Source organism: Gordonia sp. N1V, from assembly GCF_029269935.1.
Taxonomy (GTDB): Bacteria; Actinomycetota; Actinomycetes; order Mycobacteriales; family Mycobacteriaceae; genus Gordonia; species Gordonia polyisoprenivorans.
Window position 1 is genome coordinate 1 of sequence record NZ_JARJDD010000029.1, and the last position, 57671, is coordinate 57671.

General features: G+C 67.5%; 60 protein-coding genes and 1 pseudogene. 28 read left to right on the forward strand and 33 right to left on the reverse strand.

All coding sequences use genetic code 11. The features are described from left to right. A pseudogene (locus P3L18_RS25155) lies at positions 1-373 on the reverse strand (hypothetical protein); the annotation flags it as partial. Between the two features lie 198 nt (positions 374-571). Here P3L18_RS25155 and P3L18_RS25160 point away from each other — a divergent pair. The 7 genes from P3L18_RS25160 to P3L18_RS25190 all read left to right on the forward strand — a co-directional run bounded on the left by P3L18_RS25160 (position 572) and on the right by P3L18_RS25190 (position 5953). After that, positions 572-721, forward strand: a complete 150-nt coding sequence (locus P3L18_RS25160) for a hypothetical protein (RefSeq protein ID WP_276115610.1) — start codon at positions 572-574, stop codon at positions 719-721. Positions 722-839: 118 nt separating this feature from the next. Further along, positions 840-2105, forward strand: a complete 1266-nt coding sequence (locus tag P3L18_RS25165) for a hypothetical protein (protein ID WP_276115611.1) — start codon at positions 840-842, stop codon at positions 2103-2105. 75 nt (positions 2106-2180) lie between these two features. Then, positions 2181-2993: a hypothetical protein gene (locus P3L18_RS25170; protein WP_276115613.1), complete on the forward strand. Its 813-nt coding sequence runs from the start codon at positions 2181-2183 to the stop codon at positions 2991-2993. A 43-nt stretch (positions 2994-3036) separates the two neighbouring features. Next, the gene (locus P3L18_RS25175) at positions 3037-3753 is read left to right on the forward strand and encodes a MucR family transcriptional regulator (RefSeq protein ID WP_276115614.1); all 717 of its coding nucleotides are present in this window, start codon (positions 3037-3039) and stop codon (positions 3751-3753) included. Positions 3754-3804: 51 nt separating this feature from the next. Then, a complete protein-coding gene (locus P3L18_RS25180; protein WP_276115615.1) occupies positions 3805-5103 on the forward strand; it encodes a hypothetical protein in 1299 nt (432 codons plus the stop codon). Then, complete coding sequence (locus P3L18_RS25185; RefSeq protein ID WP_276115616.1) at positions 5100-5423, forward strand: hypothetical protein; 324 nt, start codon at positions 5100-5102, stop codon at positions 5421-5423. Before P3L18_RS25180 ends, P3L18_RS25185 begins: the two co-directional genes overlap by 4 nt. Positions 5424-5461: 38 nt before the next feature. Then, entirely contained in the window at positions 5462-5953 is a 492-nt protein-coding gene (locus P3L18_RS25190) for a helix-turn-helix domain-containing protein (protein WP_276115617.1), read from the forward strand. 83 nt (positions 5954-6036) lie between these two features. Here the strand turns inward: P3L18_RS25190 and P3L18_RS25195 are convergent, their stop codons facing one another. The 4 genes from P3L18_RS25195 to P3L18_RS25210 form a co-directional block, all read right to left on the reverse strand. Further along, positions 6037-6360, reverse strand: coding sequence for a hypothetical protein (locus P3L18_RS25195; protein ID WP_276115618.1), 324 nt, complete (start codon positions 6358-6360; stop codon positions 6037-6039). Between the two features lie 209 nt (positions 6361-6569). Further along, positions 6570-7538 carry an SGNH/GDSL hydrolase family protein gene (locus tag P3L18_RS25200; protein WP_276115619.1) on the reverse strand — a complete coding sequence of 323 codons (969 nt, stop codon included), beginning with the start codon at positions 7536-7538 and terminating at the stop codon, positions 6570-6572. 141 nt (positions 7539-7679) lie between these two features. Beyond that, complete coding sequence (locus tag P3L18_RS25205) at positions 7680-8255, reverse strand: thermonuclease family protein (RefSeq protein WP_276115620.1); 576 nt, start codon at positions 8253-8255, stop codon at positions 7680-7682. Further along, a complete protein-coding gene (locus P3L18_RS25210; protein WP_276115621.1) occupies positions 8243-8584 on the reverse strand; it encodes a hypothetical protein in 342 nt (113 codons plus the stop codon). Before P3L18_RS25210 ends, P3L18_RS25205 begins: the two co-directional genes overlap by 13 nt. A 624-nt stretch (positions 8585-9208) precedes the next feature. Here P3L18_RS25210 and P3L18_RS25215 point away from each other — a divergent pair. From P3L18_RS25215 to P3L18_RS25245, 7 genes are all read left to right on the forward strand, one after another. Further along, positions 9209-10918 (forward strand): ParB N-terminal domain-containing protein, encoded by a 1710-nt coding sequence (locus tag P3L18_RS25215; protein ID WP_276115622.1) that lies wholly within the window; start codon positions 9209-9211, stop codon positions 10916-10918. Positions 10919-11111: 193 nt separating this feature from the next. Further along, the gene (locus tag P3L18_RS25220) at positions 11112-11387 is read left to right on the forward strand and encodes a hypothetical protein (protein WP_276115623.1); all 276 of its coding nucleotides are present in this window, start codon (positions 11112-11114) and stop codon (positions 11385-11387) included. Between the two features lie 349 nt (positions 11388-11736). Continuing rightward, positions 11737-12381, forward strand: coding sequence for a hypothetical protein (locus P3L18_RS25225; RefSeq protein ID WP_276115624.1), 645 nt, complete (start codon positions 11737-11739; stop codon positions 12379-12381). A 122-nt stretch (positions 12382-12503) separates the two neighbouring features. Beyond that, positions 12504-12797: a hypothetical protein gene (locus P3L18_RS25230; RefSeq protein WP_276115625.1), complete on the forward strand. Its 294-nt coding sequence runs from the start codon at positions 12504-12506 to the stop codon at positions 12795-12797. A gap of 359 nt (positions 12798-13156) precedes the next feature. After that, positions 13157-13393: a hypothetical protein gene (locus P3L18_RS25235; RefSeq protein WP_276115626.1), complete on the forward strand. Its 237-nt coding sequence runs from the start codon at positions 13157-13159 to the stop codon at positions 13391-13393. A gap of 408 nt (positions 13394-13801) precedes the next feature. Further along, a complete protein-coding gene (locus tag P3L18_RS25240; RefSeq protein WP_276115627.1) occupies positions 13802-14140 on the forward strand; it encodes a hypothetical protein in 339 nt (112 codons plus the stop codon). Between the two features lie 368 nt (positions 14141-14508). Continuing rightward, positions 14509-14781: a hypothetical protein gene (locus P3L18_RS25245; RefSeq protein WP_276115629.1), complete on the forward strand. Its 273-nt coding sequence runs from the start codon at positions 14509-14511 to the stop codon at positions 14779-14781. 49 nt (positions 14782-14830) lie between these two features. Here the strand turns inward: P3L18_RS25245 and P3L18_RS25250 are convergent, their stop codons facing one another. From P3L18_RS25250 to P3L18_RS25260, 3 genes are read right to left on the reverse strand one after another with little or no spacing between them, the layout of a single operon-like run. Beyond that, a complete protein-coding gene (locus P3L18_RS25250) occupies positions 14831-15571 on the reverse strand; it encodes a hypothetical protein (protein ID WP_276115630.1) in 741 nt (246 codons plus the stop codon). Between the two features lie 12 nt (positions 15572-15583). Beyond that, a complete protein-coding gene (locus tag P3L18_RS25255; RefSeq protein ID WP_276115631.1) occupies positions 15584-16141 on the reverse strand; it encodes a hypothetical protein in 558 nt (185 codons plus the stop codon). Positions 16142-16145: 4 nt separating this feature from the next. Beyond that, a complete protein-coding gene (locus P3L18_RS25260; protein WP_276115632.1) occupies positions 16146-17159 on the reverse strand; it encodes a NucA/NucB deoxyribonuclease domain-containing protein in 1014 nt (337 codons plus the stop codon). Between the two features lie 629 nt (positions 17160-17788). On the opposite strand from P3L18_RS25260, the gene P3L18_RS25265 reads away from it, so the two are divergent. The 13 genes from P3L18_RS25265 to P3L18_RS25325 all read left to right on the forward strand — a co-directional run bounded on the left by P3L18_RS25265 (position 17789) and on the right by P3L18_RS25325 (position 24762). After that, positions 17789-18052: a hypothetical protein gene (locus P3L18_RS25265; protein WP_276115633.1), complete on the forward strand. Its 264-nt coding sequence runs from the start codon at positions 17789-17791 to the stop codon at positions 18050-18052. 33 nt (positions 18053-18085) lie between these two features. Beyond that, on the forward strand, positions 18086-18703 hold the full coding sequence (locus P3L18_RS25270) for a hypothetical protein (protein WP_276115634.1): 618 nt from the start codon (positions 18086-18088) through the stop codon (positions 18701-18703). 77 nt (positions 18704-18780) lie between these two features. Next, a complete protein-coding gene (locus P3L18_RS25275) occupies positions 18781-18969 on the forward strand; it encodes a hypothetical protein (protein ID WP_276115635.1) in 189 nt (62 codons plus the stop codon). Between the two features lie 37 nt (positions 18970-19006). Beyond that, the gene (locus P3L18_RS25280; RefSeq protein ID WP_276115636.1) at positions 19007-19978 is read left to right on the forward strand and encodes a DUF3560 domain-containing protein; all 972 of its coding nucleotides are present in this window, start codon (positions 19007-19009) and stop codon (positions 19976-19978) included. Between the two features lie 38 nt (positions 19979-20016). Then, positions 20017-20253 carry a hypothetical protein gene (locus P3L18_RS25285; protein ID WP_276115638.1) on the forward strand — a complete coding sequence of 79 codons (237 nt, stop codon included), beginning with the start codon at positions 20017-20019 and terminating at the stop codon, positions 20251-20253. A 450-nt stretch (positions 20254-20703) separates the two neighbouring features. Then, entirely contained in the window at positions 20704-20955 is a 252-nt protein-coding gene (locus tag P3L18_RS25290) for a redoxin NrdH (protein ID WP_276115639.1), read from the forward strand. A gap of 19 nt (positions 20956-20974) precedes the next feature. Continuing rightward, positions 20975-21277, forward strand: coding sequence for a hypothetical protein (locus P3L18_RS25295; RefSeq protein ID WP_276115640.1), 303 nt, complete (start codon positions 20975-20977; stop codon positions 21275-21277). A gap of 5 nt (positions 21278-21282) precedes the next feature. Beyond that, a complete protein-coding gene (locus tag P3L18_RS25300; RefSeq protein ID WP_276115641.1) occupies positions 21283-21441 on the forward strand; it encodes a hypothetical protein in 159 nt (52 codons plus the stop codon). A gap of 22 nt (positions 21442-21463) precedes the next feature. Next, entirely contained in the window at positions 21464-22147 is a 684-nt protein-coding gene (locus tag P3L18_RS25305; protein WP_276115643.1) for a hypothetical protein, read from the forward strand. A gap of 12 nt (positions 22148-22159) precedes the next feature. Further along, positions 22160-22348, forward strand: a complete 189-nt coding sequence (locus tag P3L18_RS25310; RefSeq protein WP_276115644.1) for a hypothetical protein — start codon at positions 22160-22162, stop codon at positions 22346-22348. 41 nt (positions 22349-22389) lie between these two features. Further along, positions 22390-23613, forward strand: a complete 1224-nt coding sequence (locus tag P3L18_RS25315; protein ID WP_276115645.1) for a hypothetical protein — start codon at positions 22390-22392, stop codon at positions 23611-23613. Positions 23614-23653: 40 nt separating this feature from the next. Next, positions 23654-23917 carry a hypothetical protein gene (locus P3L18_RS25320; RefSeq protein WP_276115646.1) on the forward strand — a complete coding sequence of 88 codons (264 nt, stop codon included), beginning with the start codon at positions 23654-23656 and terminating at the stop codon, positions 23915-23917. Next, positions 23914-24762 carry a Fic family protein gene (locus P3L18_RS25325; RefSeq protein WP_276115647.1) on the forward strand — a complete coding sequence of 283 codons (849 nt, stop codon included), beginning with the start codon at positions 23914-23916 and terminating at the stop codon, positions 24760-24762. The genes P3L18_RS25320 and P3L18_RS25325 overlap by 4 nt, the downstream gene beginning before the upstream one ends. Positions 24763-24795: 33 nt before the next feature. Here P3L18_RS25325 and P3L18_RS25330 read toward each other — a convergent pair whose 3' ends face one another. The 4 genes from P3L18_RS25330 to P3L18_RS25345 are packed head-to-tail and all read right to left on the reverse strand — an operon-like array spanning position 24796 to position 27468. Continuing rightward, a complete protein-coding gene (locus P3L18_RS25330; RefSeq protein ID WP_276115648.1) occupies positions 24796-25092 on the reverse strand; it encodes a hypothetical protein in 297 nt (98 codons plus the stop codon). Beyond that, positions 25089-26351 (reverse strand): hypothetical protein, encoded by a 1263-nt coding sequence (locus P3L18_RS25335; protein ID WP_276115649.1) that lies wholly within the window; start codon positions 26349-26351, stop codon positions 25089-25091. Before P3L18_RS25335 ends, P3L18_RS25330 begins: the two co-directional genes overlap by 4 nt. Beyond that, the gene (locus P3L18_RS25340) at positions 26348-26890 is read right to left on the reverse strand and encodes a hypothetical protein (protein ID WP_276115650.1); all 543 of its coding nucleotides are present in this window, start codon (positions 26888-26890) and stop codon (positions 26348-26350) included. Before P3L18_RS25340 ends, P3L18_RS25335 begins: the two co-directional genes overlap by 4 nt. An 11-nt stretch (positions 26891-26901) precedes the next feature. Further along, the gene (locus tag P3L18_RS25345; RefSeq protein ID WP_276115652.1) at positions 26902-27468 is read right to left on the reverse strand and encodes a hypothetical protein; all 567 of its coding nucleotides are present in this window, start codon (positions 27466-27468) and stop codon (positions 26902-26904) included. Between the two features lie 391 nt (positions 27469-27859). Here P3L18_RS25345 and mobF point away from each other — a divergent pair, with 391 nt between their 5' ends. Further along, on the forward strand, positions 27860-34285 hold the full coding sequence (mobF, locus tag P3L18_RS25350; RefSeq protein WP_276115653.1) for a MobF family relaxase: 6426 nt from the start codon (positions 27860-27862) through the stop codon (positions 34283-34285). A gap of 201 nt (positions 34286-34486) precedes the next feature. On the opposite strand, the gene P3L18_RS25355 is transcribed toward mobF, so the two are convergent. The 21 genes from P3L18_RS25355 to P3L18_RS25455 all read right to left on the reverse strand — a co-directional run bounded on the left by P3L18_RS25355 (position 34487) and on the right by P3L18_RS25455 (position 57264). Beyond that, positions 34487-34900 carry a hypothetical protein gene (locus P3L18_RS25355; RefSeq protein ID WP_276115654.1) on the reverse strand — a complete coding sequence of 138 codons (414 nt, stop codon included), beginning with the start codon at positions 34898-34900 and terminating at the stop codon, positions 34487-34489. 231 nt (positions 34901-35131) lie between these two features. Beyond that, a complete protein-coding gene (locus tag P3L18_RS25360; RefSeq protein WP_276115655.1) occupies positions 35132-35749 on the reverse strand; it encodes a hypothetical protein in 618 nt (205 codons plus the stop codon). A gap of 35 nt (positions 35750-35784) precedes the next feature. After that, a complete protein-coding gene (locus P3L18_RS25365; protein WP_276115657.1) occupies positions 35785-37611 on the reverse strand; it encodes a TraM recognition domain-containing protein in 1827 nt (608 codons plus the stop codon). A gap of 155 nt (positions 37612-37766) precedes the next feature. After that, positions 37767-38591 (reverse strand): hypothetical protein, encoded by an 825-nt coding sequence (locus P3L18_RS25370; protein WP_276115658.1) that lies wholly within the window; start codon positions 38589-38591, stop codon positions 37767-37769. Between the two features lie 14 nt (positions 38592-38605). After that, positions 38606-39874: a DUF1173 family protein gene (locus P3L18_RS25375; RefSeq protein ID WP_276115659.1), complete on the reverse strand. Its 1269-nt coding sequence runs from the start codon at positions 39872-39874 to the stop codon at positions 38606-38608. Beyond that, the gene (locus tag P3L18_RS25380) at positions 39867-40103 is read right to left on the reverse strand and encodes a hypothetical protein (protein WP_276115661.1); all 237 of its coding nucleotides are present in this window, start codon (positions 40101-40103) and stop codon (positions 39867-39869) included. The genes P3L18_RS25375 and P3L18_RS25380 overlap by 8 nt, the downstream gene beginning before the upstream one ends. After that, complete coding sequence (locus tag P3L18_RS25385; protein ID WP_276115663.1) at positions 40100-40708, reverse strand: hypothetical protein; 609 nt, start codon at positions 40706-40708, stop codon at positions 40100-40102. Before P3L18_RS25385 ends, P3L18_RS25380 begins: the two co-directional genes overlap by 4 nt. Continuing rightward, positions 40705-41133, reverse strand: coding sequence for a hypothetical protein (locus P3L18_RS25390; protein ID WP_276115664.1), 429 nt, complete (start codon positions 41131-41133; stop codon positions 40705-40707). The genes P3L18_RS25385 and P3L18_RS25390 overlap by 4 nt, the downstream gene beginning before the upstream one ends. 103 nt (positions 41134-41236) lie before the next feature. Then, positions 41237-42943, reverse strand: a complete 1707-nt coding sequence (locus P3L18_RS25395; protein WP_276115665.1) for an ATP/GTP-binding protein — start codon at positions 42941-42943, stop codon at positions 41237-41239. Beyond that, positions 42943-44655 carry a hypothetical protein gene (locus P3L18_RS25400; RefSeq protein WP_276115666.1) on the reverse strand — a complete coding sequence of 571 codons (1713 nt, stop codon included), beginning with the start codon at positions 44653-44655 and terminating at the stop codon, positions 42943-42945. The genes P3L18_RS25395 and P3L18_RS25400 overlap by 1 nt, the downstream gene beginning before the upstream one ends. Continuing rightward, entirely contained in the window at positions 44652-44930 is a 279-nt protein-coding gene (locus tag P3L18_RS25405; RefSeq protein ID WP_276115667.1) for a hypothetical protein, read from the reverse strand. Before P3L18_RS25405 ends, P3L18_RS25400 begins: the two co-directional genes overlap by 4 nt. Beyond that, the gene (locus P3L18_RS25410) at positions 44927-47212 is read right to left on the reverse strand and encodes a hypothetical protein (RefSeq protein ID WP_276115669.1); all 2286 of its coding nucleotides are present in this window, start codon (positions 47210-47212) and stop codon (positions 44927-44929) included. Before P3L18_RS25410 ends, P3L18_RS25405 begins: the two co-directional genes overlap by 4 nt. Before the next feature lie 6 nt (positions 47213-47218). Next, positions 47219-47962, reverse strand: a complete 744-nt coding sequence (locus P3L18_RS25415) for a hypothetical protein (protein ID WP_276115671.1) — start codon at positions 47960-47962, stop codon at positions 47219-47221. After that, the gene (locus P3L18_RS25420) at positions 47959-48270 is read right to left on the reverse strand and encodes a hypothetical protein (protein WP_276115672.1); all 312 of its coding nucleotides are present in this window, start codon (positions 48268-48270) and stop codon (positions 47959-47961) included. The genes P3L18_RS25415 and P3L18_RS25420 overlap by 4 nt, the downstream gene beginning before the upstream one ends. Positions 48271-48304: 34 nt before the next feature. Further along, positions 48305-48796, reverse strand: a complete 492-nt coding sequence (locus P3L18_RS25425) for a hypothetical protein (protein ID WP_276115673.1) — start codon at positions 48794-48796, stop codon at positions 48305-48307. Next, positions 48793-50706: a hypothetical protein gene (locus P3L18_RS25430; protein WP_276115674.1), complete on the reverse strand. Its 1914-nt coding sequence runs from the start codon at positions 50704-50706 to the stop codon at positions 48793-48795. The genes P3L18_RS25425 and P3L18_RS25430 overlap by 4 nt, the downstream gene beginning before the upstream one ends. Then, a complete protein-coding gene (locus P3L18_RS25435; protein WP_276115675.1) occupies positions 50703-50981 on the reverse strand; it encodes a hypothetical protein in 279 nt (92 codons plus the stop codon). Before P3L18_RS25435 ends, P3L18_RS25430 begins: the two co-directional genes overlap by 4 nt. Before the next feature lie 40 nt (positions 50982-51021). Beyond that, complete coding sequence (locus P3L18_RS25440; RefSeq protein ID WP_276115676.1) at positions 51022-51729, reverse strand: hypothetical protein; 708 nt, start codon at positions 51727-51729, stop codon at positions 51022-51024. A gap of 15 nt (positions 51730-51744) precedes the next feature. Continuing rightward, entirely contained in the window at positions 51745-52329 is a 585-nt protein-coding gene (locus P3L18_RS25445; RefSeq protein WP_276115677.1) for a lytic transglycosylase domain-containing protein, read from the reverse strand. Then, positions 52326-54770 carry a peptidoglycan DD-metalloendopeptidase family protein gene (locus tag P3L18_RS25450; protein ID WP_276115678.1) on the reverse strand — a complete coding sequence of 815 codons (2445 nt, stop codon included), beginning with the start codon at positions 54768-54770 and terminating at the stop codon, positions 52326-52328. The genes P3L18_RS25445 and P3L18_RS25450 overlap by 4 nt, the downstream gene beginning before the upstream one ends. Positions 54771-54978: 208 nt before the next feature. Continuing rightward, a complete protein-coding gene (locus P3L18_RS25455; protein ID WP_276115679.1) occupies positions 54979-57264 on the reverse strand; it encodes a cutinase family protein in 2286 nt (761 codons plus the stop codon). Between the last annotated feature and the right edge of the window lie 407 nt (positions 57265-57671).

A 57671-nucleotide genomic window follows, 5' to 3' on the forward strand; every position in this document is an offset into this window, starting at 1 on the left:
CCTCTGAGACGGAGGTGGCATAAACCAGGTCTCCACCCAGTCCAGGACGGTTCACTGTGGCTGTGGTGAATCGGGCTCGCAGATCACGCACCACACCGGCCTCGTGCGCGCGGTCAGAGTCGGCCCACGTGGTTTCCAGCTTCCGGCGTTCGATCTCGAGCTCATCGTCGGCTCTCGCGCGTTCGGACTCTCGCTGTTTGGTGCCGTTGTGCAGGGCGATTCCTGCGGCGCCGAGGGCTGCGACGCCGGCGGTCACCGTGCCATACGGGGTGGCAGCTGTCTTGAAGAACTCGCCCCACTGCGCTGGGTCCACGACCCCGAGGAGCACCAACAATCCGTACACCGCTAGCGGACCAACGTAGACGACGCTCACAATAGTGACACCGCCGGTGACGATCCACTTCGTTCTCGGCCACCGAAACTCCCACCACCGAGTCCGGACCGGCGCAACCTCGTTGGGTTCCTCCGCTGCTGGGTCTGCCGCCGGACCAGGATCGCTGGGTGGGGAATCAGTCACCCGCACACCATACGAACGAAAAGGGTGCGGCGCTCACGGTCGTACCCTGAGCCCATGGCCTATCGCCCAGGGGACCGCGTGCGGATCGTCGGTACCGACCGTTGGGGCAAGGTCGCGGGAGAACTCTCACCCCTGATCGCTGTCGACCTCGATGACGGCGACCGGGGTGTGTTCGCGGCCGAGGAACTCGAGTATCTCGACTGACCGACTCGCCCCCCGGATCACCCACCGGTCTGTCGTCTGATCGGATTACACTGCGGTGGTGTACATCTGACGGGAAGTGACCGCCCCCGAAGCGGCCTGCGTAGTCGATAATCGGCACATGATTCTGGCTGACGACCTGCCGCCGACACCGGATGCTCCGGTAACCAATTTTGTGACCCCGCCGACCTCGGACGCGTTCCTCACGCAACCGTGGGCCACGCTCTTTGCTGGTGTCGCCGCGATCATCGCGGCCGCGATCGCGTTCTGGGTCGCTTACCTCACCCGGCGCCAACTCGAAAAGCACTGGCAGACCAGCAACCGCCAGGAGCGGTTCACCACCGCCGCCACCCAGCTCGCCGACGACAACCCCGCCGTCCGCATCGCCGGCGTCGCCGCCCTCGAAGCGCTCACCAACGACTGGATCGCCACCCCCCAACACAAGCACCGACACGAAAAGAAACACCCCGACCACCTCACCACAGGTTTACGTCACCCCCAGGCCCAAGCCTGCGTCAACGTCCTGTGCGCCTACCTCCGACTACCCGAAACCAGCCGCGACGACTCCTCACTCACCCACGAGACCATCACCCGCAACCACGTCGACGGCAGCACCCGAGAACAAACCCACCACTACAAACCCGACGACCGCGAAGTCCGCAACACCATCCTGCGCACCATCACCACGCACCTGCACCCCGAGCACACCCACCCGTGGACACACCTCGACTACGACTTCACCGCAGCACACCTGCACGACGCTGACTTCACCGACTGCCAGTTTCACGGCGCGACGACGTCGTTCGACGGGGCGAAGTTTCGCGGCGAGAAGACATCGTTTCACGGGTCGCGGTTTTGCGGCGGGGCGACGTCGTTCTATAAGACTCAGTTCCACGGCATTTACACCACGTTCTACGACGCGCAGTTTCACGGCGATGTGACCTCATTTACTCAGGCGCAGTTCCGCAGCGAGGAGGCGACAGTGTTCGACCATGTGCAATGCTATGGCGAGGCGACATCCTTCTATCTGGCGCAGTTCCGCAGCGCGATGACGTCGTTCGACGGGGCGAAGTTTCACAGCGACGAAGCGATCTTCATCGGGGCTGAGTTTCGCGGCGAGAAGACATCGTTTCTAAGGGCGGAGTTTCACTGCGGGCATACAGAGTTCCACGAGGCGAGATTTTACGGCAGGTTCACGTCGTTCGACGGGGCGGAGTTCCGCAGCGCGATGACGTCGTTCGACGGGGCGGAGTTCCGCAGCGCGCAGGTGTCGTTCGACGCCGCGCGGTTTCGCGGCCAACGGGAGTTGATATTCGGTAAGGCGAAGTTCCGGCAGGATCAGCCTAGCTTTGATGGGGCAGAGTTTGGCGTTGAGGATTTCGGTTGAGGATTTCGATCACTCCGGCGTACGTGCCGAGCCAACCCCTTGTCATCATAGTGATGACGTGGTAGTGTCATCACTATGATGACAGATCGAAAGCGTTTGGTACCCAAGGACTACGAGAACTATGACGGCGTTCAAAACGAGCTTCGCCATGGCGATTTTTTCCACCCGAACACGCCGGTGTTCGAGCAGGTCGTCCGCGAATGCGGGCTGCTGGCCTCTGTGGAGGAGGCTGCGCGCGATCTGGCGTGGGATACCTTCAGGCGCTGGGATGACGACGGCCGCCCGGTCCTGGAGGACGAGGGCCTGTATGAGGCGTACTGCAATCTCGAGGATGCCCTAGCTGTGAAACGTAATCCCGCGCCCGCGGACGCTTTTGAGCGGCGCCGGGCGATGGTGCAGCCGCCGACCGAAGCCGAGGCGCTCGACGCGGTCGCCGTGCTCGCTCAGGCGGGCCGCTACTACAGCAAGGGCCGCCATCACGACCGGTTGGTGTTCGCGTTGGCCACCAGCGAGCGGTTGACCGCGCAGAGCGACGAAATGCTGCTGAACGCGGTGATCGCCGCCCGAAAAGACGGCCGCAGTTGGGAATACATCGGTGAGGCTCTGGGCTTGGCCCGGCAGAACGCGTATCGGCGGTTCGCTCACCGTATCCCCCCGACCCCGCAGGAGATCGCCGATCAGCTCAACGCCTACCAGACCAGCCATTCCGCCGACGGCTCTGACGGGCCGGTCGACAATATTTGGCAGGACCTCATCTACGGGCTCGACGCCTACGATCCGGAGGCCACCGAGGCCGCCGACCCGGATTCTCGCAGCGACGTCGTCGTGTTGACCGACGGGTCCACCATCCGATGGGATCAGCAAGCCGGGCAATGGTATGTCGACTGAGATGCAGTCGGGCGCGGGGTTTCTCGCTGATGACGGTGAGCGCGTGCAGTGCCATGAGTGTGGCCGGTGGTTTCGAGCACTGGCCTCACATCTGGCCCGTGCTCACGAGTTGTCGACCCAGGAGTACCGGCAGCGGCACGGCCTGCCCCGCACCCAACCGTTGACTTCCGCTGCGTCTCAACGACTGCGCCGCGAGATCGGGGTATGGCGCCGCGACAACGATCCGACGGTGATGGCCGCCCTCGACGGGCACGCTGCGCGTGCCCAACGGGCGGCGGGGTTCCCCGACACACCGCGCCGGCAGGTCAGCGCTGATCGGGTGTCGGTTAGCAAACGCCGCTCGGCGCGGGAGCGTCTGGACGCGGCGATCGCCGACGCGGGGTTCGCCGACCTCGCCGAGGCCGCCCGGTGGGCGCAGGAGTTGGGGCTCGGTTGGTCGGGCCTGGGCGCCGCGCTCGGCGACTTTGGTCACACATGGCTGGCCGAGGTCGCCGCGGAGCGTGGCGTCACGCTCGCCGCGCTCCGCACCGCTGGCGTGTTGCACAGCCGCCGCTACCTCGCTGCGGCCCGCGACTACCGCCGCCAGTGGGGCAGCCTCGATGTGCCGACAGCGTGGACCACCGACGACGGTGTGCGACTCGGGCGATGGCTGGTGGTCCGCCGCCACATCGCCCGCGCTGGCCGACAGTCCTGGGTGATGGACTCCCTCGACGACATCGACCCGCAGTGGCGCACCTACGGCCGCATCAACACCTCCTGACCTCGCCGCCTCTCCCCTGACCTCGAACCACCCCTGGAAAGGAGCCCGATCATGGACACCCTGCTGACCCGTGAGGAAGCCGTAGCACGGCTGGTGGATCGACACGGCCTCGACGGCCGTCGCCCGCTGCGCCTGCCGACCGCCGATCCTGACGGCCGCTATCCGGTCGCGGTCATCGATGGCTGGCACAACCCGATGCTCGATCACCGTCACCATGTGCAGTGTCCCGGCCTCGCTGCCGGTGACCCGCAATCGCATCTGGCCGCGATCGGCCTGCTCGCACTGCTGGCCGAGCAGCGACCGGAGCTCGAGCCGCGGATGGCGTGGGGCCGCGATGGCCACGGGCGGTGGTGTGCGGCCATCGAAATCGACGGTGCCCGCCTGTGGACGACGAGCTCCGAGCGATGGGCCGGCACCCCACGGCAAGGACTCACCACCGCCGATACGGTCGCCGACGAGATTGTGGCGTGGCTGCTCTACGACTACCGGCCCACCCCGGCGATCAACGCGTGGAATGGCGGGTCCGGTCTCGGCCTGGGCTACACACCCGCCGGTGGGCAGAAATCCTCCACCCGCACCGTGCCCGCCCTGGACGCAGTCGCCGGACTCGGTGACCGCACCACCGAATGGGCCGACACCCTCGCTGTCGCGCGTGACCTCGTCGCAGCAGCACGCGCGCAGGGATGGTCGAAAACCGAGTTGATCATCCACTGCCACAACCGCTTTCCTGATCCCCGATGGGTAGCCGCGTGCTGGACGCTACGCACCTCCGAGGATGGTGACCTGCTGGTGCCCGATCGGCTCCTGGGGACCGGCGGCAACATCGGCTCCGGTGACCTCGGTGCGATCACCGCCCGCCGCGTGCTCGACATCGCCACCGACCCGCGCTCGGAGGGCTGGCTGATCGACACCCTCACCGGTGCCACCGCGACCCCGCTGATCGCTGACACCGCAGGACATCTCGCCTTCCCCGGACTGGTCAATCCGTGGCGATGGCTGCTCGCCGTCGAGGGGTTGATCGCTGTCGCGTCGATCGGCGCGTGGATGCCCGGCACCGGCACCCGACTCTCCCGGTGCCTCACCACCGGCTCCCTCCCCGACCGTCACGGTCAGGACATCGACATCGACTACACGATGTGGCTGCCCATCTGGGACGGCTGGCGGTCCTGGCGCAGCGTGCACCAGGGCCTCGCGAGCTGGCTGCGCTGGCGCGGCCACGACGCCCGCACCGCCGCCGACGCACTACTGGGCAACGTCATCGATGACCTCACTGGCTGGGCGTATCCGATCGCCGCCCGCAACGGACAAAACCACGTCGTCCTCGCCGGCACCCAGGGACTCCCTCGATGACCACTGCCGGCCGGCCACGTCGCTACACCGATGATGATGTCGCACGATGGCGTCGCCTCCTCGATGAGGAGGGCTGGACTTTGCGCAGTCTGGCTGAGCATGTGGGCGTCTCCGACTCGACGATCAAACGCCGCGTCGGGCGCCGCGATGTGCGTACCGGGCCACCGGAATACGACATCACCCCGGACGAGGCGGTGGCCGAATACGAAGCCGCAGGCTCGGAAGAAGCCGCAGCCAAAACCTTCGGCGTGTCCCGATCGGTCATCCGCCGCCGCCTCTACCTGGCAGGGCTCCGCGACACCGACTTCCACAACAGATAGTTCGGCTTCCGTAACCGGCGAGGGCGAAAGTTTTCCGAGTGTTCTGGCATGATCGGCGTATGGCGCCGAAAAATACCGAACACTTCGCGAATATCGTTCGTGACGCCGTCATGCAGCTTGGGTTGACGCAGTCCGACGTCGCCAGTCGAGGCGGGCCCAGTGACACAACGCTACGACGCATTCTGGCTGGTGACCCCGTCGGCGTATCGTCGACGACCCTCCGCAAGCTCGACGCTGCACTTGGCTGGCGCGCGGGGTCGGCTGCCCAGGCTCTCCACGGCGGACAACCCGTCCCGTGCGCAGTCGAACTCACCCGCCCGGTCTCCCCTCTCGAGTCATTGGATGGGTCGACTGAAGAGTGGGAGCCGGTCCAATCCCCCGAGGAGCTGGCGGTTGCTCAGCGGCAGATCGCGCTAGCCAGGGAGGCGCTCGATCGCGGTGACTCGTCGGTTGCGCTGGACACGCTGGTGGGGGTCAGGTCGGTAGTGGAACTCGCCATCCGCAAACTTGCCGCAGATGTCGGTGGGTGAGTACGCAGCTGGGCTATAACCAGCATGGGTCCCCTATGGATAGCAATTACCCATAGGGGACCCATGCTGTCGGACCTGCGTTGCTAGAGGATATTGGTGGGTGCTTGCAGGTGCCACACAGTGGCCGGGAGGGTGTCGCTGACGCAGAGTGCTTGTCCGGCACGCCATTCGGCGCGCAGGGTGGCGTTGGCGTTGATGAACGAGACGCAGTCGGTGCTGGTGGCGAATGGCCCGTATTCGTAGTACACCGAGTTGTCGGACCAGGTGCGGTGTTTCTGCACGACCTGGATGTCGGCGTGGGCCGGTGCGGCGGCGGTGGCGGCGATCGCGGCGGCGATCACCGCCCCGGCGCCGAGGGTGCTCAGCCGGCGGGTGGTCCGGCGTCGGGTGGAGAGTGTCATGGTCATGTTCGGGTGTCCTTTGTTGTGGGTGCTGCCCGCCGGGTGCGGGGAGCGGGGGACCCACGGATCACGAAGCGACCCACTGACAACAGGGGTGTGCACGCAGCACCACCGCCCGGTCCGCCTATCGGCGGCCGGGTGTGGTGGTGGAGCTGGTGGGTGTCCCTGTCATCGCGTGCTCACCTCGAGGTCCGAGGAATGAGCCGTCGGTCAGATCAGGGAACGACGGGGGTGGTGGCGGCGGGTGGGGTTGCTGTCACTGTTTCGGTGACGGTGCTCGCCGCCGGTGTCGAGGTCACGGTTTCCGTGGTGGTCTCGGTGGTGGTTTCAGTGACCGTCGCCGGCGCCGCGCTGGTGGTGTCGGTGGATTCTGCGGCCGGCGACATGCCGGGCATCGTCGTGGTCTGTACCGACATGCTCGCCGCCGCGGCGACCGACATGTCGCGTAGCGCTTCGGCGAACTTGGTGACGCGTTCTGTGGTGCCGGCGGGGGTGTAGTGAATCCCGTCGGGGTAGAACAGCGAGTCGGATGCTTGTGCCGCCCAGTCGAAGACGGTCAGATTCGGATACGTCGCTTTCGCCGCATCGAGTGCTTGATCGAACGCGGTCATCGCTTCCGGGGCGAACCCGGTGTGCGAACGGGCCGCGTCGGTGGTCTTCACGGTCGGCCACAGCACCGGTCGGCCGCCGGCGATGGCCATCACCTTCTCGATGCGCTGTGCGGCATTCACGCTGGCGCCGCCGGCCACGGCCGCGGCGTCGTTGGTGCCCAACGCCACCACGAAGCAATCCGGGTTCTGCTGGTTGATCGTCTCCAGGGCCTCGAGGCCGGGACTGGCGGTGGAGGTGCGCTCGACGAGCGCGCGCCCGCTGGCGACATCGATGATCGCCCGCTGCACACCGGCGACCGACCGCAACTGCGGTTCCAGCCGCTGGCTCTCGTCGGGAATGAATTGCGGGTCAACCATTCCCACCGAGGTCGAGTCCCCGACGTAGCCGACGGTGCGGCATGCGCCACCGGTCGGCGCGGCCGCGGGGGTGTCGGTGGGATCGGCCCACGCGATCCCAGCGGCGGCGCCTGCGCAGACCGCGCCCGCGGCCGCGGTAGCGATACCGATCCGAACCTTGCGTGAGAGGGGTGGCCGCCCTGTGGGCAGCCCAAAACTATTCGTGCGACCAGACATCAGTCGCTCCTTCCTGATTCACCTTTTCTGTGGGTGAATCACCCCACGGCGACGGCATGCCGGGAATGGTGATTCACCTGCGAGTGTAGCCGCGATACACCACACCGCAGGACCGGTTCACCCTGCTGTCCGCTGGGGTGGTCACCGATCGGTGGGGCATGTCCCCCAGAGACCGGACCGGTGAGCGCGAGCGCCGGCCTCGGCAGCCTGGAACTGCCGCCGGTAGGTGTAGGGCTGATCGTGGTAGTCGTACTGTCGGCCGAACCCCTGCTCGATGAGTTCAAGGTCGAGTAGCGACCCGTCCTCGAGCCACACGTAGGCCAGCGTGCGGCCGTAGCGGTCCCGGGCGCCGGCAACCGGGTCGGACTCCAGCCACACCGAACGCCCGGACACTGTGCGGGTCGTGAATGCGGAGGCCTGCGGCCCGAAACACTGGACCGGGGTGTTCGGCCGCTTGGTTTCGGGGGTGTCGACACCGATCAACCGGACCGACACCACCGCGCTGTGGCGGCGCACGAGGATGGTGTCGCCATCGCTGACGTGCACGACCGGGAACGGGCTCTGCGCGCTGGCCGGGCGCACCAGCGACTCTGACCCTGACGCGGGCGCTGGTGCCGGGGTGGTGTGTCGGGTATCGGCGGGTGCGGTGCTGGTGCAGCCGGTCAGCAGCACCGCGGCCAGGACGGCGCCGGCCGCCGCGGGTGTCAGGCGGTGCATGGTGCGCAGTCGCGGGGTAGCTGGGCGCCGAGCCGGATCATCAACGCCCGTGCCGCGCTGACGTAGCGGGCGAGTTCGGGGTCGTCGACGTCGCGCAGCCGCGCGCCGAGTGACGCCGCGATGAGATCGGCCTCGGCCCAGTTGTCCAGCGGGCCGGCGTGTAACCACCGGTCGGGGTCGGCTTCGGCCACGATCTGCGCGGCCGCCTGGAGCTCGCCGGCGGTGCCGCTCGAGCACCCCGAGTCGGCGGCGCCCTGTAACGCGGTCACGATCCCGCGCAGGACCCGGCGCGGACTGACCATGGTGTTGGATGTGCGACTGGACGGCATCAGTCGTTCCCCTTCTCTTCATTCACCTTTTCGGTTCTGCCAGTGAAGAACACACGCCGCTGGGCCTTCACCTGCCGGTGCGCCGCGTGGTCTCCGTCCGATGAGCGTAACCGCGTACACCGGCACCACACGGGCGGTGTCCACAGCCCTGCGGTTATCCACACCCGTGAGGACATCTCCCCCACCTGGTGGTGGCCCAGGGTGTGGGTGGCGTCTGGTGGTGTCGGCTGCGCCGCCACGTTCGGAAGCGGCTGCGCCGCACTGTGGACCGCGCTGCGCGCGGCCTGGTTCTTGTTGTGTCCTTCTGGCCTCCCGATTTTGATCGCTGCGGCGGGCTCCGACAAGAGACCGACTCCGCTGCGCTCCGGCCCTGCGGGCGCGCAACACTTTTCGCCGAACGCGGTCGCTGCGCTCCCTGCGAAAACTGTCGCGCTCGACTCTTGCTCTCCACCCGCCTCCGCGATCCCAATCTCCCATGCCAGAAGGGCACAAACAGTGGCGGACCCCTCCACGGGAGGCCACCGGGAGCGCTTGTCGGCACCGGCACCCACATCGGTTGCCGGACAAAGAAAAACCCGGTCAGCGACTATCTGACCGGGGTGTGATCACGATACAGGAGATGTCATGTCCAACACCACCACCACCCAGACCGCCGACGCCACCGCTGAGACCAACGCCGAGGTGTCGGTGAGTGCGGTCTTGGAGTACGTGCACCCCGACACGCTGGTGATCGGGGACAACGCCCGCACCGACACCGACCGGGCCTTGACCAAGGAGTTTCGTCGGTCGGTGCGTGACTTCGGCATCCTGGCTCCCCTCGACGTGGAACGACGCGGTGAGGAGTTGGTGATCATCGACGGCCAGATCCGGTGCCTGGCCGCCCGCCTCGAAGGACTGGACCGGGTTCCGGTCATCATCACCGACCCCGACAGCGATGACGACGACAAGGCCCGCACCATCGCCCGGATTCGGCGGCAGTGGGCGCACAACGAACGCCGCACCGGATTCACCCAGACCGAACGGATGAATGCGATCGAGCAGCTGCATTTGGCCGGGGTGTCGGCCACCAAGATCGCCCGCGAGCACCTGCATATGCCCAAACCGCAGGTCGACGCCGCGCTCGCAGCGACCGGCTCGACCGCCGCCCGCGACGCGCTGGCCACCCACGCCGACCTCACCCTGGATCAAGCCGCCGTGCTGGCCACCTACGACGACGACCCGCAGGCCGTGGCCGCGCTACTCGCCGCCGCCGACGCCGGACGCTTCGAGCACGTCGCCGCCGAATATGCGGCCCGCGCCGCCGAACGCGCCCTCATCCGCGAGGTAGCCGAACCCCTTGCTGCGCAGGGGTTCACCGTGCACACCGACGCAGTTCCCGAGTTCGACACCGCCGAGTGGACCAACCTGCGCTGGCTCTACACCGCCGACGGCTCCGACGCCGACGATCCCGCCGTGTTCGACCCGACCACCCTGCCCACCGACGCGGTGACCGCCCACGTCGACGTCGACGAGATCGAGGTGTACCTCGACCCGTCCGGGCAAGAGGTGGACGAGGACCGCATCGATTGGCGACTGAGCCGGTCCGACGACCCGGACGAGGTCCCCGCCGACGGGTGCGTGGACCCGCGCACCCTCACCGAGTCGACGCGCACCGTCACCACGGTCGACTGGTGGGTGCATCAGCCCGCCGACCACGGTCTCTACAGCCTCGCCGAGCTCCGTCGGCGTGAGTCAGAGTCCGACAGCAGCCCCGTTGACGGGCCCGATGCCAGCGACGCCGCCGACAGCGAGGTCGGTGCCGCCGAGCGCGCGGTACAACGCGTCCAGGCCGCTGCCGAGGCCGAGGCGAAGAAGAAGGAGGAAGCCCGCCGTGTGCGGGTCTTGAACAAGCTGGCGCTGGCCGCTCAAGAAGTCCGGCGGGAAGAGTTGCGGAAGGTGTTGTCTCGGAAGACGTTGCCGAAGGGCAAAGCCGCTGAGGTGGCCGGATTCCTGACCTCGATGCTCTGGCAGTACCACTCGATGCTCTCCCAGAACAGCATCGACGCCGACGCCAAGGGCATCACCCGTGACCTGCTCGGTGCCGACCCGATCGATGCCGCCGACGGTGCCAGCGCCGAACGCCGCCAGATCATCAACCTCGCGATCGCGTTCGGCGCACACGAAGCGAACCTACCCAAGGACGCCTGGCGTGGTGGCCACGAGTACTACCGCTACGTCGCCGACGCCCGCACCGCCTACCTGCGGTTCCTCACCGAGGTGTTCGGCTACACCCTCGCCGACATCGAGCAGGTGATCACCGGCGACACCGACGCCACCGAGATCCCGCTCAGCTAACCCCCGACGCGGGCAGGGGGACGCGCCACCCTCGGCGCGTCCCCCGCCCGCCCGCTTCCCTTCCCCGCTCGTCACCCGTGAGGCCCCTGTCATGTCACCCGAACCGCTCGAACTCTGGCCGCGTTGCGCCCTGCCCGGCTGCCCGAATCCCACCACCGTCCAAAGCCATCCCTGCCCCGATTGCCGCCACCACATGAGCGCATACCTGCATCACCACCCGGGCGGAGCACCTCTGAGCGCCGAGACACAAGCTCAGCGCGACAACGACATCCGCGCCGCCCATACCGCGCAACGCACGCTGGCCACCGACCCGAAGGCCCGCGCGATCTCCACCGCCGCCCATGACTTGGCCATCGCCGCCGGAGACCGCACCACACGCGGGCAACTCTGCTGGCTGTGCGAGCAGCGCCGCGCGTGCACCCGCATCGCGGGCCGATGGGAATGCGCCGACTGCCGTCACATCACCTGACCGCCGCCGACCGGACGGCGGTCCGAGGTGTCGGCTGCGCCGCCATCGATAAGGAGCGGCTACGCCGCACAGTGGACCGCGCTGCGCGCGGCCTCAGTCTTGTTTTCCCTTCTGGCCTCCCGATTTTGATCGCTGCGGCGGGCTCCGACAAGAGACCGACTCCGCTGCGCTCCGGCCCTGCGGGCGCGCAACACTTTTCGCCGAACGCGGTCGCTGCGCTCCCTGCGAAAACTGTCGCGCTCGACTCTTGCTCTCCACCCGCCTCCGCGATCGGAATCTCCCATGCCAGAAGGGCAAAAAAGTTGGCGGACCACCCAGAGACGCCACCCACCTACCGGAGGTAGCACCCGTGAGCAAGCGACGCGAAACCCCACGCCCCACCGACACCATCGTCGTCACCCGCGGTGTGGTCACCCGACTGGTGATCAGCGCCGTCGGCGAACAAAAGTACCGCATCACCACCCTCGCCGAAGGCACCCGATCAGCCTCACTGCAACTCGAGCTGCCCGACCTCGTCATGCAATTCACCAGCGCCGCCCAGGTCCAACACATGCGCGGTTTCCTCGCCTTCGCGCAGGCCGCGACCATGGGCATGCTCGAACACCACCCCCTGACCCAAACCCTGTCCGCGCGGTGCTCGGCCTACATGCGTAACACCGTGGTGTGGGAACGGGTCCCCTCGGCAACGGTGTCGCGTGACGCCATCACCACCGGCGGGCAACCCATCCCGTTCCTCGTGCTCTACTACGATCCGCTGACCCTGCGCATCCTCGACCTCACCGCCTACCGCGCGCTGACCGAGGCCTTCGCCCGCGCCCACCGCACCGCTGTCGGCGTGTTCCCCGACGGCGGCGCCCACCGCGCCGATCCCACCAAACCCGAATGGCAGCCCGACGAGTACGCCGACTTCATCCGCCGCGACCGCCAACCGGTCAAACTCCACACTCGTGACCGCCGCCGCGCGGCCACCACCCCCGGCAACAGCCCCGCATAGGCCACCGTCCACAGGCCCCCGGTTCTCCACAGAACCGGGGCCGACGCACGTCCGGACCACCCGCACCCACACCCGCACACCCGACACTGAACACCACACCTCGTCACCGAAAGGACCCCGCCGTGATCACCTGGACCGTCACCACCTACACCCCCGGCCACCCCGCACCAGCGACCACCTACGACACCACCGACACCCGCACCACCGCGCTGACCGACGCCGCCAACGCCGCCCTGACCGCCCTCGACACCGCAGTATCGTCCAGCAGCGCCACGCCGTACCTGTCGATCACCGTCGACGGCGAGATCCTCGTCATGCTCGCCGTCGGCATCGACGACCACGGACACCCCGACCTCGCCGACGCGATCGCCACCATCCACGCCGCCCTGACTCCCCCGCCGCTGCACCTGACCTAAAAGGAGCAGCCTTCGGCCGCGCAGTGCTGGTGTGCGGCGGCACCCGGCTGCGCTATCGCTCCGCCGGCCACCACCGCACCGGGTCCCAGTGGGCAGCCCACTCACCTTCTACGCGCGCACGTCGACCAAGCCTGACCGATCGGGGGCCCGAGGTGTCAACCCACGCCCGGCGACTACCGCGTGTCCTGCGCTACGCTCCGGCCACGCGCTCCGACCAGCCCTGCAACCCGTACTCGCTACGCTCGCAGCAGAACTGGCCTCCGGCGCGCCAGGCTCTCCGGGGTTGACACCCCACCCCGACCGGTCCCCCAAGTCTCCGACGCCCGCCACCCCGGCAGACCACATCGAACGGAGACGCCATGACCATCAACGCCATCACCACCAGCTACCAGCTCTGCGACCGCTGCGCCCCGGCCGTCGTCAACGACGACCACAGCGGCCTCGACGACCGCGAATCCGCCGCCATCACCGCCCTGCTCGAGCACACCGGGTACCTCATCCCGATCGGCCCCGCCGACCCCGGCGGCTACTGGATCTGCGACGGCTGCGACGACACCTGCATCGGCACCAGCCACACCTTCCACCCCATCCACTAACCAGCAGGCCCCGGTGCCACCACGGCACCGGGGCCATCCCCATGCCCAACTCTCCGCGGCCCCAACCGATCCAATCCGGCCGCGCGAACCGATCACCAACAATCGAGCGCCTACCGGCGCACTGACAAACACATTGGCCACCAGCCCACTCACCATGTACCTGTCACACGTCCTGCCAGTGTGACCGATCGGGGGCCCGAGGTGTCAACCCACGCCCGGCGACTACCGCGTGTCCTGCGCTACGCTCCGGCCACGCGCTCCGACCAGCCCTGCAACCCGTACTCGCTACGCTCGCAGCAGAACTGGCCTCCGGCGCGCCAGGCTCTCCGGGGTTGACACCCCACCCCGACCGGTCCCCCACCAGGGGGACGCGCGACACCCGGTCGCGCTTGATCGAAGGAGTCACCCATGACCACTCGCACCGACACCCGCACGGAGTTCCTGACCAACATCTTCACTACCGCCCTCGAGGGCGGCATCGGCTACTGGTCGCAATGCAGCGCCTACCAATGGTCGACCACGCAACGGGCGGTCATCACCGACCTCGACGACGTCGAGCACACCATCACCCTCGACACCGTCGCCCGAGGCCTCAACGGCCTCATCGCCGGCCGCACCGAGATCAACACCCCGATGCGCCGACAAATCAGCGCAGCCAGCCGAGCCAACGACGCCATCGACCTCGACGCCAACCACGCCGACGCCATCGTCCAAGCCGGCCTTTACGGCCGAATCACCTGGGGATAACACCCCGCCGGGTCGGGTAGAGTCGCACCACGCGGCCCTGCCCGACCCGGCAGTCACACATCATCGAGCGCTCCGCGCCCTGTACCCCATCGGGCCACCAGCCCACTCACCTCATATGCGCGCACGTCGACCAAGCCTGACCGATCGGGGGCCCGAGGTGTCAACCCACGCCCGGCGACTACCGCGTGTCCTGCGCTACGCTCCGGCCACGCGCTCCGACCAGCCCTGCAACCCGTACTCGCTACGCTCGCAGCAGAACTGGCCTCCGGCGCGCCAGGCTCTCCGGGGTTGACACCCCACCCTCGACCGGTCCACCCAGTCTCCGACGTCCGCCACCCCGGCAGACCACCATCGAACGGAGTCTCACCATGAACTGGATCATCACCAACGCACCCAACGCCTCCGCAGCCGCCCGCCACATCATCCGAGCCACCAACGTCCTCGACCACGCCATCACCACCGACAACCGCTGGTACACCCCCTTGACCGACATCCAAGACATGCTCGACCTCACCCTCACCGACTGGGCCCTCGGACTCGCCGAAATCCTCACCACCGGACTCGGCACCACCGTCATCAACGAAGACGGCCAAGAATGCCTCTTCCTCACCATCCAACCCAACTACGCCCCGGCCGACTAACGCCGACGCGGGCCCGGCTTCCGCCGGGCCCGCGCCGCCAGCACCAAGGTCAATTCACCTTGAAGACACCAATTCTGGTCGTACCGTCGGACTTGAACAAGCCAATCGTCCGACTCGCCGGCTTGCCCTTCGGCGCGGTCGCAGGACTCGAGGCCGGCGGCAAATTGAGTTCTCCCGAGCGGACATAGCCGATCTCACCGTTCGTTCCAATCGCCGCAATAAGGGCGAGCTCGCTGGACTGCTCTGTCGCGGCAGACCCAAACTTCTCACCCCGTGTATTGGTGCCGGACGTGCGCGCCGAGTCCGGGACGGCCGCACTCCGCGCACTCGCGCGCGCAGCCGGGGCGGTCCAATTCAACGGATTCGACGGAAAGGTCACGAACTGGTCATACGACGACGAAGAGGTGTTGTAGACGGCTACGAAACCGTGACTGTTGTAGGAGCCGCTACCACAAGTCGCCGAGGTTTGAGCCGACCACTCAGGAGCCGGATACCAGTTGTACTGGTAGTCGATCGCCTCACATAACGCCCCCGATTTGAACAGTCGAGGCCGCACCCCGATACGGCCATCCGATGCAGTTGCCCCGACAGCCGAGTAGATCTTCGACGAGGCATACAGGTCAGGCGCATTCACAATCGTCGACGTGTGCAGGAAACCTGTCGTACCAGCTGGTCCCACCCAACCCGTCACACTCGCCGCCGAAGCGGGTGGCACCCCAAGAGTCGCCGCACACGTGACAGCGGCGGCTGCCGCGACTGTTGTAACGAAACCACGAGAAATGCGCTTCACTGGATTCTCCTCCTACTGTTCATGACTCACCGGAAATGTGTACGCCGCATCGGACTTGTGAACCACGCCCGGACGAGGCTCCTGCTCTCTCCACAACTGCACGCGAAGGTCCTCAAGCACCCGATCAAGTGCCGGATCTGCCTCGTCGTACGACCCGTCGTTCAGCAGATCCTGCTCAGACTTCGGCACCACCGTGCCCCCAGCCCTCCGGCCATAAGCGCGGACACGATACAACCCGGGATCTATCAAGAAGCCAGCAAGTTCGGCATCCATGCCCACTCCTGCCGGTTGATAGGTGACAGCCAGACGCCCCGCCTCCACAAACTCAAAAGAAAGCTCTGAGCACGCATCCCACTCATCCAGGTCGAAAAGATCCGGCCGAGAAACTGTCCTCTCGATCACCAGCATCGAGGTGACCGTATCGACGACCGAACGAACCGCCAACAGATTGCGCATCGACAGCAACAACCCCACGTTATCGACCGGATCGAACCCCGCCGCCGACCCATCACCTACCTGAAACGTGAACTGGTGGTATTGAATAGAGATTTGCCCCTGCGCAGTACTCACAGCGCTAGATGATACGGACATAGTAGGGATCACCGGCCATAATGCGCAGCGAACGGTAATAGCCAAGAAGATCCTGCCCCTGGGCCCTATTCTCCTCGACCCCGGGTACCCACATGATGCGTGTGTTCTCCGTTCCACCCTCAGCAGTGCTCGCAAACGGATATTCATCACACTCCGCGCCCTCATACGGCTTCGGTCCAATCATGGCCGCCTTACGCGCTTCGCTACACGTGAAGTTCCGATTATTCAACGCCTGCAACGGTGTTGTCCGCGTCAACGGCGTCTGATCCTTGATCCCCAAACCAGTAGCAGCCTGACCAAGAGTGATATTCTCGGCAACCTTCGGATAGTTCGCCTGAGCAAAATCAAGCGTAGGCCGCCAATCGACATTCACGCAGCCCGACCCGTAATTGACCTCGACCGCATTATCGCAGCGAATCTGAGTGTACGAGCTGTCATACTCCACCGTCGTATTCTGGTTCCCACCAGGCCAGTAGAACTTCACATGAGTCTCGTAGTACTGTCCAGCACTACCAGCAAGCTGGCTAGGGTTCACGTTGAACGTATACCCATAGGTTCCTGTCTTGCTGGTATCCACATTGATGGTCTGCAAGGCCTGATCCGGCATCCCCGATCGGCCCTTCTGCGTCAGCGTGAACTGAACAATTTTCGCAGCCGCCGGGATCACGCCACTCTGAGTCACGCTCTCCCAGATGAACGTCAAACCGTACGTAGAGCTGTGATTATCAAGGTTCCCGCGAAGCCCTGTATACACCTTCCGAAACCCGGTCTGCGATCCATTGGTCGTAACAATCATCGGAATGTAGTTGAAGTTCTCGCACACAGAACTACGAGCCGACACGCAATCGGTACTCACCGAACTCTGCTGGCGAGACGTCGTGCCCGGACCCAGCCCGGTGCCCACAGACGGCGCCACCGGGCTTAGCGCGTGCGGATAACGAAACGACGGCGACGGAGTCAGATTCTGCGAGGAATCAGGAGCAGCGAATGCTTCCACAGGTGACAGCCACGCAGCACCACAAGCCATAACAATGAGAAAAATCCGAAAGTAATGCCATGACCTCGATGTCATAACCACTCCGCGTCCTAGGAAACAACGTTGGTTCGCACACCGTACCAACACACCAACGACATAACGGAGCAAACGGACATAATCCCCTAATAGGGGGACGCGAACTAGACGAAACCACCTCGCAGCGACAAATCACATACAAGAACCCCCAGGGCTACCGCGACACCAAGCCCTCCCGGACTCTCGCCGCTCCCGCACAATCACCGCACAGCCACCCTGCGTTCAGGACGGTCACCCGCCGTGCTCGTCTGCTGGTTCCAGCGGTAACCAAGTGCCGGCCTTCGCTGCGCTCCGCCCGTCATGGGGCCCGAACCGCGGGGCCCTTCGAGCGGCTACGCCGCACCCCTTGACCGCTCCGCGGATTGCTTTGGACCTTCGATCATCTAACTGCCCACCTCCACGCGCAAGGTTCGCGAGAAACTTTCTCGCCCTACGGGTTCGGCTGCGCCCGAGAAACTTTCTCGTCTTTCCCCCTTGCGCCTTCCGGCGGTCAGCCAGACGACGCCGGTACCAAAGCAATCCACCGGACCCAACGCACCGAAGGAGCCCGCACCGTGACCACCCGCGCCGCCCACACCGAAGCACTCCGATTCCTCCACAGCGCCGCCTACCGCGACGGCTACGCCGCCGGGGCGCGCATGGCCGTACACGGGCGCACCGAACCCCTCGGCGCCGTGGACATTCCCACCCGCTGGCTCGGCGGAGACCTCGTAAAGGCCTGGGACGGATGGACCGAAGCCGCCCACGACTACCACGACGGCCTCAACCAAGCGATCACCGACGTGACCGCCGTCCGCACCCCGGCCACCGCCAACTAGCCCCACCCACCCCGAGCAAAGAGGACACCCGTCATGCGAAAGACCCCTGCCGCCCACACCACCACCGACGCCGACGGCAACGCGCGTCACGAAACCCCGTGGTTCGACCCCGCCACCGGCACCCCGACCGCCAGCCCGTTCGGCTACGACGTCCAGGGCTGCGCACCCACACCCGCCACGACACCGAGTGAGGCTGAGCAGTTGCCGAAAGGGTTGCGGCTGAACGTGTACCGCGCCGCCGACGGCGTGGATTGCACCCTGGACGGGGTCACCAGCCGCTACACCCACCTCACCCTGATCGGCTACCAAACCGACACCGACATCGCGGTGACCGACGAGTCCGCCGCCCTCGACGTCCTGCCCGAGCTGTCGCTCCGGCGCCTGCCCCGCACCTCGCGCGTGTTCGCCGCCAGCGCCGACGCGCCCGCCGTGGTCCTCGTCGTCCGCACCCACCACGGACTCAGCGCAGGCCGCCAGCGCTACGCCTACCTCGCCCCGCTCGACGCGCTCACCTCCCGCAAGTGGGTGATGTTCGGCGGCAACTACGCCGCCACCACCGACAGCCGCCTCAGCGAGCTACTGACCGCCCTCACCGGCAACCGCCACAGCGTGCTCGCCGTCCACGACCGCATCGAGAACTACCCCACCTAGCTCGACCCCAGCGCGGCGGCCGCCACCACGGGCGGCCGCCGCGCCCCACACCCACCGAACGAACAGGAGGCCCACCGATGGCGACGCTTCCGGGTACCCCGATCCCCCTCACCCACCCCGAGCAAGCCCCCGTCCACCAGCTGCCCCACCCCACGCCGATCCCCGACCGCTACCAACCCGTCGACGACGCCACATTGGCCCGCCTACGAGCCGCGCTCGCCGCCTACGACGACACCAACCACACCGACGACGACACCGACCACTGAGACCGCACCACAGCCCGTTACTCACGAGGAGATTCCCATGGCCGAACTCACCATTACCCACACCGCCGTCGACGGCACCCTCGTCGAGGGCACCAGCAAAGGCGACGGCACAGCCGACGTGCTGAAAACGCACGGTTTCCGCTGGTTCCGAACATTGGGCATGTGGGGTGTGCCCTCCAGCCGCGACCGCCAGCCGAAAACCCACATCATCAACCGGGCGCGGGCCGCGCTCGAAGCCGCCGGACACACCGTCACCGTCGACATCGACACCACCCACCGCGACCCCGCCACCGCCGAAGCCGACCGCGCTGCCCGCCAAGCCGCCCGCGCCGACGCCCTCGCCGACAAAGCCGACCGCCGCCACGCGACCGCCGGGCAGGCATGGAACCGGCACGAGACCGCCGTCGCCGCCTGCCCCGAAGGAGGCGAACCCATCAAGATCGGCCACCACAGCGAGCGCCGACACCGCCGCGCCCTCGAAAAGGCTTGGGACAGCATGGGTGCCGCTGTCGAGGCCCAACGCGACGCCGAACACGCCGATCACCGCGCCGACGCCGCCACCCGCACCACCGCACACCGCTACAACCCTGTGACCGTCGCCAACCGGATCCAGAAACTCGACGCCGAGCAACGCGCCGACCAGCGGGCCCTGGACGGACATACCCGCACCGTCGCCGTCCTCGGTGACGGGCAACGCATCGTCGAGACCACCACCGCCGCCACCGGCGAACGGCGCGAGCAGATCACCGCCCGCATGGCCCAACGCGCCGATGACCTCACCTACTGGCGAGGCATCCGCGCCCAGCAGATCGCCGACGGCCAGACCGGCGACTACAGCCCCACCACCATCACCGTCGGTGACCACATCAAGATCCGCTTTCACGGATGGGTACCCGTGCTGCGCGTCAACAAAGTCACCGTGAGCGTTGAAACACCGGCCCCGTTCGGCGGCAGCATGATTCGCGGCACCATCCCCTACCACGAGATTCAGGGCCACCGCCCCGCCTGACACCCCGCGTCACCACCCGACATCGCAAGGACAACAACGTGACTCACATCTGGCTCGACACCCACACCACCGCCATTACCTACCACCACAACCCCACCGACGCCGACCGGCACCTACGGCCCGCAACCCGGCACACCACACCGGTGCTCGTCATCGAAAACGTTTGGGACGGCGACGGAATCGCCATTCAGGGCACGCCTGAGCAGCTTCGCGCCGTGGCCCACCAGATCATCCACGCCATCGACATCACCCACGCCGTCGACCAGCAGCCATAACACCCCGGCGGCCGGCCACCGTCCCCACCGGTGGCCGGCCCCGGCTACCGGTCCGGGGGATCTGGCGGCACGGGCATCGAGCCCGCACCACCAGCCACCGCACCCACCACCGAGCGTGCACGCCACCACCAGCAGACGCCGTTTCCTGACCGCCGGATTGTCACAGGCACGGCCCGCGCCCCTGTCAATTACATTCCGGCCGATTCCTCACACGCGCTTCATCTCGCTCCGCTCAATTCCGCTTATTTCGCGTGAGGAATAGCCCTCCATTCCATGGACAGAAACACGGTCCGCGTATGGGCGGCATCTATCAGGAAAAGGCACACACACGGCACGGCAATAACCCTGATAAAGACCTGAAAAGTGTTGCCAGACAACGCTATTAGCAGTAGAATAAAAGGCACAGCCACACCGAAATGCTCACGACACCACGAGAAAAGGACACGACAAATGAGTGAGAACACCACCGTCACAATCACCGTCTACACCAAACCCGCCTGTGTGCAATGCCACGCCACCTACAAGGCCCTCGACAAGCACGGGTTGACCTACGAGGTCGTCGACATCAGCACCGACGAACAAGCTTGTGACTACGTGATGAGCCTGGGATACCTGCAAGCCCCGGTCGTCGTCGTGGGAGACGAGCACTGGAGCGGGTTCCGGCCCGACCGGATCAAGGCCCTCGCCGCCCAGGCCGCCTGAAGAGAACGGGAGCTATGACATGCCTGCACCAGTGCTCACAACGCTCGACGATGCCCGCCGCTGGATCGCCGACTGCCTTGACCTCGCCGTCGACGACTGCAGGGACTTGACCGACGCCGAGGTCCGCTCCTGCATCGACCGCGAGTACGTCGGCAGCTGGTCCGGTGGCAAGGGCTGGGCAGCATTCACCGCCGACCGCGACTGGTTCACGAGTGAGCCCGAGGCCACGTGGGCCCTCGCGGGCCCGTTCTGCGGGTGCGGCGACTACAGCTGTCCGGCGAGTAGCGATTCCGCAGCCTCCTGCGTCAACCGGGAGGCATAACCCGCATGAGCGTCGATTACGCCGAACGCGCCGCCCGCTACTGGGATGCCGCCGACCGGGCCTACCGCGACGGTGACCCCGCCTACGGTGACGAGCTCGCCGAAGCAGCCGCCCAATGCGAGGCCTGGGCACACGAAGACCTCACCGGCCGCCGCGCCGGCTAACAACACCCTCCAGGAGATCCCGGTGACCGTCATGGACCATCCCGCCCGGCCCACACCCCCCGAGCCCGCTGCGCTGGTCGAGGTCGAGACCGTCGACGCCCACGGCCGGCTCCCCGGCGAGGACAGCAGCTACCCGCAGGCACTCGACGACGATCACACCCACACCATCCTCGCTGAGCGCGAATTCCTCACCGCCCTGCTGTGGGCGCCGCCAGCGATCACCACCGCCGTCCTCCACGCCATCATCGGCACCCCCAGTGAGCGCACCAACCGTCAGCCACCAGTCGACGTCCTGCCCGACCCGGCCGCGCTACTGCTCGACCCCACCCACCAGACCGTCCTCGCCGCGATCACCACCATGGTCGACGAAGGCCAGCCCGTCACCCCCGCCCTGATCCTCGCGCGACTGGACACCACCGTCACCAGCCGCCGACACCGGCACCTGCACCGCGCCCTGCTCCTCGAGGTGACCGCCCCAGCCGGCTACAGCCACCCCCACCACGGTGCCGTCCTGCCACACCTGGCCACCACCCTCGTCGAAAGCTGGTACCGGCGCGGCTACGCCCGCCTCGCCCAAGGAATGCGCCACGCCGCCGCCGCACTCCCCACCCACGAGCTCGCCGCCTGGCGTGACGACCTGATCACCATGAGCCACACCGCCGACACCCGCATGCTCGCCATCACCGACCGACTCGCCCGCATCTGAAAGCCCACCACCATGACCAACCACGACCCCGACCAGACCACCGACGAAGACCTCGCCGCCACCCTCCGCGACACCGGCACCCCCTGGCCCGAAATCGCCGACACCCTCGCCATCACCGTCGCCGCCGCCAAAAAATACGCCGCCGCCGCCGACCAACGGGCCACCGACCGCGCCGCCCGCGACCAAATCAGCCTGTTCTAACCCCCCAGCGTCCCTTCACACGCCGAAAGAGAGAGATTGCCGTGAGTGCACCCACTCCCCGTCTCGGATACCTGCCAGCCACCCGTGGATTCGCCCGCACCCTGCGTGACCGGGACGGCGTGCTCCGCCGTACCGACGGCACCGCCTACAGCCCCGACCCCGGCGATCCCGACGTCGGTGCCGCCTACCGCCTGGCCGGCGAGCAGATCCCCGCCCTCGACACCGCACACAAACTGCTGCTCGACACCCTGATCGCGCACCCACCCGGATACCCAGCGTCCGAGGACCTCCCACTCGCCGTGCAAATCGCCTCCGCCGCAAGCGAATACACCACGATCCACGAACGGATTGAGGTCGAAGACCCCGACGACTACGACGGCGGGATCCGCGAGAACCTCGACGCCGTCGGCTACCACCTCGACACCCTGCGCGAAGCACTCGACCTCGAACGAGCCGCCGCAGCCGACGCCGCCGCCCGCAGCCAGGACGCCACACCGGCCCCGCAGACACCGGGAGCGGTCGCCGTGGCCGGGTCCGTCTTGGCCCCCGACACCGACGGCGTGATGCGCTGGCCCGACGGCACCGCCCACGTGCCCTACCCCGACCACACCACCATCGACCCCTACGCCGCCGCCTACACCCAAATCACCGCCCTGGACGCCGCTCTGGACCACGCGCACCGCGACCTCGACCACGCACACCACGAGATCAACGACCTCGCGCTGCGTGAACAAGATCTCCACCTGACGCTGCACACCATCATCGACGGCGCCGCCGGCACCCTCGGCGATCACCCCGCCGTGTACGGGCACACCGACTCCGCGCACATTCATCAGACCGCACAGACCGCCGCCACCCTGCTCCGCGCGCACACCCACATCCACGCCACCGCCACCCCCGATCCCGACGTCGCGCGCCTGCACGCCGCCGCGACCAACCTCCGCGACGCCATCACCCGCACCTTCGACGCCGTCCACGACCTGCGCCGCGCTCAACCCGGCGCCCAGCCCTTCGACCATCACGGCGTCCAAGAATGGCCGAACTCACCCGCCGAAAGCCCACTCTGGGAAGACGTCGCGGCACACCACAAAGCCCTGCACGGTGTCGCCGAGAACCTCGACACCGTTCTGGACCGCGTCGAGCGCCCCGCCCCGACCGACCAACGCCCCGCCACCCCCAGTGCCGGCCGGGCCGCCCGCCCCGACACATCTCTACCGCCGCCGGCACCGGCGCCCGAACCCCCACACCGCCATCCCGAACTCTGACCCACCCCGCACCCGCCGGATAGGACGCACAATGGACGTCATGAGCACACCCCACCGCGCCGACAGCGAGACCCGCCGTGAGGAGATCCGCGCCGCGCTCGCCGGGCGCTCCACCGAGCAGATCATCGCCGCCATCGACGCCGGCCACACCATGGCCCAAATGCCGCTGACCAACGACGACAAAGCCGCGATCGCCCGTGTCGACCGCGGGGACACCACCCTCGAGCAAGAACGCGACCGTATGCTCGCCGAGTTCGCCGCCCAACGCGCCGCCGCACACCCCGACAGCCCGCGACAGCAGTGACTGCCGGCGGCGCGCACCGCCCGCACGTTCTGCCCCACCTGATCGACCTCACCGACGAGCAATTCGAGGCCTACGAGCGACGGATGGTCGCCCTGCGCACCCGCGAGCTCGAACGCTATCCCGCTCTGGCCGACGGCGACTTCGGCCTGGCGCATCTGCAACACATTCACGCTCACCTCACCGCCGACATCTACGACTTCGCCGGCCGCATCCGCGAACCCGGCCAAGACACCCACGCCCTCGGTATCGAACACTGCCCACCCGAGCTGCTTCCCCAGGTGCTTCCCGAGTTGTTCGCCGACATCGCCGGTACCCGGCCCGACCCCACCGACCGCGGCCGCGCGCTCTACACGACCGCTGAACACTGGGCGGCACTGTCCTGGGCGCACCCCATGCTCGACGGCAACAGCCGCACCCAACGCGTGTTCTTCACCCGCTACCTCAACGACGCCGGATGGGACATCGACTGGCGTGCTGTCGACGCCGACGCCGTCCACGCCGCCCGCCACGCCAGCTTCCTCACCGAAGACCCCTCCTGGCTCGCCGCGCAACTACGGCCCGGACTCGTCGAGGCCGGCGAACACGCCGAACACACCCTCGCCGCAACCACCGGCCAACGCCACGAACAACGGCCCGTCGAGATCTTCACCGCCATGCTCGAACACCACGCCGCCGGCGGCGACGGCGAAACCTACACCCACCCCGACCAACCCCACCCACCCACACCACACGACCCCACGCCGCCGGCCACACCGACCATCGACGCCGACCGCGCGCCAAGCTCACGGCCGCGGCCGCCCGAACCCCCACCGCCACCAGCACCGCAACCCCGGCCACACCTGTGACCCCCTGATCGGCGGCAGGTCGCCGCGGAAAGATCAGGGAGCCGGCGCCATCCACACCAACACCGGTGACCGCCACACCGCGCGCCCGAACCGGCTACGCCACACCCCATGCTTGGCCGCGAACAACCAGTGACCGAACATCCACAACCCGATCCCCGCACCGAGTTCGATCACATACCGCCACCCCGGCATCGCACCATGCACCACAAACCCGCCGAGCCCATCAAGCACCAGCAACACACCAGCAACCCGACCCACGACCGACCCGAACGCCCACAACAAAATCAGCACCATCAACCCGACCGCGAGCAAGAACACTAACCCGTTCATAGGTAGCCACCTCCTCTCCAGTCCTGCACGTCAGACACAGCCTCGCGCGAGCCACCGACAGACTCCGTCGGCTCAGCCTCCGTAGCGCCTAGAGCCGCCGCAATGATCCGAGAGTCCTTGCGCTGCGCGTGCTCTGCATCGACCAGACGTGAGCGCGTCAAATCCTGCATCGATCGTGCGTTCCGCCAACACACCACCCGCATTGGCCACACCGTCGCCCACAACACGCACGCCATCCACCGGCCAGTGCGTTTCGCGGGCCACCGCACCAGCACCAACGGAACCGCGAGGGACGCGAGCCCGGCAATCAGAATTCCTGCCGCCATCGATCCCCACTCGGACACCCAGTCCGCCTCCACTGGCACAACTAGTGCCCCCGCGCCCATATACGCGGCTAGCACTGCAACAATCAACACTCCTGGCCACCGCGACGAGTCCCGCCGGGAGATCGACGCCACGGCCGCGCAGTAGGGTGCCGCACACGACCACCACAACATTGCGAGTAGACCCATCGCGATCGTCCTCAGCATCGTCCACCACGTCGGTAGCAACCAGGCGCCGAGACCAGCGGACACTCCCGCGGCGACTACACCCACCAGCGCGCCGCGCCAGGCCAAGCCGGCAAGAATCATCATGCGACTCGGCCACCCGCCGCGGACGGCCCTGAATGATGGTGTTGTCCGCGCCCGCCTCGGCGTGGCTGCAACTATCAATGACCGCCATTCGCGGATCGACCGCACGTAAAGGCCCAACAGGTACCTCTCGTGCTCGATCGCGCGTTGGGCGGTCAAGCTCGGTTCGTCCGGCGCAGCACCGGCGATCACCACCGACACCGCCGCGGAGCCGATGACCCACGCGGCCGCCCAGCCTGCTCCAAGCGGAGTGGCGAACCAGATCACCGTCGCCGCCCCCACTTCGACCGTCGCGAGCACCAACAGCAGTCGCGCACCGATCCGGCGCAGAAAACTCAACTCGAAGGTGTCCGAACGCCATTGACTCGTCGCCCCAGCCCGAGTCACCAGAGAGATAGTGAGAGTTGCGATCAGTGCGGTGATCGCCCACACGCCAACGGCCAAATCTTCTGAGCTGGGTACCGTGCCAGCCCACCCCGATGTCGCCAACAGCCGTCCAGTGACGAAGCCAACCGTTACTCCCACCACGATCGAGCTGCCGATCCTGGACTCCATCCGCCGACGAAGCCGAGTATCGGCCCGAACCCACTCGGTGTCCTCGATCTGCCCTACGCTGTCACCTTTCACTGACCCGTGCCTATCTCGTTCCACCCAAACAATGAGCCCTGCCCAGGCATACCCACACCTAACGCTTCTCGCACCCGCCCGCTGTCCCAGCCGTCGGCGACGGCCTCGCGCAGTGCTAGGGCGCGGGCGTGGCGGGCGGCGCGGTCGAGGCCGCTGGTCCCGCGACCTAGTCCGCTGCCGCCGCCGCGGTGTTTGCCGCCCATGTGGGCGAGGTTGTCGGCTTGGGTGCCGGCCACGACGTGGCCGTGCCCGACGGCCACACAGATCGGGTTGTCGCAGTCGTGCATCGCCACAACCCCGGCCGGGATCAAACCGTGCACGGCGGCGTAGGCGAACCGTTGGGCCCGCACCACTGCCGGCCCGTCGTCTCGACGGTGGCGGCCGAGCCAGAATCGGCCGTAGCCGTCGTCACCGATCGCGCCGGTGTAGATCGTGCACGCACCGTCGGGGCCGGCCACGCAGAATGCCCGGAATCGTTCGATCTCCCGTGCGTGCTCGCTGATGTGGGGATCGACATACAGTTCCTGCGCCCACGCCATGACCGAGACCCTCAGCTGGCCGCAGCGTCAGTCTGCTCGACCGACTCGCCTAACGCTTCCGATGTCCCCGCACTCGTTCCCGGGCTGTCGCCACCGTCACCAGTGGTGGTCGTCGCTGGCGACTTCCCGTTCTTAGCCGGCGCCGGGGCTGGCGGTGTCGCGGTGCCTTGGGGTGCGCTTGTGGTGGCGCGGTGGACTTTGATCAGTCCGGAGATGTCGGACTGGGTGAGGCCGGTGAGGTCGACGAGCGCGGCGACGGTCTCACCGCGGTCACGCATCGCCGCTAGTCGGGCTCCCATGGTTTCCCGGGCTGCGGCGGTGGCCTGGGTGTAGTCGGTTTCGGCTTTCTCGATGGCCGTGTCGCGTTTCACCCCGAGTGCGGTGATCGAGTCCACGGCCTTGAACACCTCGGCAAGGTCGGCCTCGTTCTGGGCTTCCTTGGCCCGCTCCGCGGCGAGCTTGTCCGCGATGCGTTTGCGCGCCCGGTCTCGCGCCGACAGCTTGCGCCCGACGATGTTGGTGTCGGTGCTGCTGGTAGTCGCCGCGCCCGACGGGCCGGCACCTGTCTGTGAGGTCATCACATTCACCTTTTCTGTTGTGTTGTTCCACCGAGTCCCGCTGCGACTGACGGCATAGCCACACGCAGGTCTCACCTCGAGCCTACCGGCCACACTCGCCCAGCTCACCGGAACACACCCGCCCCTTCCGACCTCGCCATCTCACGCTTTCTACCTCCACCCACCGACACTTCTGCCTTCCCGCCACAGCCCACGCCGACTTCTCCACGCTCCACCCCGCTTTGCGCATATCCACGCTTACCAGCGATTTCGCCTCCACCAAGTTCTACACACCTCTTGCATTAAGGTTACGAAACGATAACGTCTGCTAGTTTGTCGGCATGCGCCCCGACCGCTCGCCCCGCCCCGGGTGGGCGGCTGCGCGGACCTGCCCGGCCGGGGGTGGGCGCCGATGATGAGCCTGCACAAGCTGACCGCCGGGGACGGCTACGAGTACCTGACCCGCCAGGTCGCCGCCCACGACGGCACCGAGCTGGGCCGTGACTCGCTGGAGTCGTACTACTCGGCCAAGGGTGAGGCACCCGGCCGGTGGCTGGGGTCGGGTTTGGTGGCGTTCGACGACATCAACGCCGGGGATGTGGTGAGTAGCGCGCAGATGAAAGCGCTGTGGGGCGAAGGCCGCCACCCCAACGCCACCGCGATCGAAGCCGCGCTGATCGCCGAGGGGCACGGCGCCCAGTACGCCACGGCCGCAACACGACTCGGTACCCCGTTCAAGGTGTACGAGGGTGCCAACGACTTCGTCAAAGCGGTCGCGCAGGCGTTCGCCGAACACAACACCGCCCGCGGGGAGAAGGCCAACGCCCCGATCGACGCCGAGGCCCGCGCACAGATCCGTACCAGGGTGGCCACGTCGATGTTCGCCACCGAGTTCGGCCGGGCACCGGCCGATCACCGCGAACTGTCGGGGTGGATCGCGCAGAAGACCCGGCAGAAAACGACCGCGGTCGCCGGCTACGACCTCACCTTTTCTCCGGTCAAGTCGGTGTCGGCGCTGTGGGCGGTCGCGGCCCGCGAGGTCGCCCAACGCATCGAAACCGCCCACCAGCGGGCCGTGGAGAACACCCTCGCCTCCATCGAACGCGACATCGCCTACACCCGGCTCGGCGCCAACGGCGTCGCCCGCTGGAAAGCCCACGGCCTGATCGCCGCGGCGTTCACCCACCGCGATTCCCGCGCCGGAGACCCCGACCTGCACACCCACGTCCCCATCTCCAACAAGGTCCGCTTCACCGGCCCCGACGGCATCGACCGGTGGGGAGCGCTGGACGGAAAACCGTTGCACCGCCTCGCCGTTCAAGCCTCCGAGGAATACAACACGCGCCTGGAAGCCGAGATCCTCGCGGAGTTTCCCGGCGCCCAATTCGTCGACAAAGACCCCGGCCTGCGCGGTAAACGCCCCATCCGCGAACTCGACGGCATCAGCGCCGAGTTGATCGATCGGTGGTCGGCGCGCACCCGCGCGATCGAAGACACCACGAAGATGTTGGTGGACCGGTTCCAGGCCGAACACGGCCGCGAACCCACCGCCGTCGAACACATCGCGCTGCGTCAGCAAGCCAACCTCGCGACCCGCGAAGCCAAACACGAACCCCGCTCCCTGGCCGAGCAACGCGCCCAATGGCACGCCGAAGCCCTCACCGTGCTCGGTGGCGAACCCGGCCTGGCCGCCATGATTTCGGCCGGTCTGGGTGTCGCTGATGCGGCCCTCCCGCCGCAGCTACGCACCGAGATTCGGCGCATGGAGGGACAGTGGCGCTACACCCTCAGTGATCACGCATTCGCCGCGATGGCCGAGGACCGGGCCAAGGTGCGCGAGCTCGCGGCTGCCAGTTTGGCCGAACACGGCCCGCGCCAGCCCCACCACCTCGACGCCGACACCCTCGCCAACTACTCGATGCGCCTGGTCGACCGGGTGTCGCTGACCCGGTCGGTGTGGCAACCCCATCACCTGCACGCCGAAGCCCTGCGTGCCTGCCGCGTCCTCGGTGTCAGCGGTGAGCATGTGAGCGGTCTGGCTGCCCACCTCACCGCCGCCGCTCTCGAACACTGCCTGCTGGTGACCGATCCGCGCCGCGACGGCGACCGCAACGAACCCCGCCTGCTCCGCGGCCCGGACGGGGCATCGGTGTTCACCGACCCCGGCCTGGCCACCTACACCAGCCCCGAAGTCCTCGCCGCCGAACGCCGGATCGTCGCCGCCGCTGGACTCTCCGATGGGCATCGGATCGACCCGTTGCACGTCGATCTCGCCCTACTCGAGCACGAAGCCAACAAATACCCTCTCAACGCCGGCCAGCAAGCGTTGGTCCGCGAATTCGCCACCGCCGGTGCCCGATTCCACCTCGCGCTGGCCCCGGCCGGCACCGGGAAAACCTCGGCGATGGCCGCGTTCACCACCGCCTGGACCAACGCCGGCGGCACCGTCATCGGGTTGGCGCCGACCGCCAACGCCGCGCAAGTCCTCGCGAAAGACATCGGCGGGCACGCCGACACCCTCGACAAATACGCCCACCTCGTCGCGCAACTCGCCGCCGCCGGCAACGACACCGAACGCCACCGCATCCTGCAAGAAGCCCCGGACTGGTTTAGGAGGATCGGGCCGGGCACCGTCATCCTCATCGACGAGATCGGCATGAGTTCCACAGCCAGTCTCGACCCGGTCATCGCCCACGCCCTGGCCGCCGGCGCCGACGTCAAAGGTGTGGGCGACGACCAACAATTGGCGTCGGTCGCCGCTGGCGGTGTCCTGCGCGATGTCGCCGCACTCGGCAACACTCTCACGCTGTCGGAAGTCATGCGGTTCACCGACCCCGCCGAAGGCGCCGCCTCCCTGGCCGTGCGCGACGGCCGGGAAGAGGCGATCGGCTACTACATCGACCACCAGCGCGTGCACGTCACCGCCGACACCGTCGCCGCCGACCTCGCCTACCAAGCGTGGCGCCGCGACACCGCGGCCGGGCACGCCTCGGTCATGCTCGCCCCCACCCTCGACACCGTCCGCGAACTCAACGCCCGCGCCCGCGCCGACCGCCTCGCCGACCATCCGCTGTCCCCCACCGACCTCGCCCACGGCCTCGGCCGCGAAGTGACCCTCGCCGACGGGCTGCCCGCCAGCGCCGGAGACACCATCCGCACCCGTCGCAACGACCGCCGACTACGGCTATCCGGGACTGATTTCGTCCGCAACGGCTACCGCTGGACCATCACCGCGGTCGGCGCTGACGGCTCGCTGACCGTGACCCACGACAAGACGAACGCCACCCTCACCCTGCCCGCCGACTACGTCGCCGCCGACTGCGAACTCGGCTACGCCGCCACCATCCACGCCGCTCAAGGCATGACCGTCGGCTCCCGCGGGAAACACCAAGGCACCGCCCACATCGTCGGCTCGGATCGCCTCGATAAACAACTGCTCTACGTCGCGATGACCCGCGCCACCGACGGCAACCACCTGTACCTGGGCACCTCCGAAGCCGACCCGCACAAAATCATCTACGACCGTGCGCTACGCCCACCGACCGCCGTGGACATGCTGCGCACCATCATCACCCGCGACGGCGCGCAAACCTCCGCGACCACCACCGCCCGCGACGACACCAACCCGCACCAGCGGATCGCCGCCACCACGCAGGCCTACCACTACGCGATCGGCGCCCTCGCCGAACACCTCCTCGGCCCCGCCACCATGACCGCCATCGACGCCGGCGCCGAACACCTCCTCCCCGGACTCACCGACGAGAACGCGTGGCCGGTCCTGCGCCAACACCTCGCCACCCTCGCCCTCGACACCACTGCCCTCGACACCACCGCACCGGCCGGCCCCGACAGCAGCCACACCCCCAGCCAGCGAGTCGCCGAACGTGCTCTGACGGCGTTGTCGGCGGCGATCGACAGCCGTGAACTCGACACCGCCGCCGAACGGGCCGCGGTCCTCGACTGGCGCCTGGACACCACCGGCGGCCACTCCGCCGGCCGTGGACCGTTACCGTGGCTGCCCGCTATTCCCGAGTCGCTGGCCGGCCACCCGGACTACGGCACCTACCTCGCCGGCCGCGCCCACCTGGTTGGCGATCTCGCCGAGCAGATCCGCGCCGAAGCCCACACCTGGACGGCGGCGACCGCGCCACGGTGGGCGCGGCCGTTGGTGATCGCCGACGGTGATCACCGGGAGTTGCTTGGCGACATCGCCGTGTTCCGTGCCGCCCACCACGTCGACGACCGCGACCGCCGGCCCACCGGACCCGACCAGTACGCCCTCACCCCAGCACGGCACCAACAACGCCTCACCGAGGCGTTCACCGCCGCGATCGGCGGGGACGACGGACACCTGGCCCGCTGGCACGATCTCGCCACCCGGATCGACCCGCACCTGCTGGGCGACCCGTTCTGGCCCGACCTCGCCGAACGACTCACCCTCGCCGCCCGCGCTGGCCTCGACGTGCACACCCTGCTCACCGACGCCGCCGCCCACCGTGCGCTCCCCACTGAACTGCCGGCGGCCGCCCTGTGGTGGCGCGTCGCCGAGGACCTCGGCCCCGCGGTCCTCGACACCACCGATTCCCACATCCAGGCCACCTGGACCCCGCAACTCGCCGGGATCGTCGGTGACGACCTCGCCGAAATCATCGTCACCGACCCCGCCTGGCCCGCCCTGGTCACCGCCGTCAACGCCGCCGACCCCCGCGACTGGACCCCGGCCACCATCCTCGACGTCGCCCACCAACTTCTGCTGCACGGCACCGACGGCGAACTCCGCCCCGCCGATGTCACCCAAGCCTTGGCCTGGCGCGTCGAACTACTCGCCACCGATCACGCTCTGAGCCGCTCAATCCCACTGCCCGAGCACTCACCCCTGAGCATCGAGGACGAGGAAGCCGCACCCCCCGACCCCGACACCACCACTGCTCCCAGTGAAGTCGTCGACGTCGCCGACGAGCAACTGCCCGCCGTCCTCGACGACACCACCCCCCACGAAGCGGTCGAGGGCTACTGGGCTGCGCTCACCGACGACGGCCCACCACCCGAATACGCCGATACCCACGACCACGAGTACGACGACCTCGGCGCCCTCGACTTCGACGACCTCGCCACCGAACGACCCCCACTGGTCCTCGACACCCCCGTCGACGACACCGAACTCGACGAGCTGCGTGCCGCGGCCGCCGCCGCGCACGCCGACGCCGACGCTTTGCACGCGATCATCCTCGACCCCACCCGCGACGGGCCCGCCGTCACCGCCGCCACCGACCACCTCACCGAACTCCGGACCCTCGCCGACCGCCACCGCCCCGCCCTCGCCGCACTCTCCCGCGCGCACCACACCTGGGTTGATGCCGACCTCGCCGCCGAAGCCGCCGCCGACACCCTGGCCCGCATCACCACCCGCCTCGACGCCCTACGCGCCGCAGACAACCCCGACCCCGACCACCTCGCCCGTCTCACCGGCGAACGTGAACTCGCCGAACTCCGCGCCACCGACGCCCGCCACCGCGCCGACCACGCCGCCGACCAGGTTCTCGCCGCCAGCACCGCCCTGACCGAACTCGCCCCCACCGGCACCATCACCAACGACGACGTCGACCGCGCCCGCCTGGCCGCCGAACGCATCGACCTCGAGCACCTCGCGGACCTGCGCCACCGCGCCACCCGCCTCGACGGCCGCGTGTTCCGCGCCGAACACACCGCCGCCCGCCGCCACGCCGCCGAACGCTCACTCCCCCGCCCCACCCCCACCACCGACACGCCACACGACAGCGCGGAGGTGGAGGCCGAAAACCGGTCCACGACCGCGACACTGGCACCGGAACGTCCCGTGCTTGCCGAGGTGGAGGAGGCGAGCGCCGCGCCGTCGCGTTCCGCTGTCGAGCAGTGCGCCGACCGCTACCGCCACGCTCGTGCGGCACTACGGACCGAGACCCTGCGCCGCGCTGCGGCCGCGGTGTTCGCTTCCGCGGCCGTCGACACCCTCACCCACTCCCCCGGCGCCGACGATCTCGCTGCGCAGCTCGAGCGGGCCCGTGCCGCCGGCTTCGCACCTGCCGACGTCCTCGACACCGTACTGTCCTCAGCGACGGCCCCGATTACCTCCGCTGCCGATCTCACTAGCCTCGTGCAGCCTTATCTTGACGAGCAGGTCCTCACCGCCACACGGCGATTCGAGCACGCCGCTCCTGGTCGGTGGGAGGAGTTCACCGCCGTCGACCGCAGCAGCCCCGAATGGGCCGATCTCGTCGAAACCATCCGCCGCCACGAACTCCACACCGGCATCAACCCCGACATAGTGGTTCGCTGGCTGGAACTCAACACCCACCCCGACACCGCGACCGCCGGCGAGCTCGTCGACACCCTGCACCGCCGCTACCCCGCCGACACCACCCCGGTCACCACCACCGACTGGCTACCCGGTGTGCCCCTCGGCGCCGAGCACGACCATCCTGATCAAACAGCCCACTTCCGTGCTGCCCGAGACGAACTCGCTCACACCCTCGTCACCCCTACCTCCACCACCACCGGGCATCAGCCTTGGCACGATCACCTGCCCGCGCACCTCGACACCGACGACCGGGCCCGCGCGATCAACGACATCACCGCCTACCGCGAACTCGCCGGCATCGACGACACTGACCCTCGCCCCCTGGGCCCGTTCACCACCACCGGCGACGAACTCACCGACACCCACAACCGGCATCTCACCCGCCAACACTTCACCCCACCGCCAACCCCGCCTGACATCGAACGTCCCCGCCCGCCACGACCGACCCCACCACCAGCACCGACCCCCGAGACAGGACCCCACCACGGACCCCGCATCTGAGTTGCTCGGCGCAGATCTGGCCAGTGGGGAACGCGGCTCGCCGTGGGGTGTTCACCGAGAGGTCAGCGACCGCCCTCGCCCGAACTTCGCATGCCCATGTCGATCGATCGTTTGGGCGGCACGGCGGCCAGAGGGTGCTGTTTGACTTCCTCGTCGCGCGGGCTCGGCGGCGGCAACAGCTGTCCTGCTTGGTGCTGCCGCTCACCAAAAGGTCAAATTTGTCCTGGCCCATGCCACGACCGGCGCCGCCACGACCAGAACCATGATTCCGAATACCGCGGCAACGATGATCTGCCAACCTCGGCGCTCGTTCGCAGCGGCGCGAGCCTTGAAGCGGTGATCGAGAATCCCTGCTGCGACGTCTGCTGTCGTCTGATGGGCAGCACGGATGAGCCCCGTCCCGAACAGGAGAAGATAGCCGCCACCGAAGATCCCGCACTGCGCGAGGTTTCGGAGCCAGCCAGGGTGGGCCCACACCATCCCGTGATCCGCGATGATGTCGACAGCCCAGCTCGTACCGCCCACCACGCCGACGAACAGCGCCAGGAGGACCCATTTGTTGACCGTCAGCGGGTCGAAATGCGCTCCGCGACTGTAATTCTGATGCCCGTTCATGTGTCGTCCGTTTCCGACGAATCGTTGTGTGGGGTGCTGCGGCAGGCCGGGAGCACAGGGTGTCTCCGCGCGGGGAGTAGACGTGTGTTCCCGGCCTGCCGAGCGTGCGGAGGGCCCATGACCCGCTTCCCCGGTCGTCGAGCGTGACGTTCGGCGAAAAACAGTCAGCGGCGACGGCCGGTGAAGGAAAGACGGTCATGGCTCCGCAGTCTGGAGGTACCACCAGCAGGATCAGGTACCGTCGTGCGGCGAGTAGGAATCGGTGTCCTTATCGAAATACCATAGGCGACCGTCGATTTCGATGTCACTAAAGGGGTCGTCCGGGTCGCAGGCCGCCACCTCGTGGCCCTGTTTCCGGGCGGCCTGGATCTGCGCGTACGTCATCGTCTCACTCTGGCGCGGACGCGACACCGCCACCTGGGCAGCCGGGCGGGCGGTGAGGTCGGCGCCGACGTATTCGCTGAGGGTGTCGAGGGTCTGGACGCGGGGTGGTTGGTAGCCGCAGTGCCCGTCTCGGCATTCGGAGCTGTCGAACATGCTGCGCAGCTGCGTCATGACCGGCCGTAGGTATTGGCGGTGCCAGTAGGCCATGTCTGACCAGTATCGGTCCTCCTCGCGGGTTTGGTAGGCGGCTTTGTGGGCGGCCATCAGTGCGAGGAGTTCTTCACGCAGTTCGGGGTGACGGAACCAGCATGGCGGGATGTCGTGGTGCAGGTTGCCGTAGGTGGCGCGTAACCAGGCGACCCAGTCGATCAGTTCGGCCCACACTTGCGCGGCGGTCTCGCGGTCGAGGTAGCGCCACACGTAGCGGCTGGGCTGGAAATCGAACAGCGGCAACGGCTCTGCCACGTCAGTGTCCGGTCCTGGGTGTGCGGGTGTGGTGGTCATCGGTCGAGTCCGGTTGCCGGCCACTGCCCGGTGTCGCGGGCGCGGTCGAAGATGTCCATGGAGGCTTTGACGTAGGAGGCTCGGTCGGGGTCGGCCCACACCGACGGGATGCGGATGAGGGCGGGTTTGGCGTTGCGGTAGATCATCAGGCCTTGGTCTTCGGGCATCTGCCGGATGTCGGAGTCACGCATGACGGGGATGTCGCGGGGGGTGTGGTTGGGGCCGTCGTAGACGGTGCGGGTGCCACACAGCCGGGACAGTGATTGCAGTTCGCGGTCATCCCCGAGGCCGGGCAGCACGATCCGGACGGGTGAGGATTTGAGGAACTGTTCGCCTTGGCGATCGCCCCAGCGTTCGCGTACTTGGGATTCGTTGTGGGAGAACGCCCACAGGTTGATTCCCCGGCCTCCGGAGTCGGTCATCTTGCGGGGCAGGTGCGGGATGGGTGCGACGTTGTTGACCTCGTCGAGGTTGAACCGCGCAGGGACGGGCATTTGTTGGCCGGGTGCCCATTGGGAGAACTGGCTGCACAGGAAGTACGCCTCGTTGGTGACCGCGGCGATGATCGGTGCGGTCGACTCGGCTTCCCCGCTACTGAGCGCGTACAGGGTGTTCGCGGCGGTCCCGGACCGATCGCTGCCCAGGACGAGTTCGGCGAGGTCGGTGGCTTGCTCTGGTGGGCAGTCGATGGCCTCGAGGAGCCGTGGGTCGGCCAGTGGTTTGAACAGGTTTGCTACCGCGCCGATCATGTCGTCGGCCGAGGTCGATTCCGAGCTGAGGATTTGGGTAAGTTCCTCAGCCCAGGAGGGGTTGTCGCTGCGCAGGATGTCTTGGGGCCGTTTGGGGTTGCGGCTCATCGCCCAGATCCGTACCTGGTCCATCCGGGCCCCGGACAGGGCGGCGGCGTGCAGATAGCAGCGCAGCAACGTGGCGGCCTTGTCCTGCCAGTAGGAGGCGTTCTTGGTGTCGCCCATCGGCATCGCTTTGACCAGCGCATCGGATCGGCGGATTGCGGTGGCGGGCTCCTCGCAGCCGCCGATCAACGGGATCCGCACTTTCAGCTGGTTGGGTAGGCCGGTGATGTCCTCGGGATCGAACACCGCGACGTGCCCGCGGTCGAGGCGATCGGCGATCGTCGCGGCCGGCAGATCAGCGCGGGTACTGGTGGTCAACAGAAACCCGGGAGCGTCCCAGCAGCGGGGCACCGCGAACCCCCACGTCTTACCGCCACCGGTCGGTGAGACGACGTGCACGCAGTCCCGCTGCTGCAAGAAGATCTGCTCACCACTGGTGTATTCCGAGGCGACGTTGACCGCCACCAGATACGGATCGAGATCCTTACGAGGAGTGTCTTGCAGCGGAGTGCGCGTGGCCACCGCCCGCGACACCGCCCGCTCGGCGGTCAGGTTCCGGCGCCGCAACTCACTCGCCCCGGCGAATCCCTGCTCGACCGCACGGCGGCGCATCCGGCGCTCGAGGATCTTGCTGTAGCCCCACCAGACGGCTGCGGCGGCCGCGGCGAGGACCAGTGCCGCGCACGTCCAGAACAGCCAGCCCGGGCCCGGCGCGGGTTCGGTGGGCCACGCGGCGGCCGGGTCCCCCAGGTGCAGCACCGTGGATTTGACGGCCAGCACCATCGGGCCGGGCCCACCCGGCCACGCCCACCCGTGCCCCGACAACAACCCGGAGAACGCACCGGCGACGGAGGTCCCGATCACCACCACCGCCCCGAACACCACCGCCGGCAGCACCCACACCGGCATCACCGGTGCACTCGTCGACGTCCGCGACGGTGGAGTCGTGCCGTGCAGCTGCTGACTCACCGCGACCACCCCCCGACGAACTCGCCGCGAGCGAGGGCGGAATGGGTGGGAAGCGTTAGGGGCTGAACCGGATTCGTGGATCGGTGCGGGAGTTGTGGAGTCATCACATCACCTTGGGTTGCAGGGATACAGCACGACAGGCCGCTCATCTGTGGTCAGTAGCGTTCGGGTGTGGTGGTCGAGAAGCGCGTGTAGCCGGTGGTGCACACGCCGATGACGGCGGCCACGACGACAAACAGCACGGCCGGGCCGAGGGTGGTTTGCCAGGGTCCGCTCTGGTAGATGCTGAGAAACCCGATCGCCGCGGCCAGCGCAGTCAGAGCAGAGAAGAACATGCCGGTACGGGCGGTGATCTTCAACAGCAGCCACATGATCGCCGCGGCGACGATCGCGCTGGCCCCGGCCAGCATGGCTGCGGTCGCCGGGTCGTAGACGGGTGCGCTTAGCGCGTGTTCGGGCCAGTACCGGGCGGGCACCAATCCGATCACCCAGTTGAGCAGTATGGCCCCGAGGTAGCCGACCAGACCGGCGACCACGAGGGTGACGACAGCGCTGCCCACGTACTGGCCAAGCGCCACCCCCGGGTCGAACTCGCGTCGCGGCAGGCCCGGCGGCGCCGGCCGGGGTGAGTCCTGTCTGGGTCCGTACGGCTCGGCCGGGTAGCCGCCCGAGCCATCGTCGTACGGTCCGCCCTCGTGGCGGGAAGTGTCGTAGGACGACGACAGTGGTTGGTGCCCTGCGGTTCTCGGATCGAAGTACCTGACCGGCGGTGCGGCCGGCGGGTAGGCCTCGGAGGGGTAGGGCTGCGCCGGCACGTGACGGTAGGGATCTGCGGGGAGGTCGGCGTCGGTCTGGGAGTAGGCCAGGGTCGGCGGCCGCGGCGGGTCCTCGGCCGGCGGGATCTGCGTGGTCGGCCACGGCACCGGGGCGGCGGTGTGGTCGTCGAGGCGGCGGGTGGGGTCGCTGGTGGGGTCGGTCATGACAGTGTGGCCTTTCACGGGTGGTGGTGGGTGGTGGGTGCTGGTAGTGCCGGCATCTCGGCGAGGGTGTTCCATTCCCACACCGTCATGGCGGCCTCACCGAGCAGATCGCGGTAGTCGTCGACGACGGTGGCCTCCTTGCTGTCATTGGCCTGGTTGTCACCGTCGTCGAGTTCGTCGGCGCCGGCGGGTGCGGTGACGAGGAAGGCGGCCGTGGGTGGTTCGGTGTCGGTGAATACTGCTGCGGCCGAGGCCACCTCGGCGGCAAGGTTGTAGCGCAACCCGACCCGGAAACGCCGGTGCTCGCTGACGGCGGTGTCTAGGAGTAGTTCGGTGTAGGCCGATTCGGTGGGTAACCAGTGCTCGTCGACGAGCATCGGGCTCATCCGGGTGATGCTGGCGATCCCGGCCGCCGACACCGAGAAACTCGCGATCACCATCAGATGCGAGCGCTCGTCGGCTTCCCACCGTTCGATCACCTCCCCGAAATGCTTGTAGAGCCGTTTGTGGACATCGTCGGCCAGCAGGAACGGGGTGTCGGGAACATGTTTGATCGCCAGGCGGTGCCGTCCGCGGACCTCCTCGATGGCCTTGACCTCCCCGACCAGCAGCAGCAGCGGCACCGGTTTACCCGGAACGGCCCGCACTTTCGACCACAACGCCATCCGCCGGGAGCTGATCTGCGCACGGCGGGCAGCGTCGAACGGTTCGGGAATGTAGAGCTTCTGGCCCAGCGGGTGGCGTGTGGTGATCTTGCCGTCCGCGGCGCGCCGCAGATGCCACGACACGACTCGCCAGTTCCGTTTGCCGGCCATCTTCGGTGTCCAGGAGGTCAGCCCGGCCTCATCCCACAAATAGTGCAGCAACGCCCGCATCGTCAGTTTCGACCCGTCGGTGGCCACCGACTCCGCCGCAGACTCACCGCTGACCTCGGGGGCGGCGCGACCACCCCCAGCACTGAGCGGAAACCCCAACCGCAGGGTGGTGTGTCCGGCATCGGGATCATCGCAGATCGCTTCCCCCAGCACCTGACTCAACCCCGAGATCCCCGGTGGTGGTTCCCAACTCGCACAATCAGCGGCATGCGCCGACCCGGATCCGGGCATCCGTTTGACGACGAATCCGCTCGAGGTGGCCGCCACATACATCGGCACCCCCGGCTGCCGGCACTCACACAACGGCCGCACATGCCGCGCATGCGCGGCACCGAGGAGCCGTTGAGTGTCGGGGTCACCCATGACGCCGAGCGGTCGCCCGGCCACACTGAGCGCCGCGCTACTCATCGCCGAACCCGCGGGTATCGGTATCTCTCGCCGGCCCCGATGTGTCGGGGCGGTGCCGATAGCTGCGGATGATGGCGCCGCCGATGTAGGCGACGGTCCCGATCGCCACAGCAGCCACGATGCTGATCACCACGGCGGTTCCCAGCCACGAGGGAATGGGCGGCCACTTCCCATCGGGGATGTCACCGGCGAGGTCAACAGTCGTCGGCACGAAGTAGAGCAGTGTCATGGTGTGCGCTTCTTTCCGTCGGGGGTCGTAGGTGGTTGATCGACAGGCGCGGGCGACTCACCGGTGTCGACCAGCGAATGGGAGGTCGCGGAGCGGTGATCGGCGGCCACCAGACGAGCGTTGACCGCATCGTTAGCTGCCCGGGCAACACCCATGCTGGCGGTCATCGCGGGTGCCTGATCCGGTCCTCGTCGAGGGCGGCTGGGTGCGGGTATGCGGGTGCAGTGGGTGGCGACCAGTGCCGAGACGTCGTCGGTGGCGAGGAGGTCGGCGATGTCGCGGCGCCGGCTCGCGCACAGGTGGGTGAGGCTGGCGTACTGGTCGAGGACGGTGTCGGTGTCGTCGTGGTCGATGTCGGCCAGGGCGGCCACGACCGCCGGTGTCGCGGTGATCGGGTCAGCCATCCACGGCGCCCAGTGGTCTGCTCGTCCGCGCGCGGCGTAGAGGTGCACGGCCACCCACGTTGTGGCGAGGTGGGTGGTGATCATTGCGGTGTCGGGGTCGAAGAGGTCCGCTGCCACCGCGCGGCCGACCGCACACGCCCGCGCCCACGACCAGACGGTTGGGGAGGCACTAATGTTCTGGAGGTGACTGGTGGGAGTCATTGCGCGGAAACCTTTTTCATAGTGATCGGCCCATTGATCTGCACCAGGCTCAACGGGGAGGGTGGGGTCAGGAGCGCGGTGAGGATCGCGGTGTCGCCGGCGCCGAAATTCTGTGGGAACACATCGACGGTGAGTAGCTCGCCGTGCGGGCGGACGGCCACGACGGTCCCGGTCAGTGGCAGGTCCTCGGGTCCCTGGTGAACCCCGACGATGCGGACGGTGCTGCCGGGTTGCAGGTTCGCCGGTGCCTGATCGGTGGGCACGGTGACCGCAACCACGGCGCCGGTCATCCCCGGGGGTGCCGACGAGTGGGACGCGGCCGACGCCGGCGTGGACCCGGAATGCGGGCCGGCGGTCTGCTGGCTGGTGGTGCAGCCGGCCAGCAGGACTGCTGCCGTGCCCGCCACGGTGATTGCGGTCGCCACGCGCCGCACGGGGTGCGGTGTGTGGGCCGCAGGGTGTGCGCTCGATGGGTGGGATGTGCCGGGGGTGATGGTCATCGCAGGTGTCCTCGGGGGGTGGTGGGGGTCAGGCGGCGTGGAGTTCGCGGTTGCCGGTGATGGCTTTGTCGGTGTTGGTGAGTTCGACTTCCAGTGGTGAGCGCACGTGGGTCATGAAGATCGGTGGGGCGGAACCGATCTTGACCAGGCAGTCGCCTTGGCGTAATGCCATGAGCACGTTTTTGGTGCCGGCAGGCAGGTGATACATGCGGGCGGTTTCCAGGGCGTCGGTTTCGCGTTCCTGGCCGTAGAGGAACACGATCCCGGCTTCACGCATGAGCGCGCGGGCGGGCGAGTCTTCGGGTAGGTCGGAGATGTGGTGGAACGCCGACACCGTCGACAAGCCGAGTCCGCGGGACAGTTTCATGTTGGCTTGGAACACTTCGCCGGTGGAGCCGACGGCGGTGTGCCAGCCTTCCTCGACGATGAGGATGGTTTGTTTGAACGCACTGGATCGGGCGGCGCAAATGTTGGCCAGCAGTGTGTTGATGACGGTCATCACCACCCGCACGGCGGGCCCGTTGGTGGGCAGCCCGGAGATGTCGAAGTGCACCATCTGGTGTTTGAGGGCTTCCCGGACGTTCGCTGAGGTGGGTTGATCGACAAGGCCTTTGAGATCACCGGAAGCGAGCCGGTCGAGCGCGAGGCCGGGGTCACGGCCCCACCGGCGCGCTTCCTCAGCCCACAACTGCCCGAAGTGGTCGGGGTCGGCGGGCGGGTCGAGCAGCCACCGCGACAGATCGCGGATGGTCGCTTCACGGTGCTCGGCGCGGGCTTCGGCGTTGACGACTTCCAGGCCGCGGCTGACCGCGGCGATCTCGGTGCTTTCCAGCGCACGGCCCATGGTGTCTTCCAGGACGGCCTGCACCAGGTTGATCTGGCCGGCCGGGGTGACCCCGGCGAGGCCTTTGGCGTGTTCGCCGAGGGTGGCGATCATCGGGTCGAGCAGGTTCAAGCAGGCACCGGATTCGGCGTCGCTGCTGGCGAACCGGATCGTGGTGACCCCGAGGGCTTGGGCGGTCGGGGTGTATTCGCCGACCCCGTTCTGCAGTTTCTTGTCGATGATGACGATCTGGCGGCCGGGAATGAGTTGCCGCAGTAGGTACACCGTTTTGATCAGCGACGATTTCGCTTTACCGATGTCACCGATGACACACACGTTGATGTTGGACACCGCGTCGCCGTACAACTCGAACGGGTCGGCAATGACCATGGATCGGCCACTTTTGTTCAGCCCGGCCATCAACCCGTTGTGCCGGCCCGAGCGTCGGGTGGTCGCCAAATTCAGTGCTTCGGCCTGGCGGGTGGTCGTCCACGCACCGACCGCCATGTTTTCCCACCACCCCCACCGGTCGAGCCATTTACTGCGCGACGGTGGGTCCCGACGCGGAATCTCGCTGTCCCAGTCGATCTCGGCATCACCGGGATCTTCCGGTGCCAGCCAGGTGTCGTCGACGTCGTCGAGGTCGTCGACGACCGGGTTGGCCAGCTCGGTGGCCCACACCTGCTCACCGGCCACGCTGTCGGCTGCCGGTGCAGCGCGACGGCGGCCGAGCCGGGCGGCGAGACGATCGAGCCAGCGGCGCGTGGGCCGGTTCAGGGTGGCCTCGGCGGCGCAGCGGGCACACGGTGCGGGCCCGTCGTGCACATGCCCGTCACCGGGGTCGACGGCATCGAGTTCGATGACGGGTTCGGGGCGGTCGGTGTGCTGGCGTGAGGGATGTGTGCTGGTCATCAGTTCAGGCCTCTGCGAGTGAATTTCGGGTTGGGTGCCAGGCCACGGCCCAGCGGCAGGGTGTTGAACACCGCGATGTCGTGATCGTCGGTCTGCCAGGTGATCCGGCCGATCGCGGAGTTACTGGCCGCCTCGGACATGCGGGTCTCGGCCGCATCGAGGTCGTCGAGGGAGCGGGCGGCGACCGACACCCACATCGTGTAGATCACGCCGTGATGCCCGGACCCGGGCATCAAGTCCATGCGGCGGCGCATCGAGGAGCTGGCCATCACCTCGGCCGAGCCGTCGGAGATCCGTTCCTTCTTCGCCTCGGAATGCTGGCGCGCCATGTCGTCGGTGACATCACCTTTGGCGGCGTCCCGGGCGACGTGCTCGACGACGAAGTCCATCACCACCGACACCGTCCGGATGGTCGGCGAGGGTGGGGTGTCACTGTCGCCGGTGGCCGGAGTGACCCCGGTCAACAGCGGTGAAAGCCACAACGGGCCCAACGGGGTGGGGGCGATCGAGCCGGGCGGGATCTCCCCGACCCGCACATGCCACGGCGTGTCCGAGCGCGGGGACACCAGCACCGATTCCTCACCGCCAATGTAGGACGGGAAACACGAGGGCCACCGCGCACCACGGTGCGCATCGAGTTTGTAGGACGGGTCGATCAACGCCCGAAACACCGCGCACGCCCGCTGCTCACCGAGCATCGTCACTGACCCCAGATGCGCATCTCGCAGGGCGTCGATCGCGCGGATCGTCTCGTCCCGGATGACCGCGGCCACACCACCGATATACGACGCGTCTTTACGGCGAGCCAACCGCGCCGCCCGATCCGACAGTTCCCCCATCGCCGGGAACACCAGCGTGGCGTAACTGTAGTGCTCCTCGCATTCCACCGACGCCACGCTGAGCAGATCAGCGTAAGAGGCCACCGGCAGCTCGAGGACCGCTTGCTCACGCAACGCGTCTTCATCGGCCAGGATGCGCAGCGCATCGGCGCGCTGCGCTTCGGTGGAGTCCTCGAGGGCGGCGAGTTGTTCGAGTTGGGTACGGCGTTCGTTGACGACCCGGTTGATCTCGCGGTCGGCCCACCGCACATGCGGGGTCAGATCCGCCGGCACCGACCGGTGCAGCATCCCGATCCGGCGAATCATGGAGCTACGTTTGGCGAAACCCCGCAACGTCGTGGAAAACGCGAGTTGCCGATTCGCCCAATCAGCGTCGCCGAGGATGCCGTCGGAGACCCCTTCCAGCGCCAGGACCACCGTGTAGAACCGGCCGGAACCGGGGTTGTTGTGCTCGATGATGAACATGTCATCGAGGCCGGTACCGGACAGATCCAGCGGCCACGCTTTGCCCAACGGCACTGGAATCTCCCACCCCGGGTCCAGTTCGTCGTCGCCGTAGGCCTCGTCGGTGGGGGTGACGAACACGTGATGGCCGGCGCGGCGCCGAAGCCGGGTCCGTAGCTGGTGGACCTTGATCGCCGCCCACGACTTCTCACCTTTGAGTTCCAGTGTCGCCGCGACGGTTCCGATGATGATGAATGCCCCAGTACCCACCCCCCACCAGCCGGCGCCGATGATGATGAACGAGCCGACCGCACACACCGCAGCCAGCGTCCACGCCGCCAGCACCGGCGGCGGCACCCCCAAAAAGTCGCGGCGCGCGACCTCACCGCCGAGGATCGAGGTCCGCTGCTCATCGATGTAGGTCGTCATCGCAGAGAACCCTTCTCATCCTCACCGGTGCTGGTGATCACCGCCCGCGGCTTCTCGCCGCGGAATCGGCTTGTTACCGCGACGGTTCCGCCGAGGATGACCGCCCCGACGCCCACACCCCACCAGCCGGCGATGAGCAGGACCGCGCCGAGTGCACCCATCCCTGCCAGGGTTCGTACCGCCAGCACCCACGGCGGGGGGCCGAACAGGCGGGTATGCCGTGGTGCGCCGGGCTGCCGGTCCTCGCCGGGATGGGCGTTGTGGGTGCTGGTCATGCTTGGCTCCCTTCGGAACTGGGGGCGGCCGAGCGGGCTTCGGCCTGGGCTTTGGTGACTGCGGATTGGGTGGCGGCCAATCCCATTTGCGCGGCGATCGCCCCACCCGCGGAGGCGGCGCCACCGGCGGCGGTGATGACCTTGCTGTGCGCCAGCCGGGAGGACAGACTGGACACTCCCCCACCGGATTTCGTGTGCCGGCCACCGCCGTTGCTTGAGGTGGTTGGTGAGGTCGGCACATGGTGTGGGCCGGCGCCACTGGCGCCGCCACCGGAGTTGTGGCCTGTCCCGCCGCCGCTGGGTTGTGCTGCGGCGGTGTGCGCTGCCGACGAGGAGGCCCCGCCGGTGGAGTAGCCACCCCGGTTGCCGGCCATCATCATGGCCGCCGAGCTGGCTCCGCCGATCGCGCCGGCCGCGACCGACCCGCCCTGGCCGAAGCTGTCGGCATCAGATTTCGTCGGCAGCAGGGGTGCGTATTTGACTAGCGCCCACGGCGCCATCCCGACCATCACGAACCCGACGACCAGCACCGCGAGCTGGTACAGGGTTTTCATGTTCGCCTGTCCGGAGTAGTTGCCGATGGTCGCGTTTACTGACGCGAACAACACCCCGAGCAGGAGAAACAGCAGTGGTTTACTGCCGGCGACGCCGATGAACATGTACACCGGGCGGCCGGCCTTACGCCGCCAGTCCGGATGCACCCACATGCCGTAGCCGATCGCGGCGGCCACCGCGGTCAGCGGTAGCGCCAGGTTGTGCATGACCAGGCCGAAGAACACCGACAACGCCCCGAGTAGCAGCAATCCGAACAGCAGCAACCCGACGATGACCCCGCCGATCAGGGTGTCCTCGTTGAGTCCGTTGAGGACCGCGGACACGTTGTCGGTCATGGCATCGACGTCGCTGCCCATCAGTGCGGCGATCGCTTTGGTCAGCCCGTCACACAACGCCAGGACCATCGTCGCCAGCAGCGGCGAGTACATCATGAACATCAACCCGGACGGCATGTAGCCCAACAAATCTCGCCATAAATCAGCGGGCGCGGTTTTGTGTCCGGCGGCCCGCCACAACGCGAACAACACCATCAGGCACATCACGAAGATCCCGATGCCCGCTGAGAGTGCATACCAGCGCAGGAACCAGTCGGCGGTGACGTCGAACCCGCCGACCCCGGCCAGGCCCTTGATCACCGCGGGCACGATCGCGACCACAGCTTTCTTGAACTGGTTGGCCCACTGACCGATCACCGTTTGTGGGTCCTTGACGAAATCGATGACCGCGCTCGCACCCTTCCAGATGCCCGACCAGCCGCCGGGAAACACCGGCACCCCGGTCACAATGCTCAACGCATCCAAACCCATATCGCCCAGCGCGGACTTGAATCGGTCGCCCAGGCTGGTGTTGTCGGAGATCCATTTGCTGATGCCCTGATACAGATGCGCGACCCCGAGGTTCCAGTTGACGCATGCGGAGGCGTCGGTGTCGTTGAGGGCGTTGACATTGCAGTTGAGGAAGAACGCATGCCGGCAGTAGTTGGCCTGCATGATGTTGTCGGCGTCGGCGAGACCACTGCCGTCGCGGCACGGTTGGGTGTAGCGGTCGGTGTTGTAGACCTGACGCATCTTGGCCAGGCTGGTGTCGTCGGGTTTGTCGGCGAAATCGAAACCCCACGCGGTCAGCGACGGCCCGGTCCAGCGGGCGAGGTCGGCGGCACACACCGGCCCGGACGCCGGGTAGTAGTCCGCGCGGTCCCCGGGGAACACCGGCAGCAGACCGTCGCCCGGCGGGGTCAGGTTCCTGTTGACGAAATCCTCTGCCCCGTTCACGGTTTGACCATTGGCGGTGATGTTGGTGACGCCCTTGTCCTTCATCCACGCCTGGACCTGGGCGATCTTCTGTTCCTTGGTGCCCGTCCAATACATCAACTGAGCCTCGTGCGGAAACGACTCGTTGAGGTACTTCGCGAAATCACCGCCCTTGCCCGCACACGGACCCTGAAACCAGTCCGCGCCTTTGAATTCCGGGGTGCCGGCCACGAACTTCTTCAACTGCGCGGGAAACCCTTGCGGCAGTTCCTTCCCACTGGCCGACGGTGTCGAGGTGGGCGATCCCGTGCTCGGTGGGTCATCGGCGCGGGCGAGACCGGCGCCGCCGGCCAGGCCGAGGGCGGCCACCGACACGAGGGCGACCAGCAACACGATCGTCCTGCTCGAGTACCGGCAGAATGCCGAGACGACTGCGGCCCGCAGGCAAGTGAAGTGATGGCGTGGTGTGTGCTGCATGGCGGATCAGTCCACGAAGAACGTGTAGCGGCCGCCGGTGCCCTCCACGCGCAGCGGAGAATCGCCGGCCGGGAACATGGCCTGATCCGGGTCGGGGCCGAGCTGGAACGCCCAATCCGAGGCTTTCCAGTCCTGGGCGGTCCAGATCAGCGTGACCGTGGTCGTCGACCACAGGGTGCTCACCCCGACGCGCCCGCCGTCACTGATCGTCGACTGCGAGGCGTTGACCGACCACACTGCGACCTGCGCGCGGTCCTTGCTGAACTGGGTCACCGAGGTCACCACCGGCACCGAGTTCGTCGTCGACCCCGCCGACTGCGGATCTTGACGGCCACTGCTGACGTCGAGGACCTTGACCAGCGAATCCGACGGCTGCGGTGTGACCAGCTGATCACGCACCGCATCACCAGAGATCCGACCGAGCCGGGCTTCACCGACCGCGGCCACGAAATTCGCGGCCGCGCTCGCCGCTCCCGCCTTGTCATCGGTGTACCCGGATGGCACCCCCTTGGTGATCGACGTCGGGCCGTGCGCCGAACGAATCGCCTGACTTTGGCCGGCGTCGCCGGAGTCCGACGACGAACCGCCACCGACAGCGGCGATGATCGCCCACACCACCAGCGCCACCACGAGTAGCCCGGCGAGCCCGACCACCATCGGCCGGCGCCACCACGGCGGCGGGGACGTCGTGGTGGCCCCCGTCCCGTTCCCGGAGGTCAGCGTGGAGTAGTTCTTCTTGGTGGCGCTCATGCCGCACCCCTGTCGGTCAGCACGGTCGCCACAGTCGGCAGTCCCAGCCCGTGTGGCTGCTGCGGTGTGGAGTCGGGAGCGACGAGGATCGCGGCGATCACCAACGCGAGCGCCAACACCACGGCCACCGCGAGGATCGTCCATTGCAGCGGTGTCGGGCGGGTGGAGAACCGCCACCAGCGTGGTTTATCGGCCACCCGTGGCGCCCGGGTGGGGGCGCCGGGCCGGCGCCGCGAGGTCGACGAGGCAGCGCGCGGTGCGCGCATCCCCGCGGAGGTGGGGGTGATCCCCGAGTACTTTTTGGCCATGTCGGACAAGTCCTTTCAGAACAGAGCGCAGTGTTTAGGAGGTGGAGGGGGTACCGACGATGAACAAGATCGCGCCGACGATCACCCCGGCGCAGGCGACCAGCCCGAGTGCCCAGCTGGCGCCGGCGAGTTGTTCTTTGCCTTCGGCAACATCGCCGTAGGAGCCGCGGGTTTTCGCCGCGCGCACCGAGGCGGCGGCGGTCACCCACCGCCACCCGGTGTAGGCCAGGCATGCCGCCCACGTCGCCCCCAGCACCCGAGTCCAGGTGTTGTTCAGCGCGGGCCCGAACAACGACAAGTCCGGAGTTACCCCGTCGAACGGGTTACGGGTGGCCGCGGCCGCCACGCCGGGGTCGGTGAGCCCCAGCAGCGCGGCACTGAACACGAGCGACCACGCCAGCAGCACCGCCGACCGGCCATGGCGGCGCAGGCGACCAGCGCGGGACTCGCGCCTGGTGCCGCAGACGTCCTCGGTGCCGCGGACGTGCTTGGTGCGGTGGGTAAAGCGGTTGAACTGGATGATCATTGAGGACCTCCCTGACGATAGAAGGGCGAACGGGTGGGTGCGGGTTGCTGTGCCGGCCACGGTTCCCCGGTGGGTGGGCCGTACGCGGCCGGCGGATACGGCACCGGTCCGGTCGGGACCGGTCCGGTGGGCATCGGTGCGCCGGCGGCAGGCGGGTAGCCGGGGGCGTAGCCGCGGCGGGTACCGCGCACGTCGTGCTCGACGGGCCGGCGGATCGATTCGGGAACGAAGTCGACCTCGAAACGCATCGCGGCGTTGCGGTCCCGGGCAGTGGCCAGCGAATCAGCAACCTCGGCGGCCAACAGGGTGTAGGCGTGCACGGTGTCGCGGCCCAGATGGTCATAGCGGATAGGGGCGCCGTCACCGTCGAACTGCGGCTCATACGGCATATCGAAGAACCGGTGCACCCCGGACTGGCGGAGCTGTTCCTGGATTTCGGCGCCGATCTCCGGGCTCGCGCCGGGGGTGGCGGTCATGACCACGATCGCTGAGGCCACCAAATGCTGTAGATCACGCGCCAACAGGCCGTCGAGCATCTTCGCGACCGCCAGCGCGGAATCCTTGCGGTAGGTCATCGGGATGACCAGCTGGTCGGTGTTCTCCGTGGCCCACCGCCAGTTCGGCTTCAGATCGTCGTTGCCGGTGTCGATGATGACCATCGACCGGTGCCGGCGCAGCACCGCCATGATCGCCGCGCATTCCTCCCACCCGATCGCGGCCATCCGCTTACTCGAGGAATCCGACGCCAGGATCTCGTCCTGGGTGGGTTGGCGGCGCAGGAAATAGTCCAGCATCCCCGATTCCGCACCCGGGCTGCACAACTGCTTGGCGTGCTCGAGAACATCCCACACCGTGCGTTCGGTGCGCGGGTCGGCGGCGCCGACCGCCGCGCGCATCGCCAGGGTGCCCTTGGATTCGTTGGCATCCCACCCCACGACACCACCACCACGGTGCATCCCCATGGTGTTCGACAGCATCAGCGAGGTCGGCGTTTTCCCTTGTCCGCCTTTGACATTGATGACACTGACCGTCGACATCCCGGGCAGCGCCTGGCGGATACGTTCGATCGCCTCCCGGTGGGCGGCCTCGGCCGACTCCGGTGTCGGGCGCAGCTTGGTACCCAACGCCGCGTTGAATCGGCCCCGCCACCCCCACTGCGCGGGCAGCTCAGTCGGATCGTAGGTGCCACGCAGGAAGGCACTCGCGCCCCGCCCATAGGCGTCACCTGGGCCGCGCATCGCCGGATCAGGATCGAACCGGCCGGCCGCCGCATCGGCATACACCGCAGGCTCGGCATACACCGCGGCCTCGCCGTACATCGGCGCCTCGGGGCCAGCAGCGGTGTAGGCGCGCGGTGCCGTAGGGAACCCTCCGGGGTAGCCGGCGGAGGGATCTGAGTAGCCCTCGCCGACACCGGAATAGGCGCGTGGACCCCCATGGTCGGCACCGTCAGCGCCGCCCGGCCGGTGAGCCGGGACCCGGGGAATCTGACCGGTGGTCTCGGTGGCCCGCTGCCCACCGGCCTCCGCGCGGGCCGGCGCCGGCTCGGCGGCGGCGTCGACGTCGGCCGTCGCGCCCACCGGGGTGCTGTCGCGGGCCGCGTCGTCACCCTCGACATCACCACGCTGATCGACACCGCGTTCGTCGACACCAGGTTCGGTGGCGTCGTGATCGTCGACCGCATCAGGTTCGGGTTCGGGTGCTGGGCGCAGGCTTTGGTTACGCAGGTCGACCGGCGGCTCGGCGCTGTAGTCGTCGGTGTCGTCGCCGCGCTCGTTGGCGTGGCGTGGTGGCAGGGACAGATGGGTGGTGCTGCGTTGGGGGTGAGCCATGGTGGCTGCTCCTTCGTTGTCGGCCGGGACCGGACCCGGCTCATGGGTGGTGGGAGTGGTGGAGTGGTTGGTGCTCATGTGATGTCCTCCAGTGACCGGGCGTCCTCGTCCTCGAGGGCGCTGGTCGTCGCGCGGTGTCGGGTGCGGGTGTATCGGTGCCGGAGGTAGACGCGGCGACCGACGAGGGCGGCGATCAGCACAGCCAGCGTCACCGCCAGATACCAGCCCGACGCCCGCGCGGGGAGTTCACTGGCGATCGCTAACAGCACGAACAGCAGGCCGGTAAAGCCCACAGCGAAAAGGGCTTTCGACTGCCACGGCACTTTCGGACGGCGGGTACGGACAGAACTCATCGGTGGTGACTCCTTCTCGAGGACGTGTGAAGGGGGGCGCTCAGCGCTGTTGAAGTTGGCTCACCTCCCACCCCGTGTCGGTGCGGGTGGTGATCACCCACGCTTGGGACTGCACCGATCCGCCGACCTGCGTACCGGACGCGTCACGACCGGTCTGAGTCACGGCGAACACGAAGTACTTGCGGTCCGGGCGATCCGGCGCCCCCTGATTCGGGCCGACCACCACCGTCGGAGTGACCACCGCCGAGCGCGACGACCACACCAGCCACTGCCCATCCGGGGTCAACGCCTGATCGGAGAGCACCTGCGAGCGAAATGCCGGTGACAGCAACGGCGCTGCCCGCGCCACCGCATCCGACGGTGACCGATCGGTACCGGTGTTCCAGGTGAACCAGATCCGCACCGCCATCGCCGCGACCGCCGCCGGATCACCGCGGTTCACCCCCGCCGCATACGCCGGGAGCGTCGCCTGCGGCGACGGCGGGACCGCACTCGGCGCGACCGTCGCGGTGATCGACGACCCCGGATCATCAGCGCCCGGTGTCCACTGCTGGGCCGGTGCCCCCGACAGCGTCGCCGACTGATCACCACCCTGGCCGGGCGACCCACACCCGGCGAGCACCGCAGCCACCACACACAGGGCCACTGCGGCCCCGCACAGCACCGCTGCGCGGCCTCGCGGCACCGATGCCTCAGCGATCGATGCCTCAACGATCAATTCCCTAGTGGTCGTGGTGTTCTCGTTCATCGGTGCACAGTCCTTTCAGGCGGTGAACACGGTCCGCGCGCGGTCGGTGATCGTGGTGAGATAGCGCTGGGTCTGGGCGTTCTGGCACGGTCTGCCCTGCCGCACAGTGGCGCCGGCCCCGCAGTGGTAAGCCGACAGTGTCAGTGCGACCAGATCGCCGTGTACGAGGCCGTGGGCGCGGGCTTCACGCATGGTTGCGGTGAGGTCGCAGTCGTAGGCCGCGAGGGTCATCACCGCGTCCGGGACCGATCGCGGGTCTCGACGGGCGTCACCGTCCCCGTCGACGTATCTCGCCACCCATGTCGGCGGCACCCACTGCGCTGGGCCGTCTGCGCCTGACGTGGTCGGTGGTGGAAGGGTGAACCCGGCTTCTGCATCGATTTGCGCGGCGAGGACCGGTGCGGTGATCTCTGCACACTGGTTGCCTGCCTTGGTGATCCACGGCGCGAACGCCGCCGGAACAGCATCCGGCAGCAGTACCGGCCGATCGGTGCTTTGCTGGCAGCCGGTGAGCAGGCCGGCCAGCACACACACCGTGGCTGCTGTCGCGACCAGTACCGCCCGCCGGCGGGACGGGGTAGTCCGGTGAGGGGGTGTCATCCGAATCTCCTTGCATCGAAGTTGTTTCCGACTGCCCCGGACACGGGGGACACTTTGACCACGTCACCGGACTGGGGGGCCTCGACGACCTTGCCGCCGCCGATGTAGATCACGACGTGCTGTGGGTTCCCGCCACCGGGGAAGAGAATGTCGCCGGGCTGGATCTGGTCACGCGGAATCGGTTTCCCGCGTGGATCATTGAGCTGGGTGACGGTGTAGTGCGCGAGTTCGATCTTGCCGTTGGTGGCCTGATACACCGCGTAGAGCACCAAGCCTGAGCAGTCGAACCCGATCTTGTTGAAATCGCCGAACGAGTCGGCCACCCCGAAGTCGCGGATACCAGGCGACGGGCCGCGGGGGGTGCCGCCACCCCAGGCGTAGGTGGTGCCCTGCCAGCGCATCGCGGCGGCGACGATCCGCCCTCCCACACCGCCGGCGGGTAGCGTGCCCTCGGCGTTGGCGGCGGGGGCGGCGAACACGGTACGTGCGCGTTCGGGGATTTTGGTGATGTAGCCCTGGGTTTGGGTGTTCTGGCACGGCCCGCCCTGGCTCAGGGTGGCGCCGGGACCGCAGTTGTAGGCCGAGAGCGTCAGCTCGAGTAGATCGCCGTGCACCTTGCCCTGTTTGAGGGCATCACGCATGATTCCGGCCAGTTCGCAGTCGTAGGCGGCCTGCGTCATCACCGCATCGGGGATCGAGCGGGGGTCTTTGCGGCCGTCGCCGTCGCCGTCGACGGCTTTGGCCGCCCACGTTGCCGGCAGGAACTGCGAGGGGCCGTCGGCGCCGGAACCATCGTTGTGGGCGTTGACGTTGAACCCGGACTCGTTTTCCAGCTGCGCGGCGATGATTGGTGCGGTGATCTCCGGGCAGGTGCCGCCAGCCTTGATGATCCACGGCTCGAACGCCGCCGGCACCGACCCGGGTTTCAGCGTCGACCCGCCCACGGCGGTCTGTCCGCATCCCGTGCCTGGGGTGACGACCGCCGCGTTGACGATGTTCGGGGTGGTGGCACCGGTGGGTTGGGTGGCGCCACGCAGCCACGGCATCGGGTCGATTGCGTGCCCACCGCCGAGGCGGGTGCCAGGCCACACCTCGAAATGCAGGTGCGGGCCGCTGGACTCGCCCTCACTGCCGACCTTGGCGATCTGCTGACCGGCGGTGACTCGGTCACCGGCCTTCACGGTGATGTCGGCGGCACGCATGTGCCCGTACACATTCGAGGTCTTTGTGCCGTTGTCGTCGAAGTCGACGATCACCCAGTTCCCGAACCCATCGGCCGGACCTGCCTTGGCGACGGTGCCGGCGGCCGCGGCATAGATCGGAGTGCCCAGCGGGGCAGCGAAATCGACGCCCTGATGCATCTGCCCACCGCGCGGGCCGAACCCGGAGGACACCTGGTAGGTGCCGTCCTTGAGCGGCATCGTATGCCCGCCAGCAGGCGCCGGCGCCGGCGAGGACGGGGCGGCGCTGGTCGAGGCGCTCGCGGGTGGGCTGTTGTTGCCGGTACCACCGGTGACCGGCTGGTCACGGGCATCGAAGACCTTCTTGGCGAAGGTCTTGATGATCTCGTTACCCGCGGTCTGGTCGGCGCCGCCAGGCTTGTTTGTCAGGATCGACACCGACAACCAGCGCTGCCCGGAGAAGAACCACCCCACATCATGAGAAGTGCCAGTCAACTCGCCGGTCTTGTGCGCGATATCGTTGTGCGGCAACACCGCACCGAACTTAGTGTTCACCTGCTGGGCGCGCATCGCCGCGACGATCGGCTCGGCACTGGACTTGGAAAACCGGGTCGCCGGTGACCCGGTCTGGTGGTCACTGTCGTAGATGATCTGCAGCAGTTTCGCCGCCCCGGGTGCACTGAGTACGTTCGGGTCCGGACCCGAGACCGGCACCCCGAGCTCGCGGCCCAACACCGCATCACCCGGGGTGACACCGAGACTGGCGATCGTCGCATTCACCTGACTGGCACCACCCAACAAGGCCACGAGCTGGTTGGTGGCGTTGTTGTCCGACACCGAAATCATCGGATTCAGCAGCGGCGTCACCGATTCCATCGACACCGCCCCGGCATCAACCTTCTTGGCCGCGGTCACCGCGACCGCAAGTTTGATCACCGACGCCGACGGCATCAGATCGGTCTTCCCCGCGGTGATTGTGTCCTGAGGTTTCGCAGCGTCAGCGATGACCACCCCGACATCGATGCCCTGCCGGCGGCCGGCGCCGACCGCCTCATCGGCCGCGGACTGCAACGCGCCGCCCCCACCGGCCGGTGCGGCTGCGGCGGCGGCCTGGACGGGCAGACAATCATCGGGACGGCGGGGGTTGTCGCTGCCGAGCCCGATCGTGATCGCCCCCACCGACGACAACGCGACAATCGCCATCAACACACCAACCAGACCCTTCCCGGTCTTGTTGGCGTCGGCGCTTGCCTGCGACATGTCAGTGAAATCCTTTGCTTAGCACTGCGATCAACGTCGGTAGACGTCGCATCGCCCTGGTGTGGCCCCGCGCGGGCTACAGCATGTGGATCAACAGGGTCGAGGTGATCGGACAGGAGTGTTCGCCGCACTCCGCCCGCTCACCGATCACGTTGGGTGGCTGCTCACCCCTTCCCGGGTCGTGGTGCTGTTGCTGGTCGCTGAGTAGTCATCGGATGGATGCGGAGAAGAAGTTCGCCAGCCACGTCACCGCGGACACGCCGTCGATCTGGAACTTGTTGTAGGAGGTGTGCACGTTCGAGGCGTAGAAGTTCGCGGCCGTCAGGCCTTCCTTCACCAACGTCGTGAGGTCTTGGGCGCCTTGGCTTTGCGTCAACTGCGCCGCGGTGCTGAACAAGCCGGCCGCATTACCGGTCGTGGAGGCCTGCTGCATCTGCGGTAACCCGGCCGCCGAGGTGGGGGCGGTGAGCTGTTCCGGGCTCATCTTGGTCGTCGGGGTCATCACCCCGACCGCCACCGACGCCAAATCCAGCGAGATCGGGAGTAGCTGCGACAACGCCAACAGGTTCCCGGTCTCCACGACCTGCCAGGCCACCTCTTGGAGCTGGCCGACGTCCTTGGCCAAACGGATGATGTCGAGATTGCCCAGCAGATCGAGCACCATCGACACGATCTGGGTGGTGCCCGAAGTATCCGGGATCATCCCCACCAGCTGTGCGGCCATCTTGTAATCCATCACCGAGGCGAGCTTCACCCACGGCGAGAACTGCACGTTCAACGCCCGCGCGGTCGCATGCGCGCCCCGCACATCCCCGGAAACCACCTGCTGCGGCAGCCTGGTCAGATTGTTCACGATGCCCGTGTAATCGGTGCCCACCACCGTCGACACCACCGCCAACGCCTGATTGATGATGCTGTCCGGCTTGAGCGTGCCCAACACCTGCGACGCAGTCGACAACTGCTGCGCGGGAACCGAACCCACCGGCGCGACCTGCGCGGCCAGCTGCGTCGCCGTCGACGCCAACTGCGTCAGATCCGACGCACTCACCGCCCCCGAACCAGTACCAGAACCGGTGCCGGAACCTCCCGAGACGACAGCACCCGTGCCCTCCCCCACCGTCGGTGCGGTCGGGACAGTCCCGCTATTCGGGGTCGCCGCCGCCGACGGATCAGCTGTGGGAGCTGCGGCGGTCGTGGTGTCTGTCCCGGCGCTGGTCGAGGGCGCGGTAGTGACCGCAGGTGCCGGGGTACTGCCAGACGCAGAGGTGCCGGTCGAGGTCGAGGTAGCCTCGGTCGAGGAGGCAGAAGTGTTCGCGCCCGACCCTCCCAGCGACGCCCCCAGCATCTGGGTGATCTTGGTGGCGTTGCTGACGATCCCAGCCACGTCGACCTTGCCCAACGATCCCAGTACCGTATTCGCCTGGGCCAGGCTCGATCCCGGTGTCGCACTACGCAGGGTGTTCGCGACACCCGGAGTTGTCTTCACAAACTTTTGCGAATCAGCCAACGGAGCGAACGTCGCCAACAACTGCTGAGCCATCGTCGCCATCTGCGCCAACTCACCGGCACCCGTGCCCGACGACAACACCTGCGGGTCACCAGCAGCGCTGTTTGCCGTCGAATTGAGCAACTGCGCCGTCGACGCCGCACCCGGAAAATCAGCATTGCCGTAATCCGACGTCAGCGAAGCCGTCTGCGCCTGACCGGCACCCGGCGCCGGTGACGATGATGTCGCTTCGGTGGGCACACTCGAGGAGCCCAGTACCTTGCCGAGGCCGGCGAGGAATGAGTCACGGCCCTTGTTCAAACCGCAATACAGATCCCCAGGAGCGCAGATCTGACGGGTCACCGACGCCAACGCACCAAACCCGCCCGGACGAGTACCGGCGATCCCGGTGCCGCCCGGTTGCGGGCCGGCCACCGGGGCGTTGCCCTGCTTTGGGTCCGACAACAACCCGACCGCCAACACCTGACTCGCCGGGATCGGGCCCTTGCCGTTGCCGATCATCCACGCCACATCACCGGCCACATCAGCGCCCTGGCTATAGCCACCGAGCATCACCCTCGAGTCCGGGCACTGCTTGAGCAGCGATACCAGCGTGTTCACGCCATCACGCTCAGATTGGGCGTAGGTCAACCCAGAGTTGAACGCAGTCGCCGAATAGTCGGGATACACCACCCGCAACTGCGACCCGTAATCCTTGACCAGCCGATTCCCCACCGGCGCCAACATCCCCACCGGACGTGACGAATCAGCACCCTTATGGGTCTCCCAAGTCCCCGGCACCAAATACACCATGTACGAGGCGCAATCACCGCCAGAAGCAGCAGCCGCAGCAGATCCCGCCATCGGACCACTCGACACACCAAGGACCACCAACAACGACGCGGCCGCAACCAACACCCGCGAACCGAACCCCGCAACCGAGGCCCGCCCGTGGCGCCCACCGCGCACGTCACCAGCAACACGTCGGCGATCCAGAAGAACAGTCATCAGGCATCGCTCCACATCAAAGAGTCGGTCAGACACTCGATGCGAAACACGCTGACTGGACGCCCCACAGCCGCAACGGCGTAAGCTACGAAGCGCCCAGCCTGATGGGTTTATTCACCTTTTCGCATCAAGCTCGGGCAAACACAGGAGACTCGCGGGCCATGAGGTGGTTGAGACGGCAATCCGGCCCCTCATGCCCGCGAGTTCATGTCACCAAAAGCACTGAGAACCTCTCCTCTTGCGGTTTGGGCGGCTCGCCGGGCAACGAGACGGCAGGTGTTCGACGGTGACCACTGAAGGAGCCAGTTGGCAGCTGGCTCGTACAGGAGTCAACGTAAAGATTTGGCCTGTAGCGCGTCCGCGTAGCGGACGCTGCACTAGGCCAGCGATGCGACCGGGGCGAGTCG

Coding starts and splice junctions, on each gene's coding strand:
- P3L18_RS25415 (WP_276115671.1), bottom strand. CDS start 47,962: ATGAGCGCCACCAAGAAGAACTACTCCACGCTGACCTCCGGGAACGGG.
- P3L18_RS25200 (WP_276115619.1), bottom strand. CDS start 7,538: ATGTCTGGTCGCACGAATAGTTTTGGGCTGCCCACAGGGCGGCCACCC.
- mobF (WP_276115653.1), top strand. CDS start 27,860: ATGATGAGCCTGCACAAGCTGACCGCCGGGGACGGCTACGAGTACCTG.
- P3L18_RS25385 (WP_276115663.1), bottom strand. CDS start 40,708: ATGACTCCCACCAGTCACCTCCAGAACATTAGTGCCTCCCCAACCGTC.
- P3L18_RS25280 (WP_276115636.1), top strand. CDS start 19,007: ATGGCCGAACTCACCATTACCCACACCGCCGTCGACGGCACCCTCGTC.
- P3L18_RS25425 (WP_276115673.1), bottom strand. CDS start 48,796: ATGATCATCCAGTTCAACCGCTTTACCCACCGCACCAAGCACGTCCGC.
- P3L18_RS25330 (WP_276115648.1), bottom strand. CDS start 25,092: ATGAACGGGTTAGTGTTCTTGCTCGCGGTCGGGTTGATGGTGCTGATT.
- P3L18_RS25290 (WP_276115639.1), top strand. CDS start 20,704: ATGAGTGAGAACACCACCGTCACAATCACCGTCTACACCAAACCCGCC.
- P3L18_RS25220 (WP_276115623.1), top strand. CDS start 11,112: ATGAGCGCATACCTGCATCACCACCCGGGCGGAGCACCTCTGAGCGCC.
- P3L18_RS25345 (WP_276115652.1), bottom strand. CDS start 27,468: ATGACCTCACAGACAGGTGCCGGCCCGTCGGGCGCGGCGACTACCAGC.
- P3L18_RS25340 (WP_276115650.1), bottom strand. CDS start 26,890: ATGGCGTGGGCGCAGGAACTGTATGTCGATCCCCACATCAGCGAGCAC.
- P3L18_RS25455 (WP_276115679.1), bottom strand. CDS start 57,264: ATGACTGTTCTTCTGGATCGCCGACGTGTTGCTGGTGACGTGCGCGGT.
- P3L18_RS25370 (WP_276115658.1), bottom strand. CDS start 38,591: ATGACCGACCCCACCAGCGACCCCACCCGCCGCCTCGACGACCACACC.
- P3L18_RS25195 (WP_276115618.1), bottom strand. CDS start 6,360: ATGACCATGACACTCTCCACCCGACGCCGGACCACCCGCCGGCTGAGC.
- P3L18_RS25185 (WP_276115616.1), top strand. CDS start 5,100: ATGACCACTGCCGGCCGGCCACGTCGCTACACCGATGATGATGTCGCA.
- P3L18_RS25210 (WP_276115621.1), bottom strand. CDS start 8,584: ATGCCGTCCAGTCGCACATCCAACACCATGGTCAGTCCGCGCCGGGTC.
- P3L18_RS25215 (WP_276115622.1), top strand. CDS start 9,209: ATGTCCAACACCACCACCACCCAGACCGCCGACGCCACCGCTGAGACC.
- P3L18_RS25375 (WP_276115659.1), bottom strand. CDS start 39,874: ATGAGTAGCGCGGCGCTCAGTGTGGCCGGGCGACCGCTCGGCGTCATG.
- P3L18_RS25420 (WP_276115672.1), bottom strand. CDS start 48,270: ATGGCCAAAAAGTACTCGGGGATCACCCCCACCTCCGCGGGGATGCGC.
- P3L18_RS25180 (WP_276115615.1), top strand. CDS start 3,805: ATGGACACCCTGCTGACCCGTGAGGAAGCCGTAGCACGGCTGGTGGAT.
- P3L18_RS25295 (WP_276115640.1), top strand. CDS start 20,975: ATGCCTGCACCAGTGCTCACAACGCTCGACGATGCCCGCCGCTGGATC.
- P3L18_RS25435 (WP_276115675.1), bottom strand. CDS start 50,981: ATGAGTTCTGTCCGTACCCGCCGTCCGAAAGTGCCGTGGCAGTCGAAA.
- P3L18_RS25165 (WP_276115611.1), top strand. CDS start 840: ATGATTCTGGCTGACGACCTGCCGCCGACACCGGATGCTCCGGTAACC.
- P3L18_RS25320 (WP_276115646.1), top strand. CDS start 23,654: ATGAGCACACCCCACCGCGCCGACAGCGAGACCCGCCGTGAGGAGATC.
- P3L18_RS25440 (WP_276115676.1), bottom strand. CDS start 51,729: ATGAACGAGAACACCACGACCACTAGGGAATTGATCGTTGAGGCATCG.
- P3L18_RS25395 (WP_276115665.1), bottom strand. CDS start 42,943: ATGACCAGCACACATCCCTCACGCCAGCACACCGACCGCCCCGAACCC.
- P3L18_RS25300 (WP_276115641.1), top strand. CDS start 21,283: ATGAGCGTCGATTACGCCGAACGCGCCGCCCGCTACTGGGATGCCGCC.
- P3L18_RS25235 (WP_276115626.1), top strand. CDS start 13,157: ATGACCATCAACGCCATCACCACCAGCTACCAGCTCTGCGACCGCTGC.
- P3L18_RS25450 (WP_276115678.1), bottom strand. CDS start 54,770: ATGTCGCAGGCAAGCGCCGACGCCAACAAGACCGGGAAGGGTCTGGTT.
- P3L18_RS25275 (WP_276115635.1), top strand. CDS start 18,781: ATGGCGACGCTTCCGGGTACCCCGATCCCCCTCACCCACCCCGAGCAA.
- P3L18_RS25160 (WP_276115610.1), top strand. CDS start 572: ATGGCCTATCGCCCAGGGGACCGCGTGCGGATCGTCGGTACCGACCGT.
- P3L18_RS25400 (WP_276115666.1), bottom strand. CDS start 44,655: ATGACGACCTACATCGATGAGCAGCGGACCTCGATCCTCGGCGGTGAG.
- P3L18_RS25355 (WP_276115654.1), bottom strand. CDS start 34,900: ATGAACGGGCATCAGAATTACAGTCGCGGAGCGCATTTCGACCCGCTG.
- P3L18_RS25270 (WP_276115634.1), top strand. CDS start 18,086: ATGCGAAAGACCCCTGCCGCCCACACCACCACCGACGCCGACGGCAAC.
- P3L18_RS25405 (WP_276115667.1), bottom strand. CDS start 44,930: ATGACCAGCACCCACAACGCCCATCCCGGCGAGGACCGGCAGCCCGGC.
- P3L18_RS25170 (WP_276115613.1), top strand. CDS start 2,181: ATGATGACAGATCGAAAGCGTTTGGTACCCAAGGACTACGAGAACTAT.
- P3L18_RS25380 (WP_276115661.1), bottom strand. CDS start 40,103: ATGACACTGCTCTACTTCGTGCCGACGACTGTTGACCTCGCCGGTGAC.
- P3L18_RS25430 (WP_276115674.1), bottom strand. CDS start 50,706: ATGAGCACCAACCACTCCACCACTCCCACCACCCATGAGCCGGGTCCG.
- P3L18_RS25410 (WP_276115669.1), bottom strand. CDS start 47,212: ATGCAGCACACACCACGCCATCACTTCACTTGCCTGCGGGCCGCAGTC.
- P3L18_RS25245 (WP_276115629.1), top strand. CDS start 14,509: ATGAACTGGATCATCACCAACGCACCCAACGCCTCCGCAGCCGCCCGC.
- P3L18_RS25310 (WP_276115644.1), top strand. CDS start 22,160: ATGACCAACCACGACCCCGACCAGACCACCGACGAAGACCTCGCCGCC.
- P3L18_RS25445 (WP_276115677.1), bottom strand. CDS start 52,329: ATGACACCCCCTCACCGGACTACCCCGTCCCGCCGGCGGGCGGTACTG.
- P3L18_RS25240 (WP_276115627.1), top strand. CDS start 13,802: ATGACCACTCGCACCGACACCCGCACGGAGTTCCTGACCAACATCTTC.
- P3L18_RS25205 (WP_276115620.1), bottom strand. CDS start 8,255: ATGCACCGCCTGACACCCGCGGCGGCCGGCGCCGTCCTGGCCGCGGTG.